Origin of the sequence: Streptococcus ferus DSM 20646 (assembly GCF_000372425.1) — a bacterium.
In the GTDB taxonomy this organism is placed as follows: domain Bacteria; phylum Bacillota; class Bacilli; order Lactobacillales; family Streptococcaceae; genus Streptococcus; species Streptococcus ferus.
On sequence record NZ_AQVD01000003.1, the window covers coordinates 1 to 57517 of the forward strand.

At 40.9% G+C, this 57517-nt stretch carries 56 protein-coding genes, 3 tRNA genes and 1 rRNA gene (1 of these 60 cut by a window edge); 34 read left to right on the top strand and 26 right to left on the bottom strand.

Features of this window, described 5'->3' with window-relative positions; translation table 11 throughout:
• The 17 genes from A3GY_RS0105405 to A3GY_RS0105485 form a co-directional block, all read right to left on the bottom strand.
• A 16S ribosomal RNA gene (locus tag A3GY_RS0105405) occupies positions 1 to 104 on the bottom strand; the annotation flags it as partial.
• A gap of 247 nt (positions 105 to 351) precedes the next feature.
• Positions 352 to 2322 carry an ATP-dependent zinc metalloprotease FtsH gene (gene ftsH / locus A3GY_RS0105410; protein WP_018030396.1) on the bottom strand — a complete coding sequence of 657 codons (1971 nt, stop codon included), beginning with the start codon at positions 2320 to 2322 and terminating at the stop codon, positions 352 to 354.
• A 21-nt stretch (positions 2323 to 2343) separates the two neighbouring features.
• On the bottom strand, positions 2344 to 2886 hold the full coding sequence (hpt, locus tag A3GY_RS0105415; protein WP_018030397.1) for a hypoxanthine phosphoribosyltransferase: 543 nt from the start codon (positions 2884 to 2886) through the stop codon (positions 2344 to 2346).
• 2 nt (positions 2887 to 2888) lie between these two features.
• Positions 2889 to 4157: a tRNA lysidine(34) synthetase TilS gene (gene tilS / locus A3GY_RS0105420; protein WP_026161945.1), complete on the bottom strand. Its 1269-nt coding sequence runs from the start codon at positions 4155 to 4157 to the stop codon at positions 2889 to 2891.
• Positions 4154 to 5440 (bottom strand): serine hydrolase, encoded by a 1287-nt coding sequence (locus A3GY_RS0105425; RefSeq protein WP_018030399.1) that lies wholly within the window; start codon positions 5438 to 5440, stop codon positions 4154 to 4156. Before A3GY_RS0105425 ends, tilS begins: the two co-directional genes overlap by 4 nt.
• A gap of 1 nt (position 5441) precedes the next feature.
• On the bottom strand, positions 5442 to 5561 hold the full coding sequence (locus A3GY_RS09705; RefSeq protein WP_018030400.1) for an SP_0009 family protein: 120 nt from the start codon (positions 5559 to 5561) through the stop codon (positions 5442 to 5444).
• Complete coding sequence (locus tag A3GY_RS0105435; RefSeq protein WP_018030401.1) at positions 5561 to 5932, bottom strand: FtsB family cell division protein; 372 nt, start codon at positions 5930 to 5932, stop codon at positions 5561 to 5563. The genes A3GY_RS09705 and A3GY_RS0105435 overlap by 1 nt, the downstream gene beginning before the upstream one ends.
• On the bottom strand, positions 5919 to 6191 hold the full coding sequence (locus A3GY_RS0105440; protein WP_018030402.1) for an RNA-binding S4 domain-containing protein: 273 nt from the start codon (positions 6189 to 6191) through the stop codon (positions 5919 to 5921). The genes A3GY_RS0105435 and A3GY_RS0105440 overlap by 14 nt, the downstream gene beginning before the upstream one ends.
• A gap of 117 nt (positions 6192 to 6308) precedes the next feature.
• The gene (mfd, locus tag A3GY_RS0105445) at positions 6309 to 9812 is read right to left on the bottom strand and encodes a transcription-repair coupling factor (RefSeq protein WP_018030403.1); all 3504 of its coding nucleotides are present in this window, start codon (positions 9810 to 9812) and stop codon (positions 6309 to 6311) included.
• On the bottom strand, positions 9805 to 10374 hold the full coding sequence (gene pth, locus A3GY_RS0105450; RefSeq protein ID WP_018030404.1) for an aminoacyl-tRNA hydrolase: 570 nt from the start codon (positions 10372 to 10374) through the stop codon (positions 9805 to 9807). The genes mfd and pth overlap by 8 nt, the downstream gene beginning before the upstream one ends.
• 65 nt (positions 10375 to 10439) lie before the next feature.
• The gene (ychF, locus tag A3GY_RS0105455; RefSeq protein WP_018030405.1) at positions 10440 to 11555 is read right to left on the bottom strand and encodes a redox-regulated ATPase YchF; all 1116 of its coding nucleotides are present in this window, start codon (positions 11553 to 11555) and stop codon (positions 10440 to 10442) included.
• Between the two features lie 93 nt (positions 11556 to 11648).
• Positions 11649 to 12173 carry an RDD family protein gene (locus A3GY_RS0105460; protein WP_018030406.1) on the bottom strand — a complete coding sequence of 175 codons (525 nt, stop codon included), beginning with the start codon at positions 12171 to 12173 and terminating at the stop codon, positions 11649 to 11651.
• A gap of 94 nt (positions 12174 to 12267) precedes the next feature.
• Positions 12268 to 12459 (bottom strand): DUF951 domain-containing protein, encoded by a 192-nt coding sequence (locus tag A3GY_RS0105465; RefSeq protein WP_018030407.1) that lies wholly within the window; start codon positions 12457 to 12459, stop codon positions 12268 to 12270.
• Positions 12460 to 12521: 62 nt separating this feature from the next.
• A complete protein-coding gene (gene dnaN, locus A3GY_RS0105470; RefSeq protein WP_018030408.1) occupies positions 12522 to 13658 on the bottom strand; it encodes a DNA polymerase III subunit beta in 1137 nt (378 codons plus the stop codon).
• Positions 13659 to 13810: 152 nt separating this feature from the next.
• On the bottom strand, positions 13811 to 15166 hold the full coding sequence (dnaA, locus tag A3GY_RS0105475; RefSeq protein WP_018030409.1) for a chromosomal replication initiator protein DnaA: 1356 nt from the start codon (positions 15164 to 15166) through the stop codon (positions 13811 to 13813).
• 201 nt (positions 15167 to 15367) lie between these two features.
• The gene (locus A3GY_RS0105480; RefSeq protein WP_018030410.1) at positions 15368 to 16138 is read right to left on the bottom strand and encodes a ParB/RepB/Spo0J family partition protein; all 771 of its coding nucleotides are present in this window, start codon (positions 16136 to 16138) and stop codon (positions 15368 to 15370) included.
• Between the two features lie 71 nt (positions 16139 to 16209).
• A complete protein-coding gene (locus A3GY_RS0105485) occupies positions 16210 to 17409 on the bottom strand; it encodes a S1C family serine protease (RefSeq protein ID WP_018030411.1) in 1200 nt (399 codons plus the stop codon).
• 184 nt (positions 17410 to 17593) lie between these two features.
• Between A3GY_RS0105485 and rlmH the strand changes: the two genes are divergently transcribed.
• The 3 genes from rlmH (at position 17594) to A3GY_RS0105500 (ending at position 19464) form a co-directional block, all read left to right on the top strand.
• Positions 17594 to 18073 carry a 23S rRNA (pseudouridine(1915)-N(3))-methyltransferase RlmH gene (gene rlmH, locus A3GY_RS0105490; protein WP_018030412.1) on the top strand — a complete coding sequence of 160 codons (480 nt, stop codon included), beginning with the start codon at positions 17594 to 17596 and terminating at the stop codon, positions 18071 to 18073.
• 8 nt (positions 18074 to 18081) lie between these two features.
• Positions 18082 to 18756 carry a DNA alkylation repair protein gene (locus A3GY_RS0105495; RefSeq protein WP_018030413.1) on the top strand — a complete coding sequence of 225 codons (675 nt, stop codon included), beginning with the start codon at positions 18082 to 18084 and terminating at the stop codon, positions 18754 to 18756.
• Between the two features lie 75 nt (positions 18757 to 18831).
• Entirely contained in the window at positions 18832 to 19464 is a 633-nt protein-coding gene (locus tag A3GY_RS0105500; protein ID WP_051048382.1) for a YoaK family protein, read from the top strand.
• Positions 19465 to 19484: 20 nt separating this feature from the next.
• Here A3GY_RS0105500 and A3GY_RS0105505 read toward each other — a convergent pair.
• Positions 19485 to 19558: transfer RNA gene (locus A3GY_RS0105505), tRNA-Arg, on the bottom strand.
• A 193-nt stretch (positions 19559 to 19751) separates the two neighbouring features.
• Here A3GY_RS0105505 and A3GY_RS0105510 point away from each other — a divergent pair.
• Together A3GY_RS0105510 and A3GY_RS0105515 are read left to right on the top strand one after the other, a co-directional pair.
• Positions 19752 to 19823, top strand: a tRNA-Glu gene (locus tag A3GY_RS0105510).
• 5 nt (positions 19824 to 19828) lie between these two features.
• Positions 19829 to 19902, top strand: a tRNA-Asn gene (locus A3GY_RS0105515).
• A gap of 49 nt (positions 19903 to 19951) precedes the next feature.
• Here A3GY_RS0105515 and A3GY_RS0105520 read toward each other — a convergent pair.
• The 3 genes from A3GY_RS0105520 to A3GY_RS0105530 form a co-directional block, all read right to left on the bottom strand.
• Entirely contained in the window at positions 19952 to 22540 is a 2589-nt protein-coding gene (locus A3GY_RS0105520) for a YfhO family protein (RefSeq protein WP_018030415.1), read from the bottom strand.
• A gap of 50 nt (positions 22541 to 22590) precedes the next feature.
• Positions 22591 to 24210 (bottom strand): ATP-binding cassette domain-containing protein, encoded by a 1620-nt coding sequence (locus A3GY_RS0105525; RefSeq protein WP_018030416.1) that lies wholly within the window; start codon positions 24208 to 24210, stop codon positions 22591 to 22593.
• Between the two features lie 71 nt (positions 24211 to 24281).
• The gene (locus tag A3GY_RS0105530) at positions 24282 to 25154 is read right to left on the bottom strand and encodes a YitT family protein (RefSeq protein ID WP_018030417.1); all 873 of its coding nucleotides are present in this window, start codon (positions 25152 to 25154) and stop codon (positions 24282 to 24284) included.
• A gap of 110 nt (positions 25155 to 25264) precedes the next feature.
• Between A3GY_RS0105530 and trpS the strand changes: the two genes are divergently transcribed.
• Together trpS and guaB are read left to right on the top strand one after the other, a co-directional pair.
• Positions 25265 to 26287 carry a tryptophan--tRNA ligase gene (trpS, locus tag A3GY_RS0105535; protein WP_018030418.1) on the top strand — a complete coding sequence of 341 codons (1023 nt, stop codon included), beginning with the start codon at positions 25265 to 25267 and terminating at the stop codon, positions 26285 to 26287.
• A gap of 141 nt (positions 26288 to 26428) precedes the next feature.
• The gene (gene guaB / locus A3GY_RS0105540; protein ID WP_018030419.1) at positions 26429 to 27910 is read left to right on the top strand and encodes an IMP dehydrogenase; all 1482 of its coding nucleotides are present in this window, start codon (positions 26429 to 26431) and stop codon (positions 27908 to 27910) included.
• 142 nt (positions 27911 to 28052) lie between these two features.
• Here the strand turns inward: guaB and recF are convergent, their stop codons facing one another.
• Entirely contained in the window at positions 28053 to 29141 is a 1089-nt protein-coding gene (gene recF / locus A3GY_RS0105545; protein WP_018030420.1) for a DNA replication/repair protein RecF, read from the bottom strand.
• A gap of 2 nt (positions 29142 to 29143) precedes the next feature.
• Positions 29144 to 29515 (bottom strand): S4 domain-containing protein YaaA, encoded by a 372-nt coding sequence (yaaA, locus tag A3GY_RS0105550; RefSeq protein WP_018030421.1) that lies wholly within the window; start codon positions 29513 to 29515, stop codon positions 29144 to 29146.
• Positions 29516 to 29594: 79 nt separating this feature from the next.
• On the opposite strand from yaaA, the gene yfmF reads away from it, so the two are divergent.
• The 7 genes from yfmF to A3GY_RS0105585 all read left to right on the top strand — a co-directional run bounded on the left by yfmF (position 29595) and on the right by A3GY_RS0105585 (position 36244).
• Positions 29595 to 30842, top strand: a complete 1248-nt coding sequence (gene yfmF / locus A3GY_RS0105555; protein ID WP_018030422.1) for an EF-P 5-aminopentanol modification-associated protein YfmF — start codon at positions 29595 to 29597, stop codon at positions 30840 to 30842.
• Positions 30843 to 30845: 3 nt separating this feature from the next.
• Positions 30846 to 32129 (top strand): EF-P 5-aminopentanol modification-associated protein YfmH, encoded by a 1284-nt coding sequence (yfmH, locus tag A3GY_RS0105560; protein ID WP_018030423.1) that lies wholly within the window; start codon positions 30846 to 30848, stop codon positions 32127 to 32129.
• A gap of 65 nt (positions 32130 to 32194) precedes the next feature.
• Positions 32195 to 33244 (top strand): helix-turn-helix domain-containing protein, encoded by a 1050-nt coding sequence (locus A3GY_RS0105565; protein ID WP_018030424.1) that lies wholly within the window; start codon positions 32195 to 32197, stop codon positions 33242 to 33244.
• 10 nt (positions 33245 to 33254) lie between these two features.
• Positions 33255 to 33797 (top strand): CDP-diacylglycerol--glycerol-3-phosphate 3-phosphatidyltransferase, encoded by a 543-nt coding sequence (pgsA, locus tag A3GY_RS0105570; protein WP_018030425.1) that lies wholly within the window; start codon positions 33255 to 33257, stop codon positions 33795 to 33797.
• Positions 33797 to 34639 carry an energy-coupling factor ABC transporter ATP-binding protein gene (locus tag A3GY_RS0105575; protein WP_018030426.1) on the top strand — a complete coding sequence of 281 codons (843 nt, stop codon included), beginning with the start codon at positions 33797 to 33799 and terminating at the stop codon, positions 34637 to 34639. The genes pgsA and A3GY_RS0105575 overlap by 1 nt, the downstream gene beginning before the upstream one ends.
• Positions 34615 to 35457 carry an energy-coupling factor ABC transporter ATP-binding protein gene (locus A3GY_RS0105580; protein ID WP_018030427.1) on the top strand — a complete coding sequence of 281 codons (843 nt, stop codon included), beginning with the start codon at positions 34615 to 34617 and terminating at the stop codon, positions 35455 to 35457. Before A3GY_RS0105575 ends, A3GY_RS0105580 begins: the two co-directional genes overlap by 25 nt.
• Positions 35450 to 36244, top strand: a complete 795-nt coding sequence (locus A3GY_RS0105585) for an energy-coupling factor transporter transmembrane component T family protein (protein ID WP_018030428.1) — start codon at positions 35450 to 35452, stop codon at positions 36242 to 36244. The genes A3GY_RS0105580 and A3GY_RS0105585 overlap by 8 nt, the downstream gene beginning before the upstream one ends.
• 33 nt (positions 36245 to 36277) lie before the next feature.
• Here A3GY_RS0105585 and A3GY_RS10075 read toward each other — a convergent pair.
• Positions 36278 to 37623, bottom strand: a protein-coding gene (locus A3GY_RS10075) for an IS3 family transposase (RefSeq protein WP_169331543.1) whose coding sequence is annotated in 2 segments (ribosomal slippage) — positions 36278 to 37182 and positions 37182 to 37623 — 1347 coding nt in all. Because the reading frame shifts where the segments join, the coding sequence is not laid out codon by codon here.
• Between the two features lie 177 nt (positions 37624 to 37800).
• On the opposite strand from A3GY_RS10075, the gene apf reads away from it, so the two are divergent.
• Together apf and A3GY_RS0105605 are read left to right on the top strand one after the other, a co-directional pair.
• Positions 37801 to 38592: an aggregation-promoting factor gene (gene apf, locus A3GY_RS0105600; protein ID WP_018030431.1), complete on the top strand. Its 792-nt coding sequence runs from the start codon at positions 37801 to 37803 to the stop codon at positions 38590 to 38592.
• A gap of 173 nt (positions 38593 to 38765) precedes the next feature.
• On the top strand, positions 38766 to 39383 hold the full coding sequence (locus A3GY_RS0105605) for a transglycosylase SLT domain-containing protein (protein ID WP_018030432.1): 618 nt from the start codon (positions 38766 to 38768) through the stop codon (positions 39381 to 39383).
• A 34-nt stretch (positions 39384 to 39417) separates the two neighbouring features.
• Here the strand turns inward: A3GY_RS0105605 and A3GY_RS0105610 are convergent, their stop codons facing one another.
• Positions 39418 to 40017: a histidine phosphatase family protein gene (locus tag A3GY_RS0105610; RefSeq protein WP_018030433.1), complete on the bottom strand. Its 600-nt coding sequence runs from the start codon at positions 40015 to 40017 to the stop codon at positions 39418 to 39420.
• A gap of 123 nt (positions 40018 to 40140) precedes the next feature.
• Here A3GY_RS0105610 and A3GY_RS0105615 point away from each other — a divergent pair, with 123 nt between their 5' ends.
• The 17 genes from A3GY_RS0105615 to rpsD all read left to right on the top strand — a co-directional run bounded on the left by A3GY_RS0105615 (position 40141) and on the right by rpsD (position 56357).
• Positions 40141 to 40830: a response regulator transcription factor gene (locus A3GY_RS0105615; protein WP_018030434.1), complete on the top strand. Its 690-nt coding sequence runs from the start codon at positions 40141 to 40143 to the stop codon at positions 40828 to 40830.
• Positions 40831 to 40832: 2 nt separating this feature from the next.
• Complete coding sequence (pnpS, locus tag A3GY_RS09710; protein WP_051048380.1) at positions 40833 to 42179, top strand: two-component system histidine kinase PnpS; 1347 nt, start codon at positions 40833 to 40835, stop codon at positions 42177 to 42179.
• 140 nt (positions 42180 to 42319) lie between these two features.
• Positions 42320 to 43192: a substrate-binding domain-containing protein gene (locus A3GY_RS0105625; protein ID WP_018030436.1), complete on the top strand. Its 873-nt coding sequence runs from the start codon at positions 42320 to 42322 to the stop codon at positions 43190 to 43192.
• 76 nt (positions 43193 to 43268) lie between these two features.
• Positions 43269 to 44129, top strand: a complete 861-nt coding sequence (pstC, locus tag A3GY_RS0105630) for a phosphate ABC transporter permease subunit PstC (RefSeq protein WP_018030437.1) — start codon at positions 43269 to 43271, stop codon at positions 44127 to 44129.
• Positions 44122 to 44937 (top strand): phosphate ABC transporter permease PstA, encoded by an 816-nt coding sequence (gene pstA, locus A3GY_RS0105635; RefSeq protein WP_018030438.1) that lies wholly within the window; start codon positions 44122 to 44124, stop codon positions 44935 to 44937. The genes pstC and pstA overlap by 8 nt, the downstream gene beginning before the upstream one ends.
• 3 nt (positions 44938 to 44940) lie before the next feature.
• Positions 44941 to 45693, top strand: a complete 753-nt coding sequence (pstB, locus tag A3GY_RS0105640; protein WP_018030439.1) for a phosphate ABC transporter ATP-binding protein PstB — start codon at positions 44941 to 44943, stop codon at positions 45691 to 45693.
• A gap of 23 nt (positions 45694 to 45716) precedes the next feature.
• On the top strand, positions 45717 to 46370 hold the full coding sequence (gene phoU / locus A3GY_RS0105645; RefSeq protein WP_018030440.1) for a phosphate signaling complex protein PhoU: 654 nt from the start codon (positions 45717 to 45719) through the stop codon (positions 46368 to 46370).
• A 241-nt stretch (positions 46371 to 46611) separates the two neighbouring features.
• On the top strand, positions 46612 to 47733 hold the full coding sequence (mnmA, locus tag A3GY_RS0105650; protein ID WP_018030441.1) for a tRNA 2-thiouridine(34) synthase MnmA: 1122 nt from the start codon (positions 46612 to 46614) through the stop codon (positions 47731 to 47733).
• 39 nt (positions 47734 to 47772) lie between these two features.
• Complete coding sequence (locus A3GY_RS0105655) at positions 47773 to 48384, top strand: MarC family protein (RefSeq protein WP_018030442.1); 612 nt, start codon at positions 47773 to 47775, stop codon at positions 48382 to 48384.
• 151 nt (positions 48385 to 48535) lie between these two features.
• Positions 48536 to 48997, top strand: coding sequence for an NUDIX hydrolase (locus tag A3GY_RS0105660; protein ID WP_018030443.1), 462 nt, complete (start codon positions 48536 to 48538; stop codon positions 48995 to 48997).
• A 2-nt stretch (positions 48998 to 48999) separates the two neighbouring features.
• Positions 49000 to 50895, top strand: a complete 1896-nt coding sequence (gene mnmG / locus A3GY_RS0105665) for a tRNA uridine-5-carboxymethylaminomethyl(34) synthesis enzyme MnmG (RefSeq protein ID WP_018030444.1) — start codon at positions 49000 to 49002, stop codon at positions 50893 to 50895.
• Between the two features lie 93 nt (positions 50896 to 50988).
• Entirely contained in the window at positions 50989 to 52959 is a 1971-nt protein-coding gene (locus tag A3GY_RS0105670) for a DHH family phosphoesterase (RefSeq protein WP_018030445.1), read from the top strand.
• Between the two features lies 1 nt (position 52960).
• Positions 52961 to 53413 (top strand): 50S ribosomal protein L9, encoded by a 453-nt coding sequence (rplI, locus tag A3GY_RS0105675; protein WP_018030446.1) that lies wholly within the window; start codon positions 52961 to 52963, stop codon positions 53411 to 53413.
• 30 nt (positions 53414 to 53443) lie between these two features.
• Positions 53444 to 54808, top strand: coding sequence for a replicative DNA helicase (gene dnaB / locus A3GY_RS0105680; RefSeq protein ID WP_018030447.1), 1365 nt, complete (start codon positions 53444 to 53446; stop codon positions 54806 to 54808).
• Between the two features lie 15 nt (positions 54809 to 54823).
• Complete coding sequence (locus A3GY_RS0105685) at positions 54824 to 55096, top strand: Veg family protein (RefSeq protein ID WP_018030448.1); 273 nt, start codon at positions 54824 to 54826, stop codon at positions 55094 to 55096.
• Between the two features lie 103 nt (positions 55097 to 55199).
• Positions 55200 to 55550 (top strand): VOC family protein, encoded by a 351-nt coding sequence (locus A3GY_RS0105690; protein ID WP_018030449.1) that lies wholly within the window; start codon positions 55200 to 55202, stop codon positions 55548 to 55550.
• A 195-nt stretch (positions 55551 to 55745) separates the two neighbouring features.
• Positions 55746 to 56357 carry a 30S ribosomal protein S4 gene (gene rpsD / locus A3GY_RS0105695; RefSeq protein ID WP_018030450.1) on the top strand — a complete coding sequence of 204 codons (612 nt, stop codon included), beginning with the start codon at positions 55746 to 55748 and terminating at the stop codon, positions 56355 to 56357.
• Between the two features lie 50 nt (positions 56358 to 56407).
• On the opposite strand, the gene A3GY_RS0105700 is transcribed toward rpsD, so the two are convergent.
• Positions 56408 to 56971, bottom strand: a complete 564-nt coding sequence (locus A3GY_RS0105700; RefSeq protein WP_018030451.1) for a TetR/AcrR family transcriptional regulator — start codon at positions 56969 to 56971, stop codon at positions 56408 to 56410.
• A 129-nt stretch (positions 56972 to 57100) separates the two neighbouring features.
• On the opposite strand from A3GY_RS0105700, the gene A3GY_RS0105705 reads away from it, so the two are divergent.
• On the top strand, positions 57101 to 57517 hold the start of the coding sequence (locus A3GY_RS0105705) for a YhgE/Pip domain-containing protein (RefSeq protein WP_018030452.1). 2109 nt of this gene lie beyond the right edge of the window; the window shows 417 of its 2526 coding nt (coding positions 1–417); it begins with the start codon at positions 57101 to 57103; its stop codon lies off the right edge, out of view.

Sequence of the window (57517 nt, forward strand, 5' to 3'; positions counted from 1 at the left end):
TGATGAATGGTGGAGCAAGCTCCGGTATCCATCATGCGTTCCACTTGCATGTATTAGGCACGCCGCCAGCGTTCGTCCTGAGCCAGGATCAAACTCTCTGATAAAAGTTGATCAAACTCAAGCTATCACTAGCTCTTCCGTTTTATTGTTTCTTCATTGACAGGTTACTTCCGTAACCCGCACTTAACGTCTTGTTCAGTTGTCAAAGGGCTTTCTCCTTACGGAGACAACTATTATATTCTAGCACCTACTCTTACCTTTGTCAACTACTTTTTTTCGTTTTTGAAGAATTATAGAAAACTACCCCAATAAGTATTGAGGCAGTTTCTGCTTTATCTATTCAAATGAACTTTATTTTTGATCGTCTTCTGTCATTTTTTCTTTGATTTCATCATATGATAAGGCATGCGCTTCTTCTGCATCATCTGAAGTTTCAGGCATTTTGCCAGTTTCATATATTGACTTAATCTGAGCAGCATCCAGTGTTTCATGTTTAAGAAGAGCTTCAGCAATGAGTTTATGTGTTTCGCGATTTTCATTGATAATTTCCGCAGCTTTATTTCGTGCTTCATTAAGTAAATCACGGACTTCCTCATCAATCAACAGAGCCGTTTGAGCTGAATAAGTCTTTTCTGGAACAATCTGACCTGGCATCATGGCATGATTGCCTTCGTATTGAACCGGTCCTAATTTTTCACTCATACCGTATTCTGTGACCATAGCACGCGCCATCTGTGTAGCTTGTTCAAAATCATTTGAAGCGCCTGTTGTCTGAGCATTAAAAATAATTTCTTCAGCAACGCGTCCGCCCATCAAGCCTGCCAATTGTTCTTTCATATCATCTTTAGACAGGAGGTTCTGATCTTCCTTTGGAAGGGCAATCATATACCCGCCCGCTCTCCCTCGGGGAACAATCGTTACCTTATGGACAACACGGGCATTAGAGAGTACAAGACCAACAATGGTATGTCCCGCCTCATGATAAGCAACCAGCTGACGTTCTTTTTCAGAAATGGTCTTATCCTTTTTAGAAGGACCGGCAATGACACGGTCTTCTGCCTCATCAATATCGCTGGCATCAATTTTAGTTTTATTACGACGAGCAGCAACCAAGGCTGCTTCATTGAGGACATTTTCAAGATCAGCCCCAACAAATCCTGGTGTTTGTTGAGCAACAACTTTTAAATTAACATCTTCAGACAAAGGTTTATTTTTGGCATGAACACGTAAAATCGCTTCACGTCCCTTGACATCTGGACGGCCAACTAATACCTTACGGTCAAATCGACCTGGGCGAAGAAGGGCAGGATCAAGCACATCACTGCGGTTGGTAGCTGCAATAACAATGATATTCTCATTGCCTTCAAAACCATCCATTTCAATCAGGAGTTGGTTTAAGGTCTGTTCACGTTCATCGTTTCCGCCACCCATACCAGCTCCGCGACGGCGCCCCACGGCATCAATCTCATCAATGAAAATAATAGCTCTTTCAGCTTTTTTAGCATCTTCAAAGAGTGAACGTACACGACTGGCACCTACACCGACAAACATTTCAACAAAGTCTGAACCCGAGATGGAGAAGAAAGGGACTCCTGCTTCACCAGCAACTGCTTTTGCTAACAAGGTTTTACCTGTTCCTGGAGGCCCCTCAAGAAGAACACCTGCTGGTATACGAGCTCCCAGAGCTTTATAGCGTTTGGGATCCTTTAAGAAATCAACAACTTCAATCAACTCTTGTTTTTCTTCTTCAGCACCAGCAACATCTGAGAAGCGGACTTTCACTTCTCCTTTTGAAGCAGAACGGGCTTTGTTTTTACCAAAACTCATGGCACCCCGAGCACCGCCACCACCTTGATTCATCATCATTGTGAAGAAAAAGATCATGATCACGATTGGTAAGAAGCTAACCAGAATTGAAATCCAAGTGCCACTTGAACTCTCAGGTTTAACTGTGATTTTTGTATTGTTCTCTTCTGCTAAAGATTCTAGTTTGTCAATAGAGGATGAACTTGGCAAGATAATGGTATTAAACTTGCTTACCTTTGTTGAGCTATTGCCAAAAAAGGCTAAATCACTATTGGTTTTAACTGTTTTTGCTTTTTTATAATCACCTGTTACTTGAATCACACTTCCGCTGGGTTGATAGGTGACTGATTTTATATCCCCTGCCTTTATTTCTTTAACAAGGGTTGAGTAATTTATCTTTTGGCTCTGTGTACTGCTGCCACGGAAAAAATACTGTAGACCTGTGACAACTGCTAGAATTAGCAAAATATAAACAAAGGAGTTTTTTACAAAACCATTATTTCGATTATTTTTCATTGATAACTAAACGCTACTTTCTTATTTGGAATAGATTTCTTCTTTTAAAACACCAACATAGGGAAGATTACGATAATTTTCTGCGTAATCAAGTCCAAAACCAACAATGAATTCATTAGGAACATCGTAACAAACATAATCCGCATCAATATCAACAACTCTTCCTTCCGGTTTGTCAAAAAGTGTTGCAATTTTAACTGATTTAGCTTGACGGTATTTAAACATGTCTCTTAAGTATTTCAGGGTTCTGCCGGTATCAATGATATCTTCAATAAAGATAATATCACGGCCTTCAACATTTGTATCGACATCTTTTAGAATTTTCACTTCACCACTACTGGTTGTCCCTCCATGATAGCTGGAAACAACCATGAAATCCAATTCTATATGCGTGTCAATATGCTTGATTAATTCAGACATAAAAGGAACACAGCCTTTTAAGACACCGACCAAAAGGGGATTTTTTCCTTGATAGTCCTTTGTTAATATTGCACCTAATTCTTGCGTTTTTTTGACAATCTCCTCTTGAGAATAGAGGACTTTTTGGATATCTTGTTCTAACATACTTACCCTTCTTTTACTTTTTGAATACACAGTTTGCCCTTCATTATACCATCTTTAAATTCTTTTCTCAAATAAGTCCTACCACTTAAACAGATAGCGACAATCTCCCCATCTTGTTCTGCGATAAGGGCATTTTGGCGTTCTTGAGGTGGAATTTTATCATCTATAAACAGCCGTCTCAATTTCTTCGAGTAGTTTCCTAGTTGAATACGATCACCTGGACGTCGATGTCGTAAGAGAAGAGGAGATTGGCTAAACAGAGGAATCCCTTGACTGTCTTGATCTCTGAATGAAAAACGGTACTGACCAAAACTGACAATATTGCCATATTCTAACATTTTTTCATTTTCATGACTATCCGTCTCGGGACTGATTTTTGAAATAGTAAATCTTTCTTTCGTTTTTGTAATATAATAACCGTTCTTCAATAAATGGTTATAATGATCTTTTGTTCTAAGGATATGAAGAACTTCTTCAAATTGGGCTTTGCTGAGGTTCAAATCGGAGAACTGGCTTAAATAATCTTGTAACAGAAAATACTGAACAGCAGGTTTCTGGCTGTGAAAAACTTGGCAATCCCGACAATCAAGATTAGCTGTTAACTGTTGAAAGGCCTCTAACAGAAAATCTGTCTCTTTTCCTAGACTAAGTAACTGTTTAGAAAATTGCGGATTCTCCTCTTTCAGTTGAGGAAAATAGGTATTCCGAATACGATTCCTTAAAAAAGTTGTTTCTTGGTTAGAATCATCTTCAAAATGAAAAACAGATGGTAATTGGGACTTATCAAAGGTGAGAAAAGGGCGAATCAATTCCCCTTTTCCAAAAGATTGAACCTCTTTCATTCCTCCAAGGTGCCTTAAACGAGCTCCCCGTAAGAGACGTAAGAAAACAGTTTCTGCCTGATCTTCCGCATGGTGAGCAGTCACTAGAGCGCTAATATTTTGTTCTTCCATGATGCGTTTGAAAAAAGCATAACGAAAATCACGGGCTGTTTTTTCAGAAAATTTTCCAGTAAAGGATTGGGAATAAAAAGCCACCTGATGGTCAAATGCCCATTTTTTTAGGTAGGCTTCTTCATTGTCAGATTCCGGACGTTGTTTATGATTGATATGGGCAATAGCAATGACAATACCCAATTCTTTTTGATGGATATGCAAAAAGTGCAGTAGATTCATAGAATCTACTCCACCTGATACAGCTATTAAGACATTTCCATGTTCAGAGAAGAATCCCTGACTTTGAACGTAGTGTAATATTTTTTGATAGGTCATTTTAAAATACCATAAATATCATCAGCTATATTAGAAATTTCATCATAGGATGACTTATCTGTAAAAATGGATAAAATGAAAGGTTGGTCTGCATAAACCACAGCAACATCATGTTTATAATCGTAGGCGTCACCAATCTTATGGGCAACGGGAACAGCAATATCCTTTGAAATTCTCTCAGAATCAAATTCAGTTGCTGATAAATAAGACAGAACTGGACTCTCTTGATGGTAGAGAGCCTCCATCATAGCTGCAGCCGTCTTGGCAGAGACCTTTCTGTCTTTCATATTCCAGTCTGTTTGATCAACTTTAGAAATGGCCGCATGATAAGCTTGATCATATTGATGGGCAATGTAGTAGCCTAACATATTGCTGGCAACATTGTCTGAATGCTGAGCAATAGCTTTTAAGAGTTCTTCGACAGTATAAGACTTGTTATCTGCTTTTTTAGGCATCTGGCCACTGCCTTCTGTCTTGTAGGCTCCATCAAAGTTGTTGACTTCATCTGTATAGGTTAATTTATCGGACAGTTCCACATTCCCCTTGGCTATTTCCTGCTCTACATAATAAAGGATTGGGAGTTTTGCCACGCTGGCCGAGTACATGATTTTATCGGCATTGATACTAGCCGATTCATCTCCATCAAGCGGTTTGACAAAGATAGAAAGATTGGCTTTATTGTATTTTTTTGTTAAAAGCTCCTGAACTTTTTTTATTCTGTTATCTCTGGATGACAGGTATTTTTCCTCAACCCATCCCTGCTGATTAATGAAATAATATGTTCCATGCGGTGTCACAGCCTTTTTGGAGAGCTTAACCGCTGTAAAAGAGGAGAGTTTTGTTTTAATGGTTTTGGTACCATTGGTGTAAGGATTTTGATACACGGTAAAACCAGGTTCCAGCCAATAAGTCTGAGATATTTTTTCTTGACTTAACAAAATATCCTCATAAACAAGTGACCGGCTGGCCTCAATATAGCTACCATCTGCTAAAAGAAAAACTGGGACAAGATTATCGTTAACCAGTAATTTTTTGATAACGAAAGCTGTGTCTGGCTTAATGACCTTAGCTTTAACCCTTAAGTTAGGATCTGAAAAACTGTTGACGGCCTCAAAAAGATTGGGATTGCTGGGAACAGAATCAAAATAATTGGCCTTGCTCGCAACACTATGACTGATTTGATATTGAGCCTGGTTGGAAGCCTGATAGTCTTTTTCGGTACTGATAACTAAAAGAGGAGTTGATAAAACAAGTATTAACATAGTGGCTAATAACTTTTTCATTTCACTCCTCCTTTTGTTTGTTTTTTTCCTTTTTTAACGCCTGATTTTTCTGGGATAATTCTTCTAATTTGTCATCGGAATGAGCCAGAAAACGTTCTACTGTTTCGATTAAATGTTCCATTATTTTGGCAAGAGACTAGGAACTGGGTAGATAGTCTCACCTTCCACAGAATAATAATACTTAGCGCGCGCGTATTTCTCAACATATTCCGGATTTTTCAGCCGCTCAGCCAGTTTTTTCTTTTCTTCCGTTTTAACCTGCAAATCGCTGTATTCTTTTTCCAATTTAACGATCTGCGCTTTTTTCTCTTGCAAGCCAATATAGCTCGACACTAGATTATAGGCCGGGAGAATAAAAAGTAAAATAATAAAAATTAAAACCCAACCAATAAAACGATGACGGCGGCGAATTTCTGCCGCTTCAAAACGTTTTTTAGCATTTTCATCATTGATATATTGATTATTGAGTTGAACAATATTAGGCTTCTCCATCAGCTTCAATCCTTGCTTCACTTATTATTTCATACATCTTGGCAGCGTCTTCTTTTTTGGTGGAGTCTTTCATCTCTAAAACGCGCACTGTCAATAATTTATGACCAAAACGAATTTCAATTTGGTCATTGACTTTCAAGTCAGTAGAGCTTTTTGCTAAAATGCCATTGACTTTAACGCGTCCCTTATCCGCCACTTCTTTGGCTACAGGACGTCTTTTGATAATTCTTGATACTTTTAAATATTTATCTAATCTCACTTTTACCACCTCATGTCTGTCCTTTCTATTTTAACACGATTTGATGTGAAAAAATAGTTTGGACTGCTGTTTTTCATTGAAAAATAAATGACATTATGGTGACAAGTAAGACAATTTTTACTTTTCTTTACGCGCTCTTATTTCTTGAAGGGCTTGTCCAAAATGGCGCAATTCTTCCAAAATCTCATAGTCTTTTTTTTGACGACTGTCAAAGATAATATCAATTTGTCCTTGGTATTCACGAATCTGTGCTTTAAGATTTGTTTGAGATAGAGCTTCAAAGTAATCCTGTGTTAGATAATAGGTTTGCGCATTTTTTTCAAATCTAAGATTTAGGTTATTAGACTTTCTCTCCACTAGTTCAACAAACGCTTGATCTAGATAGTACTTAACCAGTCCGATTTCGATGAGGTAGGCTACCTGATCAGGATACTCACCAAAACGATCGATGAGTTCATCTTGTAGTTCTTGGTAATCCTTTTGTCCAGTTAGCTCACGAATCCGTTTATAAATTTCAATTTTCTGACGTTCATCCGAAATATAATCAGAAGGGAGATAAGCATCGATTTGCAGATTGATTTCTGTATTGCCTTTGAGGCGTTTTTGGATTTTTCCTTGTTTGGTTGCAATAGCTTCTTCTAGCAGTTGGGAATACATTTCAAAACCGACGGAATCAATAAAGCCACTCTGTGAAGCTCCTAAAATGTTACCAGCTCCTCGTATAGAAAGATCTCTCATGGCAATTTTAAAGCCTGAACCCAGCTCTGTAAATCCTTTTATAGCCTCCAAACGTTTTTCAGAAACCTCAGTTAAGACCTTGTCGGGCTGATACATAAGGTAAGCATAGGCGATTCGGTTAGAACGTCCGACACGGCCTCTTAATTGATACAAAGTTGACAGTCCCATATGGTCAGCATTTTCGATAAACAAGGTATTAACATTGGAAATATCAACACCAGTCTCAATAATAGTTGTGGCCACAAGTACATCATAGGTCCCGTCAATAAAGTCAAGCAGGGTATTTTCCAGCTGAATTTCACTCATCTGACCATGGACAAAAGCAATATTGGCTTCAGGTATAAGTTCTCTGAGCTCTGATACTTTCTTGTCAATGCTGTCAACCTTATTGTAAACATAAAATACTTGGCCTCCCCTGTCTATTTCCCTCATCACTGCATCTCTTATAATGCTGAGATTCCTTTCCAGGACATAGGTCTGAACAGGGTAACGATTACTTGGAGGTGTTTCAATAAGGGACAAATCACGAATTCCCAACATTGACATATGAAGTGTTCTTGGAATCGGTGTTGCAGTCAGGGTGAGTACATCAACTTTTGTTTTTAATTCTTTCAAAGTTTCCTTATGCTTCACACCGAAGCGTTGTTCCTCATCAATGACAATCAGGCCTAAATCACTGAAAACAACATCTTTCGATAAAAGGCGGTGGGTCCCGATAATAATATCGAGCTGGCCTTTTTTGAGTTTCTCCAACGTTTCTGCCTGCTCTGCCTTGGTCCTGAAACGGCTCATCACATCAACATTAATAGGATAGTTATCAAATCGCGCTTTAAAGTTATTAAAATGCTGCTGGGCCAAAACAGTTGTCGGTACCAGTACGGCCACTTGCTTGCCATCATTGACAGCTTTAAAAGCTGCTCTCATAGCAACCTCGGTCTTACCAAAACCAACATCTCCGACTAAAAGGCGGTCCATGGGGCGAGAGCTTTCCATATCCCTCTTAACTTCCTTAATAGACCGTAATTGATCTTCTGTTTCTACAAAAGCAAAATCATCATCAAAAGCTCTCTGACTGTCATCATCTGGAGAAAAAGCAAAACCCTTCTGCTGACTGCGTTCAGCATATAATTTTAACAAATCATCGGCAATATCTTGAACTTGCTTGGCAACTTTTTGTTTAGCTCTTTGGAAACGACCATCATTTAATTTATTGATTTTAGGTTCTTTGCCATCACTAGCAACATACTTAGAAAGGAGCTCTATCTGATCAACAGGGATTGAGATTTTATCTGAATTTTGATACTGAATCGTTACATAATCCCTATGAATTCCAGCAATTTCGATGGTCTCGATTCCCATAAAACGACCAATTCCGTGAACATTATGGACAACGTAATCCCCTTTATTAAGCTCATTATAATCTTTCAAACGTTCAGCATTAGACTGATGACTTGCTCTGACTTTTCGTCTGACTTTTTTATGAAAAATTTCGTTTTCAGTAATGAGAACCAGTTTACTATCAGCCAAGTAAAAACCATTAGACAGATTTCCTATAACGAGCTGCGCCTTATTAGGAATTAGAGAATCTGGTTGACTAACTTGTAAAGATAGCCCATACTCTTGTAAGGTTTTCTGTAAACGTTCCTGCCCCTGTAAAGAATCCGTCTGCACTAAAACTGTCGCCTGAGATTTTTGATAGCGATTTATTTCATCAATCAAAAGAGGGAACTGATTAAAAAATTCCTGCATTGGATATTGGGTGAAGTGATGAAGACTATCAAATTTTAAATGTCCCAGACCCTTATGAAAATTGGAAAAGAAAGTTGCAGGTTGGTACTGTCTGAGTTTTTGATAAGCTTCTGCAAAATAAATCTGACTTGACACTGCTTTACCTAACTGTAAATTTTCTGTCAAGAAGTTAGCCAATTCTAATTCAAAGTGACTATTTTTATCTGCAATACGCTGAAAGTCATCTAAAAAAACAGGCGTTAAATCAGGGAGATAGTCTAAGAGATGATGTTCCTTTTGATAAAAAAAAGATAGAAATTGTCGACTGTCTTTATGTTTGTAGCCCGCTCGAATAGTGTCTAAGATATCCGAAAAATAGGTTTTCTGCTTATCGTCATGACTCATAGCAAGCAGCTCTTCAAACTGCTGACGGGCACGATTAAAATCATCAGGGGTTAAAATGATATCATCTGCTGGACTGATGTGAACTGTCTCCACACTTTCTAGTGATTTTTGACTCTCAACATCGAATATACGAATACCATCTAATTCATCTCCGAAAAATTCAAGTCTATAAGGAGAGGGCTGGCTTAAATCAAAAATATCTAAGATATCTCCCCGAAGACTGAATTCTCCTGGATTTAAGACTTGATGAACTTTTTGATAGCCTAATCTTGATAAAATCTTTACAGCCTTGTCAAGGTTGTAAAGACCAGCAAGGTTAAAGATTAGCTGGGAATCATTAAAAACATCTGGACTAGGCAGTAAAATCCTTGTCCCAATTACTGAGGTGATAAGAATGCCAATTTTTTGAGGATTACTTAAAAAAGACAGGCTTTCAATCCGAGAGCTTGTTTTTTCTTTAGAAGAAAAGATAAATTCAGCTGCAGGAGCATCGTCAGCAAAAAACTGATAAATTCTGTCTTCTCCTAGTAAGGCTGTTAAATCACCAGCAAGGCGCTCAGCTTCGTTTTGACTTGCAGTGACCACAACTAGTTTCCCCTGCATCTTTTCAAAAGCACTAGCAATCGCTAAAGCCTTGCTTGAGGCAGAAAATCCCATAACCAGCTGTCTTTTTGATTCAGAGGCTGTTTGGAGCCATTCTTGTAATTTGCTATTTTGACTAAATAGATCAGTTAAATTTAGGTTAACCATTGTACTTCTGCATCGTTTCTTCAAAATTATCACTTTGTAAATAGAAATTGACAGCATTGTCAACTTTTTCGAGACTTTCTGAAATAATCATTTGCTCTTGTTCAGAAAATTTCCCTAAGACATGGTTGACAACAGATACCTTACCTTTGGGGCGTCCAATTCCGATTTTGAGTCGATCAAATTCCTGTGTCCCAATTTCCTTTATAATACTCTTAATGCCATTATGACCACCCGCTGAACCTTTTGGACGGAAACGAATTTTCCCGAGTTCCATATCAAGGTCATCGTAAATAACCAGTAAATCCGCTGGTTCCAAATTGTAGTAAGCTAAAAAAGCACGAACAGCTAAACCGCTAGCATTCATAAAGGTTGTTGGTTTGATAAAATAAATTTTTTCACCTTCAATAAAGGTGGAAGCTGTCTCAGCTTTAAAAATCTTATCTTCCACAAATTGCAAATGATAGGGCTTGACAAGTCTGTCAACGGCCATGAAACCAATATTGTGTTTGGTCTCGGTGTATTTACGTCCAGGGTTACCTAGTCCTACAATTAATTTTGTCATTTTTTCCTTTCAAAGACTAAAAGGGTTGGAAATGTTTTCCAACCGTTTAATATCAAAAAATGGGGTTACACATTGAAGCGGAATTCCATGATGTCGCCATCCTGAACGATGTACTCTTTTCCTTCTTCACGGAGACGTCCTGCCTCTTTGACAGCTTTCTCAGAACCAAAATGAACTAAGTCTTCATAGGACATGGTGACCGCACGGATAAAGCCTTTTTCAAAGTCTGAGTGGATGATACCGGCTGCCTGCGGTGCTTTAATACCACGTTTGAAGGTCCAGGCACGCACTTCCTTTTCACCGGCTGTAAAATAGGTACCAAGCCCAAGCAAATGGTAGGCAGCCCGAGTCAACTTATCCACACCCGATTCGGTCAAACCGATAGCTTCTAAAAATTCTGCCTTGTCTTCATCATCCAACTCTGCAATTTCTTCTTCTGCACGCGCTGAGATGACCACCACTTCTGCATTTTCCGTCGCTGCAAATGCACGGATTTGCTGCACATAATCAATAGCATCTGGATCCGCTACCTTGTCTTCATCCACATTGGCCACATAGAGAACTGGTTTGGTGGTCAGAAGGAAGAGACCTTTGACAACTTTTTGCTCATCATCTGCAAACTCAATAGTTCTCGCTGATTTACCATCCTCAAGAACTGGCTTAATTTTTTGCAGAACATTAAATTCAGCTACAGAATCTTTATCCTTCTGGGTACGAGCCATCTTTTCCACACGGGCATAGCGCTTGTTAATGGATTCTAGGTCGGCCAAAATCAGCTCCAGATTGATGGTCTCAATATCTGCAATCGGGTCGACAAAGGCGTCTTCACGACCCTGTTCCCGCATGACATTTTCATCATCAAAGGCCCGAACCACATGGACAATGGCGTCCACCTCACGGATATTGGCTAAGAATTTGTTTCCAAGCCCTTCACCTTTTGACGCACCCTTGACAATCCCCGCAATATCGGTAAACTCAAAAGTGGTTGGAACTGTTTTTTTAGGCTTGACAAGTTCTGTCAACTTCTGTAAACGTTCATCTGGTACTTCTACCATACCAACGTTAGGGTCAATAGTTGCGAAAGGATAGTTGGCAGCTTCTGCCCCTGCTTTTGTAATTGCATTAAATAAGGTTGATTTACCAACATTGGGCAAACCGACAATACCTGCTGTTAAAGCCATAATCAATTGTCTCCGTTACATTTTTTCAATCTTTATCATTATAGCAGAAAACAAGAGAAAAAGCTTGTCGAGTGGCAAGCTTTTTTTGAACATCTAACTTATATTAGCTAACTTTTTCACCACAACCTGACTTCCAGCCAGTAAATCTCCCAGATGGCGCTTGTCTTTTCTCTTGATGGCCATAACTAAAAGAAGGATGAGTAAGCCTAAGCTGAGAAAGGTACAAATATGTCCAAATGGGCTGGTGTAATTGGAATAAATTCCAGAAATGGTCCCCATGTGTCCCAGCTGCCAAGGAAGAAACTTGATGCTATTGCGAATCAGAGCTGAGGATAGAGGAGATTTTTGATACACAACTCTTAAACCCGCCTTTTTCTTGCCCCAACTACCACCCCGACTGTCCATCCAGCTAAAGATGGCAATAATCGGAAGAACAGATGTAAAAGTGGCGATGAGCTGAGACTGCAGTGCTGTAAAGACAGGTATTTCACCAAAAACGAGGAAATAAAAGCTAAGACAAAGAAGGGTAAGACAGGCTAAATAGGCTAAAATCAGGAAATAATCAAAGAGGAGTTCTTTGAGTCGGGTAGAAACAGGGATAGGATTATGTTTTAGCATAGTAGCCTCCTTTCTGTCAAAGTTGCGTAACTAGCATTTGCTTTTTCTGTGGAAAAGACTGTTTTATCAAGCTTTGTAGGGTTGCAGAAGAACCTTATAAAACCTTCTTCATCTTCCGCTCAAAATCATAGCGGCTCATCATAACCACATGATCGCAATTGGTGCAGCGGATTTTAATATCCGCCCCCAAGCGAAGAACTTCCCAGCAGTTGGCTTTTTTGCCCGTTGCCTTAATGGTGCAGGCATGAGGCTTTTTCATCTCGACAAGTGAGCCTAATTGGTACATAAGACACCTTCCTTTTTGATTTTATTATATCATAGACATGAAAAACGCCCTCGGGCGTTTTCTTAGTTAGTACGTACAGGTGTAATAAGTTGAATAAAGTTTTCTTGGTCATCCCCTGGAGTTAGGGTAAAAGGCCTAACTGGAGAAATAAAGCGAATTGTAACCGTCTCACTTCTCAAGGCTTTTAAGGCATCAATCAGGTAGGTCGGATTGAAACTGATCGTTAAATCAGAACCAGAAATAGCCTCAACATCCAATTCTTCATTTACTTTACCAATTTCTGGAGAATTGACATGGGCAGTTACCACTTGATTGACAATTTCCAGTTTCACTGTCCCGTTTTGGGTAGCATTAGAAATCAGGTGGGCACGCTCCATACTATGTCGAAGATTGTTGGTATTAAACGTTACCTCAGTTTCAAATTGATTAACCAAGAGACGGTCTGTATCAGGATAATTCCCTTCTAAAAGACGAGTATAGAAAGAGATAGTCTCACTTCTAAAAAGAATTTGACTGCTCGAAAAGAATACTTCAACTGTTTCGATATCATCTGTGAAAACCGCTGTAAATTCACGAAGAGAACGACTTGGAATGACCACATCAAAATTATCGGTTGCATTTTCTAATCGTAAAAGACGCTGACTCATCCGATGAGAATCCGTCGCGACAGCCTTAAAATCTTTGTGATCAGTTAAGGAAAGATGAACTCCTGTCAAAATAGGACGACTCTCTTGTGTACTGGCTGCAAAGGCTGTTTCGGCAACCAAGGTTTTCAACAATTTAGTTTCTAAAACAAGAGGATTGCTAGTTGTCATTTCCTGTAAGCGAGGATACTGCTCAACATCTTTTCCTTTGAGGGTAATCTCTGATTTGCCGCTTTTGAGTAAGACTTGCTGCTGCTCAATTTCTTCAAAGTCAAGACTGACTTCTGGAAGGCTGGAAATCACATTAATAAAGAAATTAGCTTCCAGAAGGATTGAGCCTCCTGAACTAATTAGAAGTCCCGCATCTGCTTCATTGGCTGAAATAGTATTTTCAATAGAGATCTGACCATTTGAACCAGTTAAGGTAATCGAATGGCTTCCGACCTCAATTTTTAGACTTGAGAGAATAGGGATAGCATTTTTAGAACTAATAGCGCGTTTAGTGGCATTTAGAGCCTGAAGAAAATAAGATTTATTAATCGAAAATTGAATCATGGAAACTCCTTTATTTATAAGTATTAAGTTAGTAGTAGTAGTAGGTCTTGTGTATAAAGGGGAAAAGTTTAGCTAAGGCTTATTCTAGCTGAAAAAGGACTTGTTCACAACTTGTGGAAAAGTTTTAGCTTTTTGAACTCTTGTCCACAAGGCTATTTGATTTTATTTTTGATGGTGTCCATTTCAATACGTAAGCTGTCGTCTTGTTCCAGCATATTTTTGATTTTATTGTAAGCATGAAGAACTGTTGAATGATCACGTCCGCCAAATTCTTTTCCAATCTTAGGCAGAGAATTGTCTGTTAATTCGCGAGCCAAGTACATAGCCACCTGCCGGGCTAACACAATGTCTTGATTGCGTTTGGTAGACTGAATTTCCTTGACAGTGACGCCATAGAACTTACTGACTTCCTTTTGAATTTTTTCAATAGGAATAATAGTCATTTTTGGATTACTATCCTGTTTGCGGGCACGAATGGCTTCAGCTGCGACTTCAACGGTAATTAAATCAAGGTTTTTGAAATTTGCAACTAGACTGATGTCTTTTAGGGCCCCTTCCAAATCGCGGACATTGGAATCAAATTGACCAGCCAGATATTCAATCGTTTCCGGAAGAAATTGATAATTATACTCTTGTATTTTATTGTTTAAGATGGCGACACGTGTTTCAAAATCGGGAGGTGTGATATTAACCGTCAGTCCCCATTTAAAACGAGTGACTAATCGTTGCTCCAAGTCGTTCAGGTCATCGGGTGTTCGATCACTGGTGAGAACAATCTGTTTATTATTATCATGAAGCGCATTAAACGTATTAAAGAACTCCTCTTGAGTAGCTGCTAGACTTTTTTTGGCCAAGGATTGAATATCATCAATCAGGAGTAAATCAAGACTTCTGAATTTTTGTTTGAGTTCGTCCATATTTTGCAGGCGAATATGAACCACAAATTCATTGATAAAATTTTCCGCAGAAATGTATTTGATTCTGGCCTGAGGATTTTCTGCTAGGACAGCATTGCCAATTGCGTTTAGCAGATGTGTCTTTCCTAGTCCAGGTCCTCCGTAAATAAATAAAGGATTATAAGCTGAACCTGGCAGGTCAGCGACGGCTGTTGATGCAGTGAAGGCCCAGCGATTCTCATCTCCGATAACAAAGTTGTCAAAACTATATTTAGGATTTAAATCGGGATGGACGCTTGGAAGAGTTTCAAGAACAGGGCTCTTTTGACTTTGAGGAGCAGAGGAATCACCTTTTTCTGCCTGATCTTCTTCAAAGACATAAGTGATTAGAAGTTCTGTATTAAAAACTTCAAATCCAGCAGTCAGCAAGACTGGCTGCAGATTTTTCTCCCAAAAGAGCTTTTTCATATCATCAATTAAGATGGTTGCCTGATTTTGCTCAACTTTGATTAATTTGGCATCAGAAACAAAGAAATCAAAAGTGGCTTGTTTTAATTGACTTTGTGCAAGTTCTAGAACTCTATTCCAAAAAATACGTTCATTTTCTGTCATAGTGTCCTCCTATTTATTTGATTCGTAAGACGATTCTACCATAAAATTCCAAAGTTTTCCACAAGTCATGATAGAAAATCCACAATGTGGATCAAAGTTTTCCACAGTGTGTGCAAAACTCTTTTAGAAGTGTTTATAACATGTTTTGTTTTCTTTTTTCTTGTGGAAAAATGGTTAATGAGGGGATAAAAAATCAACACCTTATTTTAAGCTGTTGATGATTCTGTCGAAATCTTCTAAGGAAGAAAAACTGATTTTTACCTGTCCCTGCCCTTGTTTATTTTTTGAGATTTGGACAGGGAGTCCTAGTAATTGACTGAGTTCCTTGGCTTGCTGGAGAGAAAAAAGATCTGTTGGTTTTTGGGAGGGATTCTTCTTTCTATTCTGCTTGAGGTGGTTTTCGATTTGCCGCACACTAAGCTTGTTAGTTATAATCTGCTGATACCAATAGGTTTGTTCCTCCTTGGTTAGGTTTAAAAGCAGACGGGCATGTCCTTGTGAAATCTGTTGTTTTTCGAGAGCCTCTTGTAGTTGCCGAGGAAGAGTCAGTAGCCTCAGACTATTTGTAATATAAGGCCGTGATTTCCCCATAATTTGGGCTAATTCCTCATGTGTCATCTGTGTCTTGTCTAAGAGCTGCTGATAGGCCTTGGCTTCTTCGATAGGATTGAGATTATCCCTCTGTAAATTTTCAATAATGGCCTGTTTCATGCTGTCCTGATCTGAAATCGTCTTAATAATGACAGGTATTTTCTCTAATCCAGCTATTTTGGCTGCCCGCCATCTCCTTTCACCAGCAATCAATTCATAGCCTAGGATGTTTGATTTTCGGACAATAATGGGTTGGATTAGACCATTCTCCTTAATGGATTGGGCCAATTCCTCAAGTGCCTCCTGATTAAATTGTCGTCTCGGCTGGTAAGGATTGGGATTGATAGCGTTAAGGTTTAATTTGTCAAAGGTTTCAGGCATGATTATCTCCACATCAAAATAAAATAGCTTTACACTATTGTAAAGCTATCTTGATCGTTCTGTCAACTAACTTAGGATAGATCTTCAGTTGTTTTATCTAACTCAAGTTTGACTGTTTTCTTGTCCTTACCGCGATAGAAGGTTATTTCAATTGTATCACCTTTCTTATGTTTATAAAGGATACTTTGAAGATCGCTGGTTGATTCAATTTTCTTACCATCAATTTCAGTAATGACATCGTATTTTTTAAGTTTGCCGTCTGCAGGCATGCCAGATTGTGTTCCAAGAACAATAATACCGCTTGTCACATCATCAGGAAGATTTAATTCATTGATGGCACTTGTAGAAGCCTGACTTAAATCAGCCATAGAAATACCCAGTGCCGGACGAATAACTTTACCATTTTCTTCCAACTGATTGATAATCGAAACAACATCGTTTGAAGGGATTGCAAAGCCCATTCCTTCTACTGCGACACCGCTGCTGGAACTGCTGCTAGACGCAATTTTACTTGAATTGATGCCGATAACCTGACCTTTGATATTGATTAGAGGTCCCCCAGAATTCCCAGGGTTGATTGCTGCATCGGTCTGGATGGCATTTGTTGAGATGGTTTCCCCTTCCTCATTTTGGCTAGTGACGGTACGACTGAGGCTGGAAACAATTCCTTCTGTAACGGAATTAGCGTATTCACTTCCTAAAGGACTTCCAATTGCAATAGCAGGTTCACCAACATTTAATTTGGTCGAATCTGCAAATTCAGCAACCGTATCAACGTTTTTGGATGAAATTTTAATCACAGCCAAATCAGAATAGGTGTCCGCACCCACAAGCTCACCGACTACCTTGGTGCCGTTGGCTAACATGATTTCAAGTTTTTCTGCTCCGTCAATCACATGATTGTTAGTGACTAGATAGGCACTGTCACCATCTTTTTTGTAGATAACACCTGATCCTTCACTGTAAATTTGCATTTCAGAATCGGAAGAATTGCTGTCATTTGACCAGTATTGGTCGTAGGAACTGCCGCTGTTTTTTTGGTAATTAATGACTGATACAACAGCATCTTGGACTTCTTTGACTGCTTTAGTCGTATCAGATTTTGTATTATAAACAGTATTGCTGACAGTAGTTGTCTTGGAACTAGTTGTTGAACCTCCGACCAGTTGGTGGTAAACACTCGTAAGTCCTACTCCCAGTAAAAAACTAGCAAAAACAATGATAAGAGGAATAAACCACCTCATAAAGCTATTTGGTTTTGAATTATTCACTTTTCTACCTCCAAATTATTACGAAAAGGATATCAAATATTTCTTAATTATACCTTAAATAAAGGAAAAAGAAAAGAAATCCACAGCTTGTGGAAAACTTTCTGAAAATGTTTATCTTTTTCAAAAATAAACCATTTCTTATCATTTCAAAATTCTCTTTCTATCTGTATGTTATAATAAGGTTATGAAAATAAAAGTCATAGCTGTCGGTAAATTGAAAGAAAAATACCTGAAAGATGGCATAGCAGAATATACAAAACGGCTGGGACGATTTGCCAAAGTTGACATCATTGAATTAGCTGATGAAAGGACACCTGATGGTGCCAGTCTTTTACAAAAACAACAGATTTTAGAAAAAGAAGGCCAAAAAATAACAGCCAAAATTTCTGACCGAGACTATGTGATTGCCTTGGCTATTGAAGGCAAACAATTTCCATCAGAGGATTTCAGTCGGTTACTAGCAAAGAAAGCTGTTGCAGGGTACTCAGATTTTACCTTTATTATTGGAGGGAGTCTAGGCCTGTCAGATGCAATTAAAAAAAGAGCCAATCTTTTAATGAGTTTTGGTCTGCTGACCCTCCCTCATCAGCTGATGCGCTTGGTATTAACAGAACAGATTTACAGAGCTTTTATGATTCAAGAAGGAAGCCCTTACCATAAATAGGAGGAAAGATGACCACCCAAGAAATGCTTATGCTGTTTCAGGAAAATAGAGACAGCATAAAGGCTGAAGCCATGGCCGCTTATCAGAAAAATCAGTTTGATTTCTACGGTATTCAAACACCTTTACGAAGGCAATTATCTAAAGCATTTCTCAAGGATAAGGCTGCCGTTGAAGAGATAGACTGGGACTTTATTATGGCAATGTGGCAGGAAAACTATCGTGAATGTCAGTATCTTGCCTGTGACTATTTACGGCAGTCTAGGGTTAAAAAAAGATTGACAGTATCTGATTTAGCTAAATTAAAGCAACTGATTGTAACTAAGTCATGGTGGGATTCTGTGGACAGTTTGGATGAGATTGTCGGCAGTATTGTGAAACGTTATCCAGAAGCTAAAAGGCAGATTTTAGACTGGTCTTTGGCGGATAATTTTTGGCTTCGACGTATTGCTATTGACCACCAATTAGGCTTTAAGGAAGAGACAGACCGCCATTTATTAGCAGAGGTTATTGAAAATAATCTACAAGGTTCAGATTTTGACAATGAATTTTTCATCAATAAAGCTATTGGCTGGTCTTTGAGAGATTATTCCAAAACGGCACCCGATTGGGTGGCTCTCTTTATTGAGGAACATAGGAATCAAATGGCTCCCCTTTCTATCAGGGAAGCAAGCAAATATTTATAAAGGAGATTATAATTGTTTCACGTGAAACGTCGCCATAAGAGAGATTATCAAAATTTTGAAGCCTTGCGGGTGGCTATGCTTTTAACCTTTTTAAGTGGCTTTATTGATTCATATACCTTTTTAACACAGGGACGTCGCTTTGCTGGTCTGCAGACTGGTAACCTGCTTTACATGATGATTCATCTGGCCGATGGTCGGATTCTTGACGTTCTCAGCTACTTTATTCCTCTTTTCTTTTTCATTTTAGGCCAAGTGTTTGCTTATTTTCTAAGAAGATGGACAGATGACAAGCATTATCGCTGGCATCGCTTTAGCACTTATGTTTTGCTAGTTCTATTGCTTTTTATTGCTATTTTAAGTCCTCTGCTATCATCTGTTTTTACGATTGGGAGTCTGGCTTTCTTTGCATCAATCAAATTAGTCACTTTTAAAAGAGTCAGAGGTTATCAGTACACCAATTTAATGATGACAGGTAATATTCGTGTCGCCTCTTATTTGTTCACGAAAGGTTGGGTTGAAAAAAATCAGCTCATTTTTAAGCAGGCTCTTTATATTACAGCTATCATCGCTTCCTTTATGATGGGGGTAATGGTATCAACAATTTTATCTCATTATTTCGTTGAATTTAGTTTATATGCCGCTCTTTTTCCAATGATTTTTTTAGCTTACTTTGTCAGTATAGAATCTGAGCAAACGAAAAATCCCTAAGAATCTCTTAGGGATTTTTATGATCTCAGCAGGATTCGAACCTGCGACCGTTCGCTTAGAAGGCGAATGCTCTATCCAGCTGAGCTATGAGACCATACAACTATACTATTCTATCAAAATTGTCCACAGACTGTCAAGAAAAGCAAGAGTTTATTCTTGGATTTTACGATGGTGCAAGTGATGAAAACTTCTTCTTTTTTGAAATATGGTGTAAAATTTTTTTAAAAAAAGGGTAGACAAATTTCCGTTATCTGATATAATTATAAGAGTGTTGATTAAAGACCTATGGTCCGTTGGTCAAGGGGTTAAGACACCGCCTTTTCACGGCGGTAACACGGGTTCGAATCCCGTACGGACTATATATTCCGGCATAGCTCAGTTGGTAGTAGCGCATGACTGTTAATCATGATGTCGTAGGTTCGAGTCCTACTGCCGGAGTGATAAGACACAATCCTAGAAATAGGATTTTTTTTATAGGAAAAGCCCCTCATTTATCATGTAGGGGCTTTTTTGAAGTTTGGTGCGTTTGTATGGACTGGTAAATCAAGAATAAAAGAAATCCTATCAGTGAAAGAAGGCAGCCAAGAATCAGTCCTTCAGGTATAAAGGTCATTTTGATTTTCCCTTTCCCTTTCGGAACATTGATTTTCATGAGTCCGCCCTGAGCTTTGGTAATAGTGACAGGTTTCCCATCTCGACTAGCTTTCCACCCCTTATCATAAGGAAGGGTGAAGAGGAGCGAAGCTTCTTTTTGGGTTTTATAGTGGAGATTTATATGATTATTTTTCACTGCAAGTTCGACTTTTTGTGATTTGAAGTGGTCTATCAGTCTTTGATAAGCCTCTAAATCAAGGGCAAAAAGTTGCGGTTGATCAAAACTGACCGATAGGTTATTCATCACTACTAGCGAAAAATCAAAACTTTCTCCTTTTGAATAGGTTCCTAGATTAAAAAGAGGGTAAGCATCTGTCAACTCTTGCTGAGCTGAGAATCGGGGTGTTTTAAGGAGAAGGTTCTGTTGATCCTGATTGCTGAACTGAAGGTTATTAATCATTAAGTAGAGCTGGCTTGTTTTTGGGTCGTTGACACGATAGTTGACAGTTATTGATTCTTTGTCAAGAGAGTTTGCAAAGAGGCGATTATCAATCATGTGCAGATTGGACTTTAATTCTATTGGAATTTCATTGTAGAGATGATAATTTTCACCTGTCAGAGCTTCTACAAACCGTTCTTGATTGTAAATCTGATTCTGATTTAAGTTGACATCATTGTAAAGACCATTAGACAATAACACAAGGGGTAAATCATTTTGATTTTGAAAGAGGCTGAGTTGATCAATTTGCGCTATTTTTTGAAAACGATATATTTCAGCAGGGTTTTGAGATAGACGGTATTTAATGGCAAACAGACTATCCATTAAAAGCGTATTGTTATGATAGGCAATAGTGGCATGGTTGCCATCTGAGCGAAAACCAAGGCGATCTAAAACTTGAGCAGCCTGTTTATTTTTGACAGACGAAAACTGAGCAATGCTATTATAATGATATTTCATACCATCGTTTAAAGAGTAGTGATTATCTTGCCCTATGCGGTAGAACAGACCAGAATTGTCAGTTTTTGCCAATAGTTTTTCTGTGGCTTGAAAATCGCCGCTGTAAGCGGTTCTGCCAGGGAAATTCCACTCTTGCTCAATTCCTTTAATCTGGAAATAGGTATTACAACCCATCTCAAATATCGTAAAACAGGCCATCAATACAACCATCTGTCTTATGGGCAAAATTCTCTTTACAAGGCTGTAAAGGAGGAGACAATAAGCGGCCAGAAATGGGAAGGTTATTGCGATCTGATGATTGGTTAAAAAAAGATAGTGGCTTTTGAAAAAAAGCGCTCCTGTAAAGCCTGTAATTAACATTAAGATGGGAAGATAAACATGACTCAGTTTCAATTCCTCTAACCGTGACAGTGTTTCTGCTGCCATTAGAATGAGAACTGTCGAAACGACCCAAGAGTAGCGATATAAAAACATATTTGGGGCATGCATGCCCTGCCAAAAAAGATTAAGCGGCTGAATGATAAAACTTATTATGAGGACTATCAAGAGCATTAAATAGGCACATTTAACTTGCCATTTAATAGATTTGATTGTAAAAAAACTAAGAGCTAAGACTAGAGGAAGGAGCCCGATATAGATTGTTGGGAGGGCTTGATACTGTGTTGTATCATAGGAGCCAACAAAATTTTTGGCAAATAGATCAAAGTACCAGCTATTCTCTGTAAATAAACTTGTCAACCTTGTAAATTGATCACCATTATGTTTCAAATCAAGATAGGTTGGCAGAAGCATAAAAGAACTTGACAGTACAGCCAATAGGGAGATAATGATAAAGTCCCTTAGTCTTTGAATCCGCTCTTTAAAATCCCAAGAAAGATTAGTCAAAAACCATAAGGTCAAAAAGATAGCGGTTATGTATCCAAAGAAATAATTTTGAACCAATAAGAGACAGAGACTGACATAGTAAAGCCCTAACTTTCCTTCTATTGTCAACCGGTGTAAACCTAAAAGGATGAAGGGAAGTAAGATAAAAGTATCCAGCCAATTAATAAGTTCCAGCTGACTTGTTGAGAAGCTCATCAAGGCATAAGAAGTTGACAAAAGAATAAGTAGCTTAGCGTTTAATTTGGGATAAATACGAGAAAAACAATAGGAGGCTGACAAGCCAATCAAACCAAATTTCAAGAGGATGAAGAGGTAGTAGGCATCTGCCATATTTTCTCCATTAAAGAAATAGGTCAGTGGTGTGAAAAAGCTACCTAAATAGTAACTCATAAGAGCGTAAAGATTAAATCCCAGTCCGGCCTTAAAAGAGTAGAAGAAGCTGCTTGTATCATGCAGAACATTTCGTATAAGGATATTAAAGTTCACATATTGGTGGAAAGCATCACTAGCTAAAATAGTGGTGTCGCTCCCCCAATAAATGTTATTAGTGAAAAGAACAAAAAACATGATTCCTATCGGGAGAGTAAAACTGGTACCATAAACCAGCAGAGATTTTTTATTGCGTTTTATCCCAGTCATTGTCTTTTCCTTTGTTAAGTGTAAACTAAAAGGCGCTAGCGCCTTTTAGTTTATTTCCATAATGCTTTAACTTTTTCCTGAACGTCTTGATTTTCCAAAAACTCGTCATAGGTTTCATCAATACGGTCAATAACACCATTTTTAGATACCACGATGATATGGTTAGCCAGTGTTTGAATAAATTCATGGTCATGACTGGCAAAGATAATGGATTCTTTAAATTCTTTGAGACCATCGTTAAGACTGGAAATGGATTCCAGATCCAAGTGGTTGGTTGGGTCATCTAAAATAAGAACATTTGACTTTAGAAGCATTAGTTTTGACAGCATCACGCGCACTTTTTCGCCTCCGGATAGGACGTTGACAGACTTGTTAACTTCGTCACCCGAAAAAAGCATGCGCCCTAAGAAACCGCGTAGGAAGGTGTTGTCATCTTCCTCTTTGCTGGCAAACTGACGAAGCCAATCCAGAATGGATTCACCACCAGCAAAATCATTGCTATTATCTTTTGGCAGATAAGACCGGCTGGTTGTCACTCCCCATTTTATGGTGCCTTCGTATTCAATGTCATCCATAAGAGCTCGAATCAGAGCAGTTGTCTGGATATCATTCTGTCCGATAATGGCCGTTTTGTCACCTGGACGGAGAATAAAGCTAATCTTATCCAAAATAATTTCCCCGTCAATCTTGACAGTCAAGTTGTCAACAGTGACAAGGTCATTGCCAAGTTCACGGTCGGCTTTAAAGTTGATAAATGGGTATTTTCGGCTAGATGGAACAATTTCTTCAAGTTCAATCTTGTCAAGCATCTTTTTACGTGACGTTGCCTGTTTTGACTTGGAAGCATTTGCTGAAAAGCGGGCAATAAACTCTTGCAGTTCTTTGATTTTTTCTTCAGCCTTAGCATTTCGATCTGACTGCAGACGGGCAGCCAGTTCAGATGATTCTTTCCAAAAATCATAGTTACCCACGAAGAGCTTGATTTTACCAAAATCAAGGTCAGCCATGTGGGTACAGACCTTATTAAGGAAATGACGGTCATGGGAAACCACAATTACAGTATTTTCGAAATCAATCAAGAAATCTTCCAACCAAGTGATAGATTGGATGTCCAGACCATTTGTTGGCTCATCTAGGAGAAGGACATCTGGCTTACCAAAGAGCGCTTTGGCAAGGAGAACTTTGACCTTATCGCCATTCGAGAGCTCACTCATGTTTTGGTAATGAAGATCTTCTGGGATATTAAGGTTTTGAAGCAGTTGAGCAGCTTCGCTCTCTGCCTCCCAACCACCTAACTCTGCAAAGAGGCCTTCCAATTCGGCAGCACGAACACCATCCTCATCAGAAAAATCGGCTTTCAGATAGATAGCATCCTTTTCTTTCATGATGTTGTAAAGCTGCTCATTTCCCATAATAACCACATCAATGGCACGCTCATCCTCATAGTCAAAGTGATTTTGACGAAGGACAGATAGACGCTCATCTGGCCCCAATGAAATATGACCAGTAGTCGGCTCGATATCCCCAGCCAAGATTTTAAGGAAGGTAGATTTTCCGGCTCCATTAGCTCCAATTAAGCCGTAGGTATTTCCAGCTGAAAATTTAATATTGACGTCGTCAAATAATTTACGGTCGCTAAAGCGCAGTGACACATCTGATACAGTTAACACGATTTATTCACCTTTATTTCTTTCTATTGCTTCTTCATTTTACAGGAATCGGTCTTTTTTTTCAATGGTTTCTACATTGGCAATAAGATGTCTTCATCTTCGTTTTGATAATGCTTGGTCAAGCTAAATCCTCGTCCAACGACATGGCTGGCAGGCATCACCACGATGAAGGCCGTTTCATCAATAGCAAGAATCTCTTTTTCGATTTTTGGAAATTCATGGGTAGAGATAGTGGTCATCAGCATAAACCGATCTTTTCCAGTGAATCCACCGTGAATAGGAATTTCAGTAACGCCTCTGTCTGCCGAAATCGTGATATAATGTTTAATTTTTTCATGATGACGAGAAATAATCATCAGATTTTTAGAAGCATTAAAGCCGGTCATCATGATATTGACAACATAGCTGATAACGATTAAAGAAATGATAGAATACATGACAGAATCAGCATTGAAAGCTGCTAGGCCAACGGCTACAACTAACCCGTCAATCAGTACCATACTGGTTCCGAGTGGAAGAGGGCTGTACTTGTGGATAACCTGAGTGATAATTCCCGTTCCCCCGGTTGACGAATTTCCGAGGAAAACGAGGCCTAGACCAAAACCGACAATTATTCCTCCAAAAACAGCAGCTAAAAGAGGGGTGTGGGTTAAATTAGGCAGTCCTGAGGTGAGCTGAATAAAGATGGGGTAGATCGTCCCTCCGTAAACGGTTTTTAAAAAGGTTGCCCTCCCCAATAAAACATAACAGATGAAAAGCAGGGGAATGTTGACGATTAGGACGAAGAATGAGGGTTTCCAACCAAATAGGGCTTGGAAACTGACCGCGAGACCGCCCAGTCCCCCAGACGCGATATGATTTTCCAGTAGCATGGTATTAAAGCCAATGGCGGCGATAAGTGAGCCTAGGCTAACCAACAGTAAATCAACGACTTTCTTATTCATAAGATATCGCCTCCTTTAATCAATGTCAAAATCTATTATCTCTGATGGACTGCCTTATCGTCAAGAATTATGTTATAATTTAGACAATTGAATTTTTTAGGAGAAGAACCATGACCAAACCCATTATCTTAACAGGTGATCGACCAACAGGAAAACTCCACCTAGGTCACTATGTCGGAAGCCTTAAAAATCGTGTCCTCCTACAAAATGAAGGGAAGTACGACATGTTTGTTTTTTTGGCAGATCAGCAGGCTCTGACGGATCATGCGAAAGAAGCAGAAATTATCAAGGAATCCGTGGGAAATGTTGCTTTGGATTATTTATCTGTTGGTCTTGATCCTGAAAAGGTAACGCTTTTTATACAGAGTCAAATTCCTGAATTAGCCGAATTGACCATGTATTATATGAATCTGGTTTCTTTGGCAAGATTAGAACGTAATCCAACTGTTAAGTCAGAAATTGCTCAGAAAGGCTTTGGCGAAAGTCTGCCGACAGGATTTTTAGTTTACCCAATCTCGCAAGCTGCAGATATTACAGCCTTTAAAGCCAATTATGTTCCGGTTGGAAACGACCAGAAGCCCATGATCGAGCAAACCAGAGAGATTGTCCGCTCTTTTAATCATACCTATCAGACAGATGTCCTTGTTGAACCTGAAGGTATTTATCCCGAGAATGAAGCGGCAGGCCGCCTGCCGGGTCTTGACGGAAATGCCAAAATGTCAAAATCTTTGGGAAATGGAATCTATCTTTCTGATGATATGGATACGGTTCAGAAAAAAGTGATGAGCATGTATACCGATCCTAATCATATTCGTGTTGAGGATCCAGGTCAGATTGAGGGAAATATGGTGTTTTATTACCTGGATATTTTTGGGCAGGAAAATGACAAAGCTGACATTGCTGCCATGAAGGAACATTATCAAAAGGGAGGCTTGGGGGATGTTAAAACCAAGCGCTACCTCTTGGAAATATTGGAGCGTGAATTGGCTCCCATCCGTGAACGCCGTTTAGAGTATGCCCAAGACATGGGCCAGATTTTTGCTATTCTCAAAGAAGGAAGTGAAAAAGCCCGTCAGGCAGCGGGAGCAACCTTGGCTGATGTTAAAAAAGCGATGGGGATTCATTATTTTTAAAAGAGTCTGGAAACCTTCCAGCTCTTTTTTGCTGAAAATAGCCGATTTTAAGTAAATTCTGATTGACAAATGCGCTTAGCGTGTTATGATAGTAACAATCAAAAAGCCCTAGGCTGAAAAAATAGAAAGAGGATTGTATTAATGTCAAATTGGGACACAAAGTTTTTGAAAAAAGGTTACACTTTTGATGATGTATTGCTTATTCCGGCAGAAAGCCATGTTTTACCAAACGATGTTAGTTTACAGACGAAACTTGCTGACAATTTGACCTTAAATATTCCGATTATTACGGCGGCTATGGACACGGTGACAGACAGTAAAATGGCCATTGCCATTGCACGTGCGGGTGGACTGGGCGTTGTCCATAAGAATATGCCTATTCCTGATCAAGCTGAAGAAATTCGCAAGGTGAAACGCTCTGAAAATGGCGTTATTATTGATCCTTTTTTCTTAACGCCTAAGCATATGGTTGCTGAAGCTGAAGAACTGATGCAGCGTTACCGTATTAGTGGTGTTCCTGTCGTTGAAACGATGGAAAATCGGAAATTGGTGGGGATTATTACCAATCGTGATATGCGGTTTATTACGGACTATCACACTCCTATTTCTGAGCACATGACCAGTGAAAAATTAGTCACAGCTCCAGTGGGGACGGATCTTGAGACAGCTGAACGCATTCTGCATGAACACCGAATTGAAAAATTGCCGCTTGTAGATCAAAACGGTCGTTTGTCTGGCCTGATCACCATCAAGGATATTGAGAAGGTCATTGAATTCCCTAACGCAGCTAAAGATGAGTTTGGCCGTCTCCTAGTGGCCGGGGCTGTCGGGGTTACGTCAGACACTTTTGAGCGTGCAGAGGCCCTTTTTGAAGCTGGCGCAGATGCTATTGTCATCGATACAGCCCATGGTCATTCAGCCGGAGTTCTCCGTAAGATTGCAGAAATCCGCAATCACTTCCCTAATAGAACGCTGATTGCAGGCAATATTGCGACTGCCGAAGGAGCTCGTGCCTTATATGATGCAGGGGTTGATGTGGTTAAAGTAGGAATCGGCCCTGGTTCTATCTGTACAACCCGTGTTGTGGCAGGTGTCGGTGTTCCACAAATTACAGCTATTTACGATGCCGCCCAAGTCGCGCGTGAGTATGGCAAAACGATCATTGCTGATGGGGGCATTAAATACTCAGGTGATATTGTTAAGGCGCTGGCAGCAGGTGGAAATGCTGTCATGCTAGGGTCAATGTTTGCCGGAACGGATGAAGCTCCAGGAGAAACAGAAATCTTCCAAGGGCGTAAGTTTAAAACCTACCGTGGTATGGGATCTATTGCAGCCATGAAGAAAGGTTCGAGCGATCGGTATTTCCAAGGTTCTGTCAATGAAGCGAATAAGTTAGTTCCAGAAGGTATTGAGGGCCGTGTAGCTTATAAGGGAGCTGCTGCTGATATTGTTTTCCAAATGTTAGGCGGCATTCGTTCAGGTATGGGTTATGTCGGTGCAGGAAATCTTCAAGAGCTTCATGACAATGCCCAGTTTATCGAGATGTCAGGAGCGGGGCTGATTGAAAGCCACCCACATGATGTTCAGATTACGAATGAAGCTCCTAACTACTCTGTCCAGTAAGAGAGTAAAATTTAGTTTTTTATTGACAGTAGGAATCAATCTTAGTTTACACGATTAGTTCTTGTATCCGTGATGATATTAGTTGGGTTGACAAGCAACTTGCTTTCTTTGTAAAGATAGTTGACAAAAACGGAAGCTTGGGTCATTGACTCAAGCTTCCGTTTTTTATCTTAAAAATGTTAAGATTCTGAGGTAGATGCTGTAGGTGATCGAGACTGGTTGTTGTTATGAATGTTTGGACGTTCTCCTTGATAATTTCCAAGAGTTTAGTCTGTCGATGATTATCTAACTCGCTCATCACATCATCTAAAAGTAAGATAGGATAATCACCGGTTACCGTTTTGATCAGTTCAATTTCTGCGAGTTTTAGGGATAAAACAAGACTTCGGTGCTGTCCTTGACTTCCAAAACTGGCCTCTATACCATTAATGAAAAAGGTAAGATCGTCACGATGGGGACCGATTGAAGTATTCTTTTTATAACTGTCTCGTTGATGATTTTTTTCCAGCTGTTCGAGGAAGTTGTCTTGAATTTCCTTGACATCTTTGTAAAGGATAGATGACAGGTAAGTAATCGTTAGCTCTTCCTTTTGGTCTGAAATAAGCTGATGATATTTACTGGCTTCCTTTGATAGATCAAGGATAAAGTCATGCCTGTGACGAATCACTCGGCTGCCATAATCAGCAAGTTGACTGTCAAGAACCTTTAAGAAATCTTTGTCAACTTTGTCAACCTGTTTTAAGTAAGCATTGCGCTGCTTTAAGACATAATTGTAATGAGACAGATCGGATAAGTAAGTAGGTTTAATTTGACCTAAATCAATATCGAGAAATTTTCGGCGTAAACTAGGGGAGCCTTTTACCAATTGTAAATCTTCTGGGGCAAAAAGAACCACAGTCATTGTTCCAATGTAATCAGACAGCTTAGCTTGTTTAAGGTGATTGACTTTAGTGGTTCGGCCTTTTTCACTAAGAGCAATTTCCAGAGGCAGTTTGCTGTTGAGACGGTGTAGTAGGCCAGAGACGCGAAGGTCCTTTTTCGTAAATGTGATCAGTTCTCTATCAAAGCGTGTCCGATGACTTCTAGTCAGAGAAAGAAAATAAATCGCCTCTAAAAAGTTGGTTTTTCCCTGTGCGTTTTGACCGACAAAAATATTCAGCCCAGGTGAGAACTCAGCTTTTTCTTCCTGATAATTACGATAATTTTTTAAGCTTATTTCTTCAATCCACATACTTATGTTCCAGGGAATTTAACAGCCTTTTTTTCTCTCTTGAGAGGGTTATTTTTCTGCCCTTTTTTGGTCTTGTTGGTTTGGTTTAAACGCTTGACCAAGGCAGCAATACGCTGTTTTTCAGCTAAATTGTTCTTGTGCTCTTCTTTTTCGGCATTGCTTGGCTCTACAATCATGATAGTGAGCGCTTGACTGGGAATGCTCAGGCTGTCACCGATTCTCAGTTTTTTCCCGCGCCTATTTTCGAGTTGGCCATTAAAAAAGACTTCGGTAGAAGCAAGAAAAGCCTTTACTGCGCCGCCACTTTGGATGATACCTACATCTTTCAGAAGAGCTTGTAAGGTGATATAGTCACCAAAAAGTTTGTAATCCATTTAATCCTCGACTTTCTCTAGAGATAATTATAGCATAAAATGGTATAATTGAACGAAATATGTCTGCAAAGGAAATCGTATGGAAATCGTTAATGGCGTTGACTTACATTTGATTAAAACCAACCAGTTTAAAACCAACCACCTGACTTTTCGTTTTTCAGGGAAACGCCAAAAGGAAACTTTGGCCCAGCGTGTTTTAGTGGCTCAGATGCTGACCGCTGCCAACGAGGTCTATCCAACCAGTCGTGCCTTAAAAGAAAAATTAGCCAGTCTCTATGGGGCTGAGCTGTCAACAAGACTGTCAACTAAGGGTAAAGTCCATATTTTGGATATTAACCTTTCCTTTATTAGCAGCCACTATAGTTTTCATCAGGAAAGTTTGCTTGAGGAAATGTTCAGTCTGTTGAAAACGATTCTGTTTGAGCCCCTTATTTCGGTTCAACAATTTCAAACGAAACTTTTTGATTTGGAAAAGGAGCACCTAATCCAATATTTAGAAGCTGATAAGGAAGACCGCTTTTATTACAGTGATTTAGAACTGCAGCAGCTTTATTATCTTGATGATGATGTCAAATATACTAAGTATGCCAATTCTGATCTGGTTAAAAATGAGAATTCCTATACCGCCTATCAAGAATTTCAAAGAATGCTCAAGGAAGACAAGATTGATATTTTTCTAACAGGGGAATATGATGACTATCTTGTGTTGCAGTTGGTGGAATCATTAGGTTTACAGTCTCGTCAACTGGATTTAGACTATGTTTACAGACAGCCATTTTCCAGTGTTCTCCGAGAAAAAATAGAACAAAAGACATCAGGACAATCTATCCTGCAGCAAGCTTACCATTTTCCTTTTCGTTTTGGCGATAACGATTACTATGCTTTTTTAGTTTTTAATGGTTTACTTGGCGCTTATCCGCACTCGCTCCTCTTTGACAGTATCAGGGAAAAAATGGGCTTGGCTTATAGTATAGGCAGCCATTTTGACAGTCACACAGGATTATTAAAAGTTTACGCTGGTATTGATAAGAGAGACAGAAAAAAAGTACTTCAGCTGATCAATCACCAAGTTAAGGGGATTAGGTTTGGCCGTTTCCATATCAGTGCTTTGGAAGAGACTAAAAAAATGTTGATTAATAATGCCAGATTGGCAGAAGATAATCCATATAATCTTATGGAGCTTGCCTATAATAAGAGTATTTTTGGTGATCAGTGTTTAGGGCTTGAGGAGTGGATAGACCGCATTCGTCAAATCACTAAGGAAGATGTCATGGCAGTCGCAGGTCAAGTCAGATTACAGTCTATTTATTTTTTAGAAGGAGAATAAACTTTGGGAAATCTGAAGAAAAGATGCTTTCCACAAATTGATGAGATCTTTTATTTTAATACGCTGGACAACGGCCTGAAAGTTTTTTTGATTCCGAAAAAAGGTTATCAGGAAAATTTAGCCATGATGACAGTCAAGTATGGGGCGGTTGACACCGAGTTTACACTTAATAGTGATGATAAAAAAGTGTACCCAGCAGGGCTGGCCCATTTTTTGGAACACCAGTTTTTCGAGCGAGAAGACAAGGAAGATCTTTCTAAACAATTAACGCGGCTGAATGCGGATAGCAATGCTTTTACCACCCATCAGGAAACCAGCTATTATTTTTCAGCTTCGGGTCAGTTCAGTCAAAGTTTAAATATATTGCAGAAAGCCTTCAAAAGCACCCACTTGACGGAACTGTCAATCAAGAAAGAGAAGGGGATTATTAAGCAAGAAATAGACATGTATCAGGATGACCCGGATTACAAGCTCTTTCTTGGCGTCTTAGGTAATCTTTATCCAGATACACCACTTGCGCAAGATATTGCAGGAGACCGAGACAGTTTAGCTGAAATCTGTAAAGAGGATTTGGAAGATAATTTCACTTACTTTTACCATCCTTCTAACAGAAGTCTCTTGGTTATAGGGGATTTTGATGTCAAGCAGGTTTACAAGGATATTGTGGCCACAGAACGTCAGTTTCCGATTGAGCGCTCTGCAAGGATTGAACGTTCAGAACTTTCCCTGAATCCTATACAGGAAAAAGGCTCTTTACAAATGGAGGTCGCTCTACCTAAGTTAGCCCTTGGTTTTCGCTTGAGAGGATTGTCATCACAGTCCTTGCTTAAAGAAAAGTTAGTTATCAGGCTTTTATTTCAGCTTTTGTTTGGCTGGACATCGTCTAATTTTCAAACTTGGTATGAAGAGGGTCGGGTAGATGACTCATTTGATATTGACATTGAGGTGTCAACTTACTGTCAATTTGTGATTGTCTCCATGGATACAAAAGAACCTATTGCCATGGCAAGTAAAATCAAACACAGTCTAAAACACTTTACGAAAAGTCAAGATTTTACAAAGGAGCGTTTTGAACTGCTGAAAAAAGAGCTGTTTGGGGAATTTCTCAAATCTTTAGATTCTCTAGATAGTCTAGCTGTTGAATTTATGAATCACTTGAATGGTAAGGAAACATACTTTCATTATCCAGACATCCTATCTGACCTATCCTTTGAATCTGTCATTGAAATGGGGCACTATTTTAATCGAGCGTCAGATATCAGTGAGTTCACCATATTTCCAAAATAGCAAGAAATTCCGTGTAAATTTTGGTATAATAGTTAGCACTATAGAAATGTAAATCGAGGTAAATAATGAATAAAATCGGAGATATTTTACGAGATGCTCGTATTAAGGAAAAGTTGAGTTTTGATGATGTTGTAGAAAAAACTGGAATTCCTCCCCATTACTTATTGGCGATGGAGCTGGATCAACTGAAGCTGTTGCCAAATGGCAAAGTTAATGAGTATTTAGAAAAGTATGCTAGTGCTGTTGGTCTGGACCCTATTTCGATTATTCACGGCTATCGAAATCAAGAAGTAGGTGATTTAGCCACCATTCCAGCTTCTGCAAATACCGGTCAATTTATCCTTGCGGATGAAGACAGTGAGGAACTGTCTCAGTCGGACTTCGAGGAAAGATTACAGCTTGAAAAAACACCTATTGAGGTCCCTGGAGAAGAAGAGGCCGCCGCTTTTGGGCAGACCGCTCCGGAAATTTTACTAGAAGAAGAGAGTCCACAGGAGGAAACTGTCGCTGTCGTAGCAGAAGATTTTTCTGAAAAAGAAGATAAGCCTTTTCCTTCTCGCAGTCGCCAGTCACTGCCGTCTCGCCTAAGCAAGCATGATGAAGACGACGAAGAAGATGAGCCCAAGCGCCGTTTTCCATGGGTTCTGATTTTGCTGACGATTATCGCCTTGGGAATCTTATCTTATGTCGGTTACATCGTCTATAATCAGCTTAATTCTGGTTCTAATTCTCAACAAACGGTATCAACGAAAACCAAAACGTCCTCAAGTCAGGAGACGACAACGACCAACCAAGCTGTTTTAACCAATGACTTTGACCAGGGTGGAGATACGGTAACGCTCACTAATGCTGGGGATCAGGTTGAGATTAACTTTAGCTTGACTGGCGAACAGGACAGTTGGGTTTCGGCAACTAATACCGCACAAGGAGAAGCAGGTACAACTCTGTCTTCCAGTGAAAGTTCCTTTACAACAAGCTTAGCTCAAGGAGCGACCAATTCTGTGATTACGGTTTCAATGGTAGATATGGTGACTTTGACCATCAATGGACAAGTCGTTGACTTAACACCATTAGCTACATCAGGAATGGTTACGATCAATCTGGTTGTTGAATAAGGAGATACTCATGTCTAAAAAAGAAAATATTCCAAATTTATTGACCGTCATTCGAATTGCCATGATTCCTTTGTTTTTGCTTGTGGCCTCCATACCTGACAGTCTAATCTGGCATATTGTGGCAGCGGTTATTTTTGCCCTTGCTAGTTTCACAGACTATTTAGATGGTTATCTGGCACGTCAGTGGGGAGTTGTGACTAATTTTGGTAAATTTGCAGATCCGCTGGCGGATAAGATGTTAGTGATGAGTGCTTTTATCATGCTTGTGGGACTTGATTTAGCTCCTGCTTGGATTTCTGCGATTATTATTTGTCGAGAGTTGGCGGTAACTGGTTTACGCCTGTTATTGGTTGAAACTGGCGGAGAAGTGTTAGCGGCTGCCATGCCTGGTAAGATTAAGACGGTTACTCAGATGGTTTCTATTATCCTTTTGCTTTGCCATCTGCATGTTTTGGGAACCATTTTCTTATACATTGCTCTTTTCTTCACCCTGTATTCAGGATACGATTACTTTAGAGGAGCAAGTTTTCTCTTTAAGGATACCTTTAAATAATGTCAGATACTATTATTGAAGTTAAGAACTTGACCTTTCAATATGAAGAAGATCAGACATCTCCCACTCTTGATCAGGTGACGTTTCACGTGAAACATGGTGAATGGCTGTCTATTATTGGACATAATGGAAGCGGAAAGTCAACAACTGTCAGGCTTATTGATGGTTTGCTTGAGGCTCAGTCTGGTCAGATTGTGATTGATGGACAAGAATTGACAGAGGCCAATGTCTGGGAGCTACGTTCAAAAATTGGTATGGTTTTTCAAAATCCTGACAATCAGTTTGTTGGGGCAACAGTTGAAGATGATGTTGCTTTTGGCTTGGAAAATCAAGGCATTCCTCTTGAGGAAATGCAAAGCAGGGTTCAGCAGGCTTTGGAGTTGGTGAAGATGTCAGCTTTTAAAGATCGAGAACCGGCTCGCCTGTCTGGCGGGCAAAAGCAGCGGGTTGCCATAGCAGGTGCCGTTGCCATGCGACCAGCTATCATTATTTTAGATGAAGCAACCAGCATGCTGGATCCAGAAGGCAGACTCGAGCTGATTCAAACGATTAAGGATATTCGTCAAAGATATGGCATGACCGTTATTTCTATAACTCATGACTTAGAAGAGGTGGCCCTGAGCGATCGAGTGCTTGTGATGAAAAATGGTCAGGTGGAATCTGACACTAGCCCTCAAGCTTTATTTTCAAGAGGAGAAGAGCTCCTGAATCTAGGATTAGACAGACCCTTTACTTCAGTACTAATCCAGACGCTAAAGGAAAAAGGGTTTGCTATTGATGAGTCGTATTTAACAGAAAAGGATTTGGAAGAAAAACTATGGGCATCAATCTCCAAAAGGTAAGTTATACCTACCAAAAGGGAACCCCCTTTGAAGGGAGGGCCCTTTTTGACATTGATTTAGAGGTAAAAACAGGTTCTTTCACAGCCTTTATCGGTCATACAGGCAGTGGCAAATCGACAGTAATGCAGCTTCTGAATGGCCTGAACCTTCCTACGCAGGGGAAGGTTCAGGTTGATGACTGGGTAATCACTCCCGATGCAAAGAATAAAGAAATTAAAGGCCTACGCAAGAAAGTTGGCCTTGTTTTCCAATTTCCTGAAAGTCAATTATTTGATGAGACGGTTCTTAAGGATGTTGCCTTTGGCCCTCAGAATTTTGGCCTTGCCAAGGAAGAGGCTGAGGCAATTGCCCGTGAAAAACTAGCTATGGTCGGCCTCTCAGAAGAGCTTTTTAACAAAAATCCGTTTGAGTTGTCGGGGGGGCAGATGCGTCGTGTTGCCATTGCAGGGATTTTGGCTATGGAACCAGATGTCTTAGTCCTTGATGAACCGACTGCTGGTCTGGATCCTAAAGGGCGCAAAGAGCTGATGGCACTGTTTGAAAAACTGCACCACAAGGGGCTGACAGTCGTTTTGGTAACTCATTTAATGGATGATGTGGCTAATTATGCGGATTGGGTTCATGTTTTAGAACACGGGAAGTTAGTTCGTTCCGGCAGTCCTAAAGCTGTTTTTCAGGATATTGACTTTATGGAAAACAAGCAGTTAGGCGTTCCGCAAATCACGCGCTTTGCTGCTAATTTGCAAAAGCGGGGGTTGCATTTCGACTCTCTTCCAATTACGATTGAAGAGTTTGCGGAGGTACTTAGCCATGAATAATCTGATTCTGGGTCGCTATATTCCAGGGGATTCTCTGCTCCATCGGCTGGATCCAAGAAGTAAACTGCTTGCGATGTTTATCTATATTATCATTATCTTTTGGGCCAATAATTTAGCAACCAATCTTCTGATGACTGTTTTTACCCTGTCTCTGGTCTTTTTATCAGGAATAAAAATCACCCATTTTTTAAAAGGGTTACGCCCCATGGTGGTGTTGATTCTCTTTACAACGCTGTTCCAAGTTTTCTTCACACAGGGAGGACAGGTTCTTTTCCAATTTTGGATCATAAAAATCACAAGCCTGGGCTTAAGTCAGGCTGCCTTGATTTTTATGAGATTTGTCCTTATCATTGTTTTTTCGACCTTGTTAACCTTGACAACGACACCTCTTAGTTTGGCGGATGCTGTTGAGTCCTTGCTGAGACCGCTGTCCAGATTTAAAGTGCCTGTTCATGAAATAGGACTGATGCTGTCTCTTAGTTTACGTTTTGTGCCGACTTTGATGGATGATACGACACGTATCATGAATGCTCAGCGGGCGCGTGGGGTAGATTTTGGTGAAGGCAATCTTATGCAGAAGGTGAAATCCATTATTCCGATTCTCATTCCCCTCTTTGCCTCAAGTTTTAAACGGGCCGATGCTCTGGCAACAGCTATGGAGGCTAGGGGCTACCAAGGCGGTGATGGTAGAAGTAAGTACCGGCTCCTTTCCTGGAAATTCTTAGATAGTTTGGCTTTGCTAAGTTTGCTTTTCCTAGGGGGACTTTTGTTGCTATTCAAAAACTAGAAATGTACTGACCCCAAAAAGTTGGACAAATAATTATTGAAAGGATTTAGTTCTGTATTGGACAGGACTAAGTCCTTTTAATTTTGCTTTGATTCGTTTGTTGTTGTAGTAAAAAATATAATCTGTAATAGCTTCTTCAAGCTCGTCAAGTGATTGATAAGATGTCTCGAGTCCATAAAACATTTCAGATTTGAGAATACCAAAGAAAGACTCCATCATCCCATTATCTGGACTATTCCCTTTGCGGGACATGGATGGTCGAATGCCTTTGGTTTCCAAAAAGTAATGGTAAGACTGGTGCTGGTATTGCCAACCTTGATCGCTGTGGAGAATAGTCCCACTGTATAAATCTGCTGGAAAAGCCTTCGCAAGCATGGTTTGAACCTGTTTCAAGTCAGGTGACCGAGACAGGGTAAAATCAATAATCTCACTATTATAGCCGTCAAGAATAGGCGATAAGTAGAGTTTCCCTTCAGGCAAAGCAAACTCCGTCACATCGGTATAACATTTTTCATAAGGCTTAGAGCCCTCAAACTGACGTTTAATCAGATTATCAGCCTTCTTACCCACCTCCCCTTTGTAAGAAGCATACTTGCGCTTACGACGAATACGAGCCGCTAAGCCCATGACTGTCATCAAGCGCTGCACCTTTTTGTGGTTGATGAAGAAACCTCGATTTCTGAGTTCTAAATAAATCCGACGATAGCCGTAATTACCTTTATGGTAATCATAAATGGCTTGAATTTCAGCCTTAATTGCTTTGTTCTTGTCAGGTTTATCCAGTTGCTTGACTTGATAATAATAAGTTGAGCGAGGCATTTTAGCTGTCGCAAGTAGGAGGTCTAGTCGGAATCCTCCTTGGACCATGTCTCTAATTGTTTCTGCTGTTCGCGCACTAGTGTTTCGTCCCTCAAGCGAAGTTCTCTCAACTTTTTTAGGAAGGCCACCTCAGTTCGAAGACGTTCATTTTCCTCTTGAAGGCGCTCTAATTCCGTCATCTCTTCCCAGGTTTTCTTGCGTTTACGTCCCATCTTTCTCGGTCTCCCTCTTGGTTTTTCAAGAATAGTATACCCGTTTTTCTTGTATTGTGCTATCCAATTGGGAAGCATTCCTCGATTTGGCAAGGCATCATCAAGGGAAACTGAGAGTTGAGAACACCCATGAATCAAGACGTTATCCATTATTTCTTGCTTTAATTCAGGTGAATAATACCTATTTTTACCTTTTTCAACGATTTCCACGCCATATCGATCCATGAGTTTTATCATGTATGTAAGATTGGCAATAGTGACCTTGTATATCTGGCTAAGGTTGACCCACGACACGCCACTCTTTCTCAGCTCATATATTTCTAGTTTATCTTCATAACTTAATTTCATAAGAAAAACACCCCAATCGTTAGATTTTGTGTCTAACTTTTGGGGTGCAGTTCAAAAAGGCTTTGGGCCTTTTCTTTTTCTAATCAAAATCTTTCTGTAATATTTTTAATCACTCTCTAAATTGTAAGTAATATTCCTCCTGTATGATAGGTAATTATCTATAAGGAGGATTAGAAAATGTCAGAAACGACACCTTTACATCATAATAAAATTAAACTAGGAATTGCGGGAGCGGTATTGGCCACAGGGATTGCTTTGCCACTTACTGCAAAAGCTGAATCCTACACAGTGCAATCAGGCGATACCTTGTCTCAGATTGCTCTTCGCAAGGGCACAAGTGTGGATAAAATCGCCAGTCTTAATAAGATTGAAGATGTTCATTTGATTCAGGTTGGTCAGATTTTAGAGCTTGATGATCAGACTGCTGCAGCTGATTCGGGTCTGTCTAGTAATAGAGAAGCCACAAGTTCAACTGCGTCTGCTGAAGCAAATACTGCTGCTCTGCCTGAAACGACAACAACTACAGCAGCGGCTGAGCCAGTGACACAGGCGCAAACAGAGAGCACAGCTGTCAGCAGTTCTAGTGCTGAAAATTCAAGTGTTTCGGAAGCGGCGACAAGCAGCGTCAGTCAAGTGGAAACAACACAAACATCGGCTGAAACCAGCGTGACAGAAGCAGCCACTACAACAGCAAATACTGATCAGATTGCTGCAGCCAGCACCACTAGCAGCAGTGGATTGAGCGCAGAAGATGAAGCTGCCAGAGAAACAATTGCCCAAAAAGAATCTGGCGGAAGTTACACAGCTCAGAATGGTCAATATTACGGCCGTTATCAACTAACCCTATCGTATTTGAATGGTGATTTGTCACCAGAAAATCAGGATAAGGTTGCCAATGATTATGTGACCAATCGTTATGGTTCCTGGTCGGCAGCTCTGGCCTTTTGGAATGCACATGGCTGGTATTAATCTTAAGAAGTAAAATCATTAGATAAGACAGGAAATGCTTAAAACGTTCGTTTTTGAGCATTTTTTATCTGATGCCAATCATTCTGTAACAAAAGTAACAAAAAAACAAACTAAAAGTAACAATTAACCGATATGATAGGGTCTGAGACTATGAAAGGAATCTAACACTTTTTATGTATAGTAGAAGCAAACGCGCTAAACTTCATAAGCTCGCTAAAAGCCAGCTTATTCTCATACCTTTGGTTTTAGGTCTTGCAGCTTTCTTAATATTGCATTTTGGCGACAATAATGCCTATGTTACGAAGACAGCATCTAAAGTTGACGCTGATCAAGTCAGTGAAACAACAACAAGCCTTGTGACAAGTACAGTAACTAGTCAGACCACCAGTCCAGAAACAACATCAGAGGCAGCCAGTCAAGAAGTTACCGAGGCTGTCACAGGAGATACTAGCGATGCTGCAACAATGGCAAATGCCAGCACTGCAGCAGCACAAACTGGCCAGCCAGCCAGTAATACTTACAATGGCACTTTGGCAAACGGCAATACAGCTGGAGCTGAAGGTTCGGCAGCTGCAGCACAGATGGCCGCAGCGACAGGTGTTCCTCAATCAACTTGGGAATACATTATTGCTCGTGAATCAAATGGTCAAGTTAACGCCAGCAACAGTTCAGGCGCTTCGGGACTTTTCCAGACAATGCCGGGCTGGGGTTCAACCGCAACAGTTCAAGATCAGATTAATTCAGCAATTAACGCTTATAACTCTCAGGGCTTATCAGCTTGGGGAATGTAAAAATACTAGGATTTATCCTAGTATTTTTTATGTGTCATAGAGAAAACAACAGCCTCTTCTGGTGGTTAAAAAGATTGTGAAGGGTAATGCTGCGGCAGTTAGCCTCCTTAGTAAACACTAGTTCAGCGATAAATGGCATGAGTGTCTTGATGGCTAGAAAGTCGTCTAAGCCGAAGCTCTGATCAATAAAGTGGACAATGCTTGCTATGGCTGTGCCGTGGGAGGCAATAAGAATTGTGTTTCCCTGCTCTTGTTTGATGATTTCGGTTAAACGGTGGACATTACGGGCCTGCACTTCTTTTAATGATTCCCCTTGCGGTAGCTTAAAGTGAAAATCCAGCCATTGTTTTCTAACAAAGCCGTCAAAATCATCAATCCAGTGCTGACTGATTTTCCGTTCGCGAAAATCTTCTTCGAGGTGGATTGGAAGGTTGACTTCTTTGGCAAAGGGTTTGATGGTTGTAAGAGCTCTTTGATAGGGACTAGAGTAGATACAGTCTATTTCCCGTTCTCTTAAAAATTGACTGACAAGTTGACAGTCTTGTAAACCTTTAGGGCTTAAGCCTCTACTTCTGTCATCATGATTGCTGAGATCTGGTTGACAGTGTCTTGTTAAAAATACCTTGGTTTCCATAAAATTCCCTTTCATAGAACGATGTTAGACTAAGCCTATCCTACCAAATGCGAAACGGATTGGCAAGATGCTTGGCAAGCTCAAAGAATATGATATAATGTGACAAAGTGAGGAAAATGAGATATGAAAAGGGTATTGCTTGTCGATGATGAACGGAGTATTCTTGAATTGCTGGCCTTTCATTTTGAAAATGAGGGCTATCAGGTAAACTTGGCAGAAGATGGTCGTACGGCCTTAGACTTGGCTTTGGAGAAAGCCTATGATTTTATTGTTTTGGATCTTATGCTCCCTAAACTAGATGGAATTGAAGTCTGCAAGCGTATCCGCCAAGCCAACATAGAGACTCCCATCATGATGCTGACCGCTAAGGGTGACGAAATCGATAAAATATTGGGTCTGGAACTGGGAGCCGATGATTATATGACCAAGCCCTTCAGCCCAAGAGAGCTTTTGGCAAGGGTCAAGGTTATTTTGCGACGTCTGGAAAAGGCTGATAAGCAGATGGAAGATGAAGAAGTGCTGTCTTACGACTCCTTGTTGATCTACGTTGAGCGGAATGAAGTGTACAAGGAACATCACCCCATTTCGCTGACAAAGAAAGAATTTGAGCTGTTAGTTTATCTGGCGAAGAGACCTGGACGGACCCTCAGCCGCGAAAGGCTTTTAGAGATGGTTTGGGGCTTTGATTATTCAGATGAAACACGCCTGGTGGACGTTCATATCGGAAAACTCCGTGAAAAAATTGAGGATGATACGAAGCATCCTAGCTTTATCAAAACAGTCAGAGGTTTTGGCTATAAATTTGGAGGCTGATGATGTCTGAAAAAAGAAAATACCTTTTCCTTTTTTTAGTTCCTTTTCTTTTATTGGGCGCGGCAGCCTTTTATGTCCGTAATCAAAACGGCGTGACTGTTTTGGTGCTAAGTCTAGGTCTCCTTTTTTTATGTTTGCTTCATGCCTATGCCAGCTTAAGACAGGAACTGACCGATCTGAATCAGCTTTTAAAGAGACGTTTGTATCAAGATTATTCGGGGCATTACATGGGGAAAAAGGACGGCCCTGTTGGCCAAGTAGCTACAACCTTTGAGAAGCTTTCGCAACTTGCTAAAAGTAGAGAAGAAGAAGCCAGAATTGCTCAAACCAACCTTTCTCTCTTTCTTTCTAATATCACCTTAGGGGTTGTTCTTGTCAATCGGCAAAAGAAGATCAGCATTAAGAATCAAGCCTTTGCAGACTTATTTCCTGATCAGGATCTTATCCTTGGACTGTCCTTATTTCATCTGCAAGGAGGACATGCTTTGACCGTCATGGCCAACAAGGTTTTGGAAACCGGTCAGAGACAAAGTCAAGAGCTCCTTCTGGAGAGGGAATCTGAGAAGATTTTTGAGGTTTCTGCGGTACCGATTTTTGAATATAATCGGGTACAGCAGGTCCTGCTTCTTTTATATGATGTGACCAAAATCAGGCAGCTGGAGCAGATGCGGGCAGATTTTGTTGCCAACGCTTCCCATGAGCTGAGAACGCCTATTACATCTATTAGAGGTTTTTCGGAAACTTTGATTGACATGGGAGAAGAGGACCCTAAAAAACAGAAGTTTTTGGATATTATCTATCGGGAAAGTCTGCGTTTGGAGGATATTGTCAATGATATCTTGAAATTGGCCTCCGCTGAGTATTCTGATGAAAGCGGACAGTTAGAAGCCGTCGCTGTCTATCAATTAATTGAAGAAGTTAGTCAAACCTTGGCGAAAAAAATGTCCAAGAAGAGCCTCACTTGGGTTCTTGAAGGGGACAGGGCTCTAACCATTACCTGCGACTCCAAACAGCTGTCTCAAATTTTGCTCAATCTCCTCACCAATGCCATCAATTATACAGAAGCTGGCGGAGAGATAAGCGTCCAATTCTTTGAAGAGGAAGGGCGCTTGATTCTTCAAGTACAAGATACAGGTATCGGAATTCCAAAAGCTGATCAGGAGAAAATCTTTGAACGCTTTTACCGAGTTAACAAAGGGCGGAGCCGTCAGACGGGGGGAACAGGTCTTGGTTTGGCTATTGTTAAAAATATGCTGGAAAAAATGGATGGTCAGATATCTCTAACCAGTCAATTAGGTGAGGGAAGTACTTTCACCATCAGTCTTCCTAAAAAGAAACCTAAAAGCTAGTCAAGAGGCTGGCTTTTTGTCATGCCAAATCTTTACACAATCTTTACAATAATCACGAAAAAACTTTTACAATAACTTGCTAAAATGAGAGTGTAGTTAAGAGCTACATCATTTATTTTTCAAAAAAGGAAGAAAACGTTATGAAAAAATTTGCTGCAATTGCTCTTTTATCATTGACAAGCCTTAGTCTCTTTGCTTGTGGCAATAATAAAAGTTCAGGATCATCTTCATCGGACGGTAAAATCGAAGTTGTCTCCCGCGAGGATGGTTCAGGAACGCGCGGAGCCTTCACTGAGATCACCGGTATTTTAACGAAGGACGGCGATAAAGAAGTCGATAATACTTCTAAGAGTGCAATCATTCAAAACAGCACAGAAGGAGTCATCAGCGCTGTCTCCGGCAACCAAAATGCTGTAGGTTATGTTTCGCTAGGCTCTTTAAATGACAGTGTCAAAGCTGTTGAAATCGAAGGAGTTAAAGCTTCTTCAGATACCGTTTTGGATGGCAGCTACAAGCTACAGCGTCCATTTAACATTGTTTGGGGCAAGGATCTTTCTGAGATTGGTCAGGACTTTATCAGCTTCATTCACTCAACAGAAGGTCAAAAAATTGTGAGCGATAATAAATACGTTGAGGCTAAAACTGAAACGACAAGCTATTCTGCTGCTAAGCTTAAAGGAAAATTATCCGTTGTTGGGTCAACGTCTGTTACACCTTTGATGGAAAAATTAGCAGAAGCCTATAAAAAATTAAATCCAGACGTGACCATTGACATCACTTCAAATGGATCATCAGCAGGAATTACAGCTGCAGAAGAAGGAACAGCAGATATTGGTATGGTTTCTCGTGAATTGACTTCTGACGAAGGAAAAAACCTTGAGCAGGATGAAATTGCACTTGATGGTATTGCAGTTGTCGTGAACAGCAAGAACAACATCAGTAACCTAACTCTGGATCAAGTCAAAACCATCTTCACAGGAGATGTTACAGACTGGAGTAAGGTAGAGAAATAAGTATAACATTAGTCATTATGATCAGATAAGAGTCTAGGAAGTTCTTTTCTAGGCTCTTCTTGAAAGGAAAAGAGTCTTGAAGAAACAAGCATTGGTTGAAGGTCTTTTTAAATACATCTTCTTTTTGTGTGCAGCAACTTCTGTTCTTGCCATCATCGTTATTTGTATTTTTATCTTTATGAATGGCCTGCCCTTCATTGCTAATTATGGGGTTAGTAATTTCTTATTTGGAGAGAACTGGTCTCCATCAAATAATCCTGCATCGTATGGGATTTTACCCATGATTGTAGGGTCCGTTGCCATTACGATTGGAGCGATGCTTATTGGGGTCCCTACTGGTATATTTACCTCGATTTTTCTCGTTTATTTTTGTCCCGAAAAACTTTATCGTTTATTAAAACCAGCGGTTAACTTGATGGCAGCCATTCCTTCAATTGTCTATGGATTCTTCGGTTTACAGCTTCTGGTCCCATGGATTCGGACCTTTTCGGGGAATGGGCTGAGTATTCTTACAGCCTCTATCCTTTTGGGGATCATGATTTTGCCAACGATTATCAGCTTATCAGAATCTGCCATACGATCTGTCCCAGCTTCCTACTATACAGGAAGTCTGGCTCTTGGTGCCAGCCATGAGAGAAGTATTCTAAAAGTGGTTATTCCGGCAGCTAAGTCAGGGATTATCTCATCAATTATTCTTGGGATTGGCCGTGCTATCGGGGAGACCATGGCGGTTATTTTGGTTGCAGGAAATCAGCCGTTAATCCCACAGGGAATTTTTGAAGGAACCAGAACAATGACGACCAATATTGTCTTGGAGATGGCCTATGCTTCAGGGGAGCATCGTGATGCTTTGATTGCGACCGCCACTGTTCTCTTTATCTTCATTCTCTTCATCAATGCCGGTTTTGCTTACATGAAAGGAAAAACAAATGAGTAAATATATTATTAGAAGTCTTGTTTATACCTTTGCCTTTCTGACTTTCGGATCGCTTTCTCTGATCATTGGTTTTATTTTGTTTCAGGGGATTCCGAGCCTGTCTCCGTCGCTCTTTTCTTGGCATTATACCAGCGATAATGTCTCGCTGATGCCAGCCATCATCACGACCTTGATTTTAGTGGCCGGCTCTCTGTTAATTGCAGTACCTATCGGCGTTTTCTCCGGTTTCTACCTGGTCGAATATGCCCATAAAAAATCACGAGCAGTTACCTTGATTCGTCTGGCGGCGGACACCTTGTCGGGAATCCCTTCCATTGTTTTTGGTCTCTTTGGAATGCTCTTCTTCGTTACCTTTCTAGGTTTTCAGTATTCTTTGGTTTCTGGGATTCTTACCTCCGTTATTATGGTGCTGCCAGTCATCATCAGAGCAACTGAGGAGGGACTCTTATCAGTACCAGACAGTATGAGGCAGGCCAGCTTTGGTCTAGGTGCCGGCAAACTGAGAACGATTTTTAAGATTGTTCTGCCGGTTGCAACACCGGGGATATTGTCTGGAGTGATTCTGTCAATAGGGCGTATCGTCGGAGAGACAGCGGCTCTCATGTACACGCTGGGAACTTCAACGAACATGCCAACGAGTCTTTTGTCATCTGGCCGATCATTAGCTTTACACATGTATGTGCTGTCAAGCGAAGGTTTACACGTCAAAGAGGCCTATGCAACAGGTGTTATACTCATTGTGACGGTCTTGATTATCAATTTACTGTCAAGCTCATTGTCAAAACAATTTAGCAAAGGAAGAGGATAAAAAGTGGGAACATTTACAATTAAGGATATGGATCTTTACTATGGTGATTTCCAGGCACTTAAAGGCATTACGATTGATTTGCCAGCCAATCAGGTAACAGCCCTGATTGGACCGTCTGGCTGCGGCAAATCGACTTTTTTAAAGTCTCTGAACCGAATGAACGATCTTGTTCCGGGCTGTCGGATTGATGGTCAGATTCTATTGGATGGTCAGGATATTTACAGCAAGAAATTTAATCTCAACAACCTTAGAAAGAGGGTTGGTATGGTTTTCCAGCAGCCCAATCCCTTTGCCATGTCTATCTATGACAACGTCGCTTATGGTCCAAGGACACACGGCATCAAGGACAAAAAGACATTGGATGACTTGGTTGAAAAAAGCCTAAAAGGAGCTGCCATTTGGGATGAGGTCAAAGACAATCTTAAAAAGAGTGCTATGTCACTTTCAGGCGGTCAGCAGCAGCGTCTTTGCATCGCCCGTGCGCTTGCCGTAGAGCCCGATATTTTATTGATGGATGAGCCAACCTCGGCACTTGATCCTATTTCAACGCTTAAAATTGAAGATTTGGTTCGCGATTTAAAAAAGGATTACACCATCATCATCGTGACGCATAATATGCAGCAGGCTGGCCGGATTTCTGATAACACAGCTTTCTTTCTGACTGGAGAGATTTGTGAATTTGACAAGACGGAGACTATTTTTACCACCCCTAAAGATAAACGGACCGAAGATTATATCTCTGGCCGCTTTGGATAACCGTTGGAGGAATTTTACCCATCATGAGAAAAGAATTTGAGCACGAACTGAAACAACTTGAAGTCAGCTTTATTGACATGAGCCGCATGGCCTATTACAGTTTAGAAGATGCGATTTCTGCCTTTAAAAAACAAAACATTGAACTGGCCAAGTCCATTATCCTGTCGGATCAAGAGATCAACCAACAAGAAATTGATATTGAGCTAACCTGTGCCCGTCTCTTGGCCCTGCAGCAGCCGGTAGTAACAGATCTTCGCCTGGTTATTTCGATTATGAAGGCCTGCTCAGATTTGGAACGTATTGGGGATCACGCAGCCTCTATTGCCAAATCGGTTGTTAAACTGGAGCACCACCAGTCTTATGACAAGATTGAAGCAGAGATTGTAGCTATGGCAGATCTGGTTCTTGATATGTTGAAACGCTTAGTGGCAGCTTTTCAAAATCGGGATGAAAAAGAAGCGCGTGCCATCTCGCTGATTGATTCAGAGGTAGATTCTTATATGAAAGCTATTTCTAAACTCAACCTGACAGAAATGCAAGCCAATCAGGATATGATTCTGGTTGGGACACAGTACCGTTCTATTGCCCGCCATTTGGCAAGAATTGCAGACTACACAACCAATGTCTGCGAACGGATTGTTTATATTCAGACAGGTCATCTTGTCGAATTTGATTGACCATATCTAATGTAACGACTCCCCCAGTCCAAAGAGGCTGGGGTTTATCTTTTGTTGGCATTTTGTGCTATAATATGTCTTGCACTTTAGTGCTTCAAAATCGACCTTCAAATCGTTTTTTGAATTTTGAAAGACGACCTTCAAATCGTTATTTCTTGATAACATACCACTGGAAAGTAAGACTGGATTGCTGGGCAATGCTACTGGACTTTCCAACTATTTATTTGATGGGAGAAAAACTATGAGTGATAACTCTAACACACGTGTTGTTGTCGGCATGAGTGGCGGTGTTGATTCTTCGGTGACCGCTCTATTGCTGAAAGAGCAGGGCTATGATGTGGTCGGTGTCTTCATGAAAAATTGGGACGACACTGATGAATTTGGAGTCTGTACTGCGACTGAGGACTATAAGGATGTCGCTGCAGTGGCAGATCAGATTGGTATTCCTTATTATTCTGTCAACTTTGAAAAAGAATACTGGGATCGTGTTTTTGAATACTTCCTTGCTGAATACCGTGCTGGTCGAACCCCTAATCCAGATGTCATGTGCAACAAAGAAATTAAGTTCAAGGCCTTCCTTGACTATGCCATGACATTGGGCGCTGATTATGTGGCGACTGGTCATTACGCGCAAGTGTCACGTGATGAAGATGGTACAGTTCACATGCTGCGCGGCGCAGATAATGGCAAGGATCAGACCTACTTCCTTAGCCAACTATCACAGGATCAGCTGCAAAAGGTCATGTTTCCCCTTGGGCATTTGCAAAAAGCGCAAGTTCGGGAGATTGCTGAAAGAGCTGGCCTAGCGACAGCCAAAAAGAAGGATTCCACAGGCATTTGCTTTATCGGGGAAAAGAATTTTAAGGCTTTTCTCAGTCAGTACCTACCAGCTCAGCCTGGCCGTATGCTGACAGTAGATGGCAGAGATATGGGAGAGCATGCTGGACTCATGTATTATACGATTGGTCAGCGTGGCGGTCTAGGCATTGGCGGTCAGCATGGTGGGGACAACCAGCCGTGGTTCGTTGTTGGTAAAGACCTGTCTAAAAACATCCTCTATGTCGGTCAAGGTTTTTACCATGACGCACTCATGTCAACTAGCTTGACAGCTAGTCAGGTACATTTTACACATGATATGCCTAAGGAGTTTACATTGGAGTGTACTGCCAAGTTTCGCTATCGTCAACCAGATAGTCAAGTAACTGTCAAGGTAAAAGGCGATAAGGCGGAAGTGATTTTTGCAGAACCACAAAGAGCTATCACGCCAGGACAGGCTGTTGTTTTCTATGATGGACAGGAATGCTTGGGTGGTGGCTTGATTGACAACGCTTATCAAGGCGAAGAGGTTTGTCAGTATATTTAGGTTGACAAGGGTGTCAAGATCATACTAGGAGAGTTAATGATGTTTTCAAAGTTTATTTTGGTCTTTATGGCTTTTTTTGCCATCATGAATCCTATCTCAAATTTACCTGCTTATATGGCCTTGGTGGCTGATGACGATCAAAAAATTTCAAGAAAAATCGCAAGGAAGAGTCTCCTATTGGCCTTTTTCATTATCTTAACTTTTGTGATTAGTGGCCATTATATCTTTCAGCTATTTGGTATTACTGTTGATGCCCTGCGCATTGCAGGCGGTCTTTTAGTAGCCTTGATTGGGTATCACATGATTAACGGCATCCATTCACCTGCTTCAAAGAATTTACCTCAAACTAACGAGGATCCTTTGGCTGTCGCTATATCACCTCTGGCCATGCCATTATTTGCAGGCCCCGGAACTATTGCAACTGCAATTACCTTGTCTCATGGCGGTTTTACCAACCAAGTCATAACCATAGCAGCCTTTGCTCTACTTAGCCTGCTAACCTATGTCCTTTTGCTTAGTGCGCGAGAAATCTCTCAGTTTTTAGGCCAAAGCTTTATGGGTCTTGTGACTAGGATGATGGGACTTATCTTGACCACAATAGGCATTCAGATGCTTATTGCGGGTATCAAGGGAGCCTTCTCACTATCATAGAAACGGAGTTGTCTGGACATTGACTTTTTATGAAATTCTGCTAAAATAAATGTAACACTAATCATGATGGTCAAAGCTCATGAGAATTGTAGGTCTTTTTGACATACAATTTTCGAGAGTTTTGGCTATTTTTGTTGAGAAAGAGGGGCTAATGGATTTTCGGACAGTCATCAATAATCAGTCATTTGGCGTTCGTGCGACAGGCTTATTAGTCAGGGATAATCAGCTTTATCTGGTAAAATCACCAGAAGGTAAATACTATACATTAGGTGGAGCTGTTCAGGTTGGTGAGATAACCGAGCACGCTGTTAGACGGGAGATAAAGGAAGAAATTGGTATTGATGTCCAGGTAGGCCCTCTAGCTTTTGTTGTTGAAAACCAATTTGAGTTGGATGGGAACTCCTATCATCAGATTGAGTTCCAGTATCTGCTGACCCCCCTTGCTGAACCGGCCGGTCAATTGGAAGAAGGCAGCTCTGTAAGACGGTGTGAATGGGTCGCTTTTTCAGATTTAGTCAAGTTAGACCTTAATACCTCTTTTCTAAAGACAGCCTTAGCGGTATGGGACGGGCAGCTACAACACTATATGAATACAGATAAAGAAAGGAATTAATCGTGACACATACATTCGCCGAAAACTATGACATCATTGTGATTGGAGCTGGTCATGCTGGGGTTGAAGCAGCTTTGGCGGCTAGCCGGATGGGCTGCAAAACTTTGCTGGCGACCATCAGTCTTGAAATGTTGGCTTTCATGCCCTGCAACCCTTCAATTGGCGGTTCTGCCAAGGGGATTGTGGTTCGTGAGATTGATGCTCTTGGCGGTCAGATGGGCAAAAACATTGACCAGTCCTATATCCAGATGAAAATGCTTAATACTGGGAAAGGGCCGGCAGTCCGTGCCCTGCGTGCTCAGGCAGATAAGGCACTTTACGCCCGAAACATGAAGCATACGGTTGAACAGCAGGAAAACCTAACCCTTCGTCAGACCATGATTGATGATATTTTGGTGGAAGATGGGAGAGTGGTTGGGGTACAAACCGCAACCAATCAGAAGTACAGCGCCCAGGCAGTTGTGGTGACAACCGGAACAGCTTTGCGCGGCGAAATTATCTTAGGAGAATTAAAATACTCATCTGGCCCCAACAACAGTCTGGCCTCGGTGACCTTGGCGGACAATCTGCGCCGGCTGGGTCTTGAAATTGGCCGTTTTAAAACAGGAACTCCGCCGCGTATCAAGGCTAATTCCATCAATTATGAGGAAACCGAAATTCAGCCTGGGGATTCTCAGCCCAACCATTTTTCATTTTTATCTAAAGATGCCGCTTATCTTAAAGATCAGATTCCATGCTGGCTGACTTATACCAATTCAAACAGTCATGCTATTATCAACGCCAACCTCCATCGGGCACCGATGTTTTCAGGGATTGTTAAGGGGGTCGGGCCACGCTACTGTCCGTCTATTGAGGATAAGATTGTCCGTTTTGCCGATAAGGATCGCCATCAGCTTTTCTTAGAGCCTGAAGGTCGTGACATAGAAGAAGTCTATGTTCAGGGCCTTTCTACCAGCCTGCCAGAAGACGTTCAAAAAGACTTGCTCCACTCCATCAGAGGATTGGAAAAGGCGGAGATGATGCGGACGGGCTATGCGATTGAGTATGATATTGTGTTGCCGCATCAGCTTCGGGCAACTTTGGAAACCAAAGTGATTTCTGGTCTTTTTACAGCGGGTCAGACCAACGGCACTTCGGGATACGAGGAAGCTGCCGGTCAGGGAATTGTAGCTGGGATCAATGCGGCGCTTAAGATTCAGGGAAAACCAGAGCTGATTTTAAAACGCAGCGATGCCTATATCGGGGTGATGATTGATGACTTGGTCACCAAGGGCACCTTGGAACCTTATCGCCTGCTGACCAGCCGTGCGGAATACCGTCTTATCCTGCGTCATGATAATGCCGATATGCGCCTGACAGAAATCGGCCGTCAGATCGGTTTGGTGGATGATGAACGCTATCAAGCCTTTCAAATCAGAAAAAATCAGTTTGACAATGAACTCAAGCGCTTGGAGACCATTAAATTAAAACCTGTTGCTGAAACCAATGAAAAAGTGTCTGCAATGGGCTTCAAGCCTCTGACAGATGCTGTGACAGCCAAAGAATTTATGCGCCGTCCCGAAGTGACTTATCAAGACGCTGTCCGTTTTATTGGTCCTGCGGCGGAAGATTTGGATAGCAAGGTCATCGAGCTCTTAGAGACCGAAATTAAGTACGAAGGCTATATTAAAAAAGCCCTTGATCAGGTGGCTAAAATGAAGCGGATGGAAGAGAAACGAATTCCCCAAAACATGGACTGGGATGCTCTGGATTCGATTGCAACAGAAGCTCGTCAGAAATTTAAGAAAATCAACCCTGAAACCATCGGACAGGCCAGTCGGATATCGGGCGTCAATCCTGCTGACATTTCAATCCTAATGGTTTATCTGGAGGGTAAAAGAGGGGCTAAGAAAAAGTAGCTTTTGAGCCCGAAGTCTTTTGCTTCAACCCTACATTGCCCCTATATTTTAGAGGGAAAGTATGGTATAATCAAAGCTTAAGAGGTTTACTAAATGAAAAGATTTCGTTTTGCAACTAGCCATCTCATTATGATTGGGATGATCCTTTTTGGGATTTTAGCTCTAAGTATGCGTGTTTTTAAAGAATCTCCTGCTTTAATGTTTATCGTCTTTTTGACCTGCCTGGCAGTTGTCGGCCTATTTTATTATCAAAAAGAAACCTACGAGATTTCAGAATTAGAACAAATAGAGTTAGTTAATAGCCAGGCTGAAGATAATTTAGTTACTTTGCTGGACCAAATGCCCGTAGGCGTCATTCAGTTTGATCCCCAGACTGAAAAAATAGAATGGTTTAACCCCTATGCGGAATTGATTTTTGCGGATGAAAACGGGGATATTGACAGTGATTTCATCAGTGATATTATCCAGCATAAGAAAGACGGGGCGGTCGATCAGACCTTAGAAATTGAAGATAATAAATATGCTGTCGATGTAGATATGGACAGCGGTATGTTCTACTTTTTCAATATTGCAAGAGAAGATGAGACCCAGAAAGAGGTTTCGGCGCAGCAGCCAGTCATCGGCATCATCTCTATTGATAACTATGATGATATTGTCAGCTCTATGTCCGATGCGGAAGTCTCAACGATTAACAGTTTTATTGCCAACTTTATCTCAGAATTTGCCCGGAAGAGAGATCTCTTTTACCGTCGGGTCAATATGGATCGCTTCTACTTTTTCACAGATTATAGTGTTTTAGAGCGGCTCATCGACAGTAAGTTTGATATTGTCGAGCAGTTCCGCAAAGAGGCTCAGGAGCAGGAATTGGGCTTGACGCTCAGTATGGGGATTTCTTTTGGTCAGGCCCACTATAGCCAAATCGGTCAACTGGCGCAAAAGAATCTTGATTTGGCCTTGGTTCGTGGAGGAGATCAGGTTGTCATCAGAGAAAACGGGGACTCCAAAGAGACTCTCTACTTTGGCGGCGGTTCGGTTTCGACAGTCAAGCGCTCTCGAACAAGAACGAGAGCCATGATGACAGCCATATCCGATAAGATTAAAATGGCTGATCAGGTTTTTGTGGTCGGTCACAAAAATCTAGACATGGATGCCTTGGGCTCCAGTGTTGCGATGCAGGTATTCGCCAGCAATCTGATTGACGATGCCTATACTGTCTATGATCAAAACTGCATGAATCATGATATTGGACGTGCAATTGACAGTCTCCAAAAAGATTCTGCATCTCATTTATTAACCCTGTCCGAAGCCATGGGCAAGGTGACATCAGAGTCTCTCTTGGTTATGGTAGACCACTCCAAGCTTGATTTGACCCTGTCGCGAGATTTTTACGATCAATTTGCTGAAGTTATTGTGATTGACCATCATCGTCGTGCTGAGGATTATCCGAAAAATGCGGTTCTCAGCTTTATTGAGAGCGGGGCCAGCAGCGCCAGCGAATTGGTAACGGAACTTCTTCAATTTCAAAATGGCAAGCAGCGGCTGACCAAGGTTCAGGCTAGTGTCGTGATGGCGGGGATTATGCTGGATACGAAGAATTTTTCCACTCGGATTACCAGCCGAACGTTTGATGTGGCTAGCTATCTTCGGACTTTGGGCAGCGACAGTACGGAAATCCAGACAATTTCAGCCTTAGATTTTGATGAATATCGGGCTGTCAATGAACTCATTTTGCGAGGCGAGCGGGTTCTTCCAACGATCTTGCTGGCTGTGGGGGCAGATGAAAAAACATATAGCAATGTTGTGGCTAGTCAGGCCGCAGACACCCTGCTCAATATGGCGGGAATAGAGGCAAGTTTTGTCATCAGTAAAAACACTAGTGGGGAAATTGCGATTTCAGCTCGCAGCCGCAGCCGAATCAATGTTCAGCGTATTATGGAGAATCTAGGCGGCGGCGGTCACTTTAATCTGGCAGCCTGTCAGCTATCTGGAGTGACAACACAAGAGGCTCAGAGCTTATTGTTGGAGCAAATTTCTGATGAATTAAAAGAAAACGAGGAAAGTTAAGATGAAGGTTATTTTTTTAGCAGATGTTAAAGGTAAGGGGAAAAAGGGAGAAATCAAGGAAGTTCCGACAGGTTATGCTCAAAATTTTCTCCTGAAAAAGAATTTGGCAAAAGAGGCGACCAGTCAAGCTATTAGTGCTGAAAAGGGCAAGCAAAAAGCAGCCAATAAGCAAGCTGCAGAGCTGCTTGCTGAAGCTCAAGCTACCAAAGATTTACTAGACAAGGAAAGCACACGCGTTCAATTTACAGAGAAAGTGGGTCCTGACGGACGCACTTTTGGCTCCATTACAGCTAAAAAGATTTCGGAAGCCTTGGCAGAGCAATTTCAGATAAAGATTGATAAACGCCACATCAGCTTAGACCATCCGATTCGTGCCATTGGTCTGATTGAGGTGCCGGTCAAGTTACATAAAGATATTGATGCTCAGATTAAATTACAGATTAAGGAAGCCTAGACACATCATGAAAAGCAAGGAGGTGAGGACGTGTCAGATGCGCAAGAACTGAGAGTGCAGCCCCAGGATCTAGTGGCAGAACAGTCTGTTTTGGGGTCTATCTTTATTGCTCCGGATAAGCTGATTTCCGTCAGAGAATACATCGAGGCAGACGATTTTTACAAATACGCCCACCGTGTCATTTTCAAGGCTATGATTAGCCTAAGTGATAAAAACGAAGCCATTGATGCGACCACAGTCCGTGCGATTTTAGATAGTCAGGGAGACCTGCAAAATATTGGAGGTCTGTCTTATTTAGCAGAATTGGTCAGCAGCGTTCCCACCAGTGCCAATGCGGAATACTATGCTCAGATTGTCGCTGAGAAGGCTATGCTGAGGAGGATTATCAGCCGCCTGACGGAAACGGTCAACGAGGCTTACGAGGGCAGTACTGACTCAGAAGATGTTATTGCAAGAGCTGAAAAGGCACTTGTTGACATCAATGAGCACCATAACCGCAGCGGTTTTCGCCGTATCGCAGACGTCCTCGCCCTTAATTATGAAAATCTGGAAGTTCGTGCCAAACAAACCTCAGATATTACTGGTCTTGCAACGGGCTTTCGAGATCTAGATAAGATTACCACTGGTTTACACCCAGATCAGCTGATTATTCTGGCTGCTCGCCCTGCTGTCGGTAAGACAGCTTTTGTCTTGAATATTGCCCAAAATGTGGGAACGAAAATGAAGCGTCCTGTCGCTATCTTCTCCCTTGAAATGGGGGCTGAGAGTCTGGTTGATCGGATGCTGGCCGCCGAAGGCATGGTTGACTCTCATCGCCTGCGGACAGGTCAGCTAACACCTGAGGATTGGCAAAGTGTCACCTTGGCGCAAGGAAATTTGGCAGATGCTCCGATCTATATCGATGACACGCCGGGAATCAAAGTTACAGAGATCCGAGCGCGGGCTCGTAAGCTGGCTCAGGAGTTCGAAGATGGTCTGGGACTCATCGTGATTGACTACCTCCAGCTCATTACAGGAACGCGGCCGGAAAATCGTCAGCAGGAGGTCTCCGATATTTCTCGTCAGTTAAAAATACTGGCTAAGGAATTAAGAGTGCCTGTCATTGCGCTAAGTCAGCTTTCCCGGGGTGTGGAACAGCGCCAGGATAAACGGCCGGTTCTTTCTGATATTCGTGAATCTGGTTCTATTGAGCAGGATGCCGACATTGTAGCATTCTTATATCGAGATGACTATTATGAGCGCGGCGAAAAAGAGGATCCGAATCAAATAGAAAACAATACCATTGAAGTCATATTGGAAAAAAATCGGTCTGGTGCGCGTGGAACCGTGAAATTGATATTCCAAAAAGAATATAATAAATTTTCAAGCATTGCCAGCAACTATGAAGAACGATAAGAGGAGAAGCATTACATGAGTGACGCATTTGCAGATGTCGCAAAAATGAAGAAAATCAAAGAAGAAATCAAAGCCCATGAAGGACAAGAGGTGGAGCTGACGCTTGAGAATGGCCGTAAACGTGAAAAGAATAAAATTGGGCGGCTCATTGAAGTCTACCCTTCCCTTTTTATTGTGGAGTATCAAGATCAGGCTTCGGCACCTGGTGAAATTGATAATACCTATGTCGAATCCTACACTTATTCTGATATTTTAACGGAAAAGACCTTGATTCGATACTTTGACTAGTGAAACGAAGTCCAATAGGGGCGTTTTCTAAGTTGACAGACCTGTAAAGATTGTCAACTAACTGAGAAAGGTGTTCTCATTATAAAAAGTATAGGAGATGTTTATGACGCATACCCCAAATCATATTGATTACCTCGAATTCTCAGCAGGGAGTCAAGAAGGCCTGCAAGCAAACCGCCAGTTTTATGAGACGGTTTTTGGATGGTCCTACCAAGAGTGGGGAGATGAGTATGTGGATACTCAGTCCAGCGGTCTGGCGAGCGGTATTGCCCTAACTTCGGAAAAACGGGCACCTTTACCCGTCGTCTACACGGATGATTTAGAAGCCAGCCTTCAAAACATCAAGGCTGCTGGCGGCAATATTTGCCGTGATATTTTTGATTTCCCAGGTGGCCGCCGCTTTCATTTTATAGATCCGTCCGGCAATGAGCTGGCAGTCTGGTCAGATAAATAAAAAAGGCTTTACACAGCCTTTTTTCTATGTTATACTAAACTTCGTGTGAAATAACAGCAAGTAAATATAGAGCTCGTCAACAGGTGTCTTAAGATAAGTAACCTTGGCTGTTTAGGCGAAGGGCATCTGCACGAACTAGGATTTACCAAAGAGTTATTTCCTCAAACTATTTTAATTTAGAGGAGGACTGATAACATGTCACGTTATACAGGACCATCATGGAAACAATCACGTCGCCTAGGCTTGTCTCTTACAGGTACAGGTAAAGAATTAGCACGCCGTAACTACGTCCCAGGACAGCACGGACCAAACAACCGCAGCAAATTGTCTGAATACGGTTTGCAGTTAGCTGAAAAGCAAAAACTGCGTTTCACTTATGGACTTGGAGAAAAACAATTCCGTAATTTGTTCGTTCAGGCAACTAAAATTAAGGGCGGTATCCTTGGTTACAACTTTATGCTCCTTTTAGAGCGTCGTCTTGATAATGTTGTTTACCGCCTTGGATTGGCAACAACTCGTCGTCAAGCACGTCAATTTGTAAACCACGGGCACATTCTTGTTGACGGTAAACGCGTTGATATCCCTAGTTACCGTGTTGAAGTCGGCCAAGTGATCTCAGTTCGTGAAAAATCAGCTAAAGTACCTGCTATCCTTGAAGCTGTTGAAGCGACATTAGGACGTCCAGCTTTCGTATCTTTCGATGCTGAAAAACTTGAGGGGTCATTGACTCGCCTTCCAGAACGCGATGAAATCAACCCAGAAATCAATGAAGCGCTTGTCGTTGAATTCTACAACAAAATGCTTTAATTGGACACCAGTTCCAAAACAAAAAATCCACCTCATCCGGGGTGGATTTTTTAGGTCATCATTTTAAAAATGACGTCGGTAATTTGCTGGGGACTTTCCTTTTTTCCTCCTTCAATCCATCTCTGACAGACACCAAAAAGGGCATTGACCAGAAAAACAGCCCCATACTCAATCTCAGACGGAAAGAGTTTTTTCTCCTGCAGGTTATGTCGGAAGCCGCGTGACAAAGCACGGTCAGTATCTTGGATATCATTTAACATCAGGCGTTTAAACTTATTTTTGATGTAATCTTGAATGTCTCGGCTGCCGTTTCGAGATAGCAGGGCAGCAAAGAGAGGTTCCCGATTTAGAAACTCAAAGATTTCAAGAACGGCTCCTTGACTATTGTCGGTGTGCTTGTCAAAAATATATTCCAGCTGATTAAAAAGTCTTTGCTGATAGCGCTCAATCAGCTCATACTTGTCTCTGTAATGGGTATAAAAACCGCTTCGGCTGATTTTGGCTGCGGCGGCCAGCTGAGTCGTGCTGATATCGTCAAAACTTTGTTTTTCCAGCAGCTGAGCCAAGGTGGCTTCTAAGACTTGTTTGGTCTGTTCTTTTTTGGGATTCGTCATTCGTTTCATTTCCTTTGTACAAAATTATACAGACTGTCTAAAATTGGTTTTGAAAACTTGTCAAAACAGTTTCAACTTGTATAATATATTATTGTATCATATTAGACAGTGTGTGTAAAAGGAGAGAAAATGTTAGACGAAATAAAAGCCTTGCTTAAAAAGCCGATACTCTGGATTACCATGATTGGTATTGCCTTAGTACCGGCTTTATACAATGTGATTTTTTTAGGGTCTATGTGGGATCCTTATGGCAATGTTTCCAAACTGCCTGTTGCCGTCGTCAATCAGGATCGGGCCAGCAGCTACCAAGGAAACACGCTGGCTATCGGTCAAAATATGGTTGACAGTATGTCTAAAAATAAAGAGCTGGATTATCATTTTGTCAGTCAGAAAAAGGCAGAAAAGGGATTGAAATCAGGGGATTATTATATGATGATCCTGCTGCCTGATAATTTATCTGCCAAGGCCAGCTCCATTTTAAGTCAGAATCCCGAAAGATTGGAAATTACCTATCAGACTTCCAAGGGGCATAGTTTTGTAGCGTCT

Excerpts from the sequence above, each read along its gene's own strand:
- A3GY_RS0105530 (WP_018030417.1), bottom strand. The coding sequence starts at position 25,154 with ATGAATAAGAAAGTCGTTGATTTACTGTTGGTTAGCCTAGGCTCACTT.
- trpS (WP_018030418.1), top strand. The coding sequence starts at position 25,265 with ATGACCAAACCCATTATCTTAACAGGTGATCGACCAACAGGAAAACTC.
- ychF (WP_018030405.1), bottom strand. The coding sequence starts at position 11,555 with ATGGCTTTAACAGCAGGTATTGTCGGTTTGCCCAATGTTGGTAAATCA.
- A3GY_RS0105605 (WP_018030432.1), top strand. The coding sequence starts at position 38,766 with ATGTATAGTAGAAGCAAACGCGCTAAACTTCATAAGCTCGCTAAAAGC.
- mfd (WP_018030403.1), bottom strand. The coding sequence starts at position 9,812 with ATGGTTAACCTAAATTTAACTGATCTATTTAGTCAAAATAGCAAATTA.
- A3GY_RS0105565 (WP_018030424.1), top strand. The coding sequence starts at position 32,195 with ATGAATAAAATCGGAGATATTTTACGAGATGCTCGTATTAAGGAAAAG.
- A3GY_RS0105480 (WP_018030410.1), bottom strand. The coding sequence starts at position 16,138 with ATGCCTGAAACCTTTGACAAATTAAACCTTAACGCTATCAATCCCAAT.
- A3GY_RS0105520 (WP_018030415.1), bottom strand. The coding sequence starts at position 22,540 with ATGACTGGGATAAAACGCAATAAAAAATCTCTGCTGGTTTATGGTACC.
- ftsH (WP_018030396.1), bottom strand. The coding sequence starts at position 2,322 with ATGAAAAATAATCGAAATAATGGTTTTGTAAAAAACTCCTTTGTTTAT.
- A3GY_RS09705 (WP_018030400.1), bottom strand. The coding sequence starts at position 5,561 with ATGGAACATTTAATCGAAACAGTAGAACGTTTTCTGGCTCATTCCGAT.
- A3GY_RS0105495 (WP_018030413.1), top strand. The coding sequence starts at position 18,082 with ATGACCACCCAAGAAATGCTTATGCTGTTTCAGGAAAATAGAGACAGC.
- A3GY_RS0105655 (WP_018030442.1), top strand. The coding sequence starts at position 47,773 with ATGTTTTCAAAGTTTATTTTGGTCTTTATGGCTTTTTTTGCCATCATG.
- A3GY_RS0105700 (WP_018030451.1), bottom strand. The coding sequence starts at position 56,971 with ATGACGAATCCCAAAAAAGAACAGACCAAACAAGTCTTAGAAGCCACC.
- phoU (WP_018030440.1), top strand. The coding sequence starts at position 45,717 with ATGAGAAAAGAATTTGAGCACGAACTGAAACAACTTGAAGTCAGCTTT.
- A3GY_RS0105580 (WP_018030427.1), top strand. The coding sequence starts at position 34,615 with ATGGGCATCAATCTCCAAAAGGTAAGTTATACCTACCAAAAGGGAACC.
- A3GY_RS0105610 (WP_018030433.1), bottom strand. The coding sequence starts at position 40,017 with ATGGAAACCAAGGTATTTTTAACAAGACACTGTCAACCAGATCTCAGC.
- A3GY_RS0105500 (WP_051048382.1), top strand. The coding sequence starts at position 18,832 with ATGCTTTTAACCTTTTTAAGTGGCTTTATTGATTCATATACCTTTTTA.
- A3GY_RS0105460 (WP_018030406.1), bottom strand. The coding sequence starts at position 12,173 with ATGCTAAAACATAATCCTATCCCTGTTTCTACCCGACTCAAAGAACTC.
- pgsA (WP_018030425.1), top strand. The coding sequence starts at position 33,255 with ATGTCTAAAAAAGAAAATATTCCAAATTTATTGACCGTCATTCGAATT.
- A3GY_RS0105585 (WP_018030428.1), top strand. The coding sequence starts at position 35,450 with ATGAATAATCTGATTCTGGGTCGCTATATTCCAGGGGATTCTCTGCTC.
- A3GY_RS0105435 (WP_018030401.1), bottom strand. The coding sequence starts at position 5,932 with ATGGAGAAGCCTAATATTGTTCAACTCAATAATCAATATATCAATGAT.
- rpsD (WP_018030450.1), top strand. The coding sequence starts at position 55,746 with ATGTCACGTTATACAGGACCATCATGGAAACAATCACGTCGCCTAGGC.
- A3GY_RS0105685 (WP_018030448.1), top strand. The coding sequence starts at position 54,824 with ATGAGTGACGCATTTGCAGATGTCGCAAAAATGAAGAAAATCAAAGAA.
- A3GY_RS0105670 (WP_018030445.1), top strand. The coding sequence starts at position 50,989 with ATGAAAAGATTTCGTTTTGCAACTAGCCATCTCATTATGATTGGGATG.
- dnaA (WP_018030409.1), bottom strand. The coding sequence starts at position 15,166 with ATGACAGAAAATGAACGTATTTTTTGGAATAGAGTTCTAGAACTTGCA.
- pnpS (WP_051048380.1), top strand. The coding sequence starts at position 40,833 with ATGTCTGAAAAAAGAAAATACCTTTTCCTTTTTTTAGTTCCTTTTCTT.
- hpt (WP_018030397.1), bottom strand. The coding sequence starts at position 2,886 with ATGTTAGAACAAGATATCCAAAAAGTCCTCTATTCTCAAGAGGAGATT.
- A3GY_RS0105625 (WP_018030436.1), top strand. The coding sequence starts at position 42,320 with ATGAAAAAATTTGCTGCAATTGCTCTTTTATCATTGACAAGCCTTAGT.
- yfmF (WP_018030422.1), top strand. The coding sequence starts at position 29,595 with ATGGAAATCGTTAATGGCGTTGACTTACATTTGATTAAAACCAACCAG.
- A3GY_RS0105465 (WP_018030407.1), bottom strand. The coding sequence starts at position 12,459 with ATGTACCAATTAGGCTCACTTGTCGAGATGAAAAAGCCTCATGCCTGC.
- yaaA (WP_018030421.1), bottom strand. The coding sequence starts at position 29,515 with ATGGATTACAAACTTTTTGGTGACTATATCACCTTACAAGCTCTTCTG.
- guaB (WP_018030419.1), top strand. The coding sequence starts at position 26,429 with ATGTCAAATTGGGACACAAAGTTTTTGAAAAAAGGTTACACTTTTGAT.
- pstA (WP_018030438.1), top strand. The coding sequence starts at position 44,122 with ATGAGTAAATATATTATTAGAAGTCTTGTTTATACCTTTGCCTTTCTG.
- pth (WP_018030404.1), bottom strand. The coding sequence starts at position 10,374 with ATGACAAAATTAATTGTAGGACTAGGTAACCCTGGACGTAAATACACC.
- tilS (WP_026161945.1), bottom strand. The coding sequence starts at position 4,157 with ATGACCTATCAAAAAATATTACACTACGTTCAAAGTCAGGGATTCTTC.
- recF (WP_018030420.1), bottom strand. The coding sequence starts at position 29,141 with ATGTGGATTGAAGAAATAAGCTTAAAAAATTATCGTAATTATCAGGAA.
- A3GY_RS0105615 (WP_018030434.1), top strand. The coding sequence starts at position 40,141 with ATGAAAAGGGTATTGCTTGTCGATGATGAACGGAGTATTCTTGAATTG.
- rlmH (WP_018030412.1), top strand. The coding sequence starts at position 17,594 with ATGAAAATAAAAGTCATAGCTGTCGGTAAATTGAAAGAAAAATACCTG.
- A3GY_RS0105425 (WP_018030399.1), bottom strand. The coding sequence starts at position 5,440 with ATGAAAAAGTTATTAGCCACTATGTTAATACTTGTTTTATCAACTCCT.
- A3GY_RS0105690 (WP_018030449.1), top strand. The coding sequence starts at position 55,200 with ATGACGCATACCCCAAATCATATTGATTACCTCGAATTCTCAGCAGGG.
- mnmA (WP_018030441.1), top strand. The coding sequence starts at position 46,612 with ATGAGTGATAACTCTAACACACGTGTTGTTGTCGGCATGAGTGGCGGT.
- rplI (WP_018030446.1), top strand. The coding sequence starts at position 52,961 with ATGAAGGTTATTTTTTTAGCAGATGTTAAAGGTAAGGGGAAAAAGGGA.
- apf (WP_018030431.1), top strand. The coding sequence starts at position 37,801 with ATGTCAGAAACGACACCTTTACATCATAATAAAATTAAACTAGGAATT.
- A3GY_RS0105660 (WP_018030443.1), top strand. The coding sequence starts at position 48,536 with ATGGATTTTCGGACAGTCATCAATAATCAGTCATTTGGCGTTCGTGCG.
- A3GY_RS0105575 (WP_018030426.1), top strand. The coding sequence starts at position 33,797 with ATGTCAGATACTATTATTGAAGTTAAGAACTTGACCTTTCAATATGAA.
- dnaN (WP_018030408.1), bottom strand. The coding sequence starts at position 13,658 with ATGATTCAATTTTCGATTAATAAATCTTATTTTCTTCAGGCTCTAAAT.